At 65.8% G+C, this 57,671-nt stretch carries 46 protein-coding genes, 1 tRNA gene, 3 pseudogenes and 1 riboswitch (1 of these 51 running past the window's edge); of the genes and pseudogenes, 28 read left to right on the forward strand and 22 right to left on the reverse strand.

Annotated elements, in window-relative coordinates:
- Positions 1-444: 444 nt before the first annotated feature.
- The 5 genes and pseudogenes from J2S97_RS19840 to J2S97_RS19860 all read left to right on the forward strand — a co-directional run bounded on the left by J2S97_RS19840 (position 445) and on the right by J2S97_RS19860 (position 5,795).
- Complete coding sequence (locus J2S97_RS19840; RefSeq protein ID WP_011693739.1) at positions 445-729, forward strand: HU family DNA-binding protein; 285 nt, start codon at positions 445-447, stop codon at positions 727-729.
- A gap of 131 nt (positions 730-860) precedes the next feature.
- Entirely contained in the window at positions 861-3,017 is a 2,157-nt protein-coding gene (locus J2S97_RS19845) for a cytochrome c oxidase assembly protein (protein WP_307051659.1), read from the forward strand.
- Positions 3,017-5,026 carry an NHL domain-containing thioredoxin family protein gene (locus J2S97_RS19850; RefSeq protein WP_307051660.1) on the forward strand — a complete coding sequence of 670 codons (2,010 nt, stop codon included), beginning with the start codon at positions 3,017-3,019 and terminating at the stop codon, positions 5,024-5,026. The genes J2S97_RS19845 and J2S97_RS19850 overlap by 1 nt, the downstream gene beginning before the upstream one ends.
- Positions 5,027-5,249: 223 nt before the next feature.
- Positions 5,250-5,384, forward strand: a pseudogene (locus J2S97_RS19855) (hypothetical protein); the annotation flags it as partial.
- Positions 5,385-5,414: 30 nt separating this feature from the next.
- Positions 5,415-5,795, forward strand: a complete 381-nt coding sequence (locus J2S97_RS19860; protein WP_307051755.1) for an endonuclease domain-containing protein — start codon at positions 5,415-5,417, stop codon at positions 5,793-5,795.
- A 156-nt stretch (positions 5,796-5,951) separates the two neighbouring features.
- Here the strand turns inward: J2S97_RS19860 and J2S97_RS19865 are convergent, their stop codons facing one another.
- The 4 genes and pseudogenes from J2S97_RS19865 to J2S97_RS19880 form a co-directional block, all read right to left on the reverse strand.
- On the reverse strand, positions 5,952-6,944 hold the full coding sequence (locus J2S97_RS19865) for a hypothetical protein (protein ID WP_307051661.1): 993 nt from the start codon (positions 6,942-6,944) through the stop codon (positions 5,952-5,954).
- A 108-nt stretch (positions 6,945-7,052) separates the two neighbouring features.
- Complete coding sequence (locus J2S97_RS19870) at positions 7,053-8,792, reverse strand: helicase HerA-like domain-containing protein (protein WP_307051662.1); 1,740 nt, start codon at positions 8,790-8,792, stop codon at positions 7,053-7,055.
- 9 nt (positions 8,793-8,801) lie between these two features.
- Positions 8,802-9,332: a GNAT family N-acetyltransferase gene (locus tag J2S97_RS19875; protein WP_307051663.1), complete on the reverse strand. Its 531-nt coding sequence runs from the start codon at positions 9,330-9,332 to the stop codon at positions 8,802-8,804.
- Positions 9,320-10,363 (reverse strand): annotated as a pseudogene (locus tag J2S97_RS19880) (hypothetical protein); the annotation flags it as partial. The pseudogene J2S97_RS19880 and the gene J2S97_RS19875, both read right to left, overlap by 13 nt.
- A 4-nt stretch (positions 10,364-10,367) precedes the next feature.
- Between J2S97_RS19880 and J2S97_RS19885 the strand changes: the two are divergent.
- Together J2S97_RS19885 and J2S97_RS19890 are read left to right on the forward strand one after the other, a co-directional pair.
- Positions 10,368-10,772, forward strand: a pseudogene (locus J2S97_RS19885) (LLM class flavin-dependent oxidoreductase); the annotation flags it as partial.
- Positions 10,773-10,781: 9 nt separating this feature from the next.
- Positions 10,782-12,176 (forward strand): NtaA/DmoA family FMN-dependent monooxygenase, encoded by a 1,395-nt coding sequence (locus J2S97_RS19890; RefSeq protein WP_307051664.1) that lies wholly within the window; start codon positions 10,782-10,784, stop codon positions 12,174-12,176.
- Between the two features lie 231 nt (positions 12,177-12,407).
- Here the strand turns inward: J2S97_RS19890 and J2S97_RS19895 are convergent, their stop codons facing one another.
- The 3 genes from J2S97_RS19895 to J2S97_RS19905 all read right to left on the reverse strand — a co-directional run bounded on the left by J2S97_RS19895 (position 12,408) and on the right by J2S97_RS19905 (position 14,341).
- On the reverse strand, positions 12,408-12,818 hold the full coding sequence (locus tag J2S97_RS19895) for a VOC family protein (protein WP_307051665.1): 411 nt from the start codon (positions 12,816-12,818) through the stop codon (positions 12,408-12,410).
- A gap of 9 nt (positions 12,819-12,827) precedes the next feature.
- Positions 12,828-13,292 carry a helix-turn-helix transcriptional regulator gene (locus J2S97_RS19900; protein WP_307051666.1) on the reverse strand — a complete coding sequence of 155 codons (465 nt, stop codon included), beginning with the start codon at positions 13,290-13,292 and terminating at the stop codon, positions 12,828-12,830.
- 68 nt (positions 13,293-13,360) lie between these two features.
- Positions 13,361-14,341: an ABC transporter substrate-binding protein gene (locus tag J2S97_RS19905; RefSeq protein ID WP_307051667.1), complete on the reverse strand. Its 981-nt coding sequence runs from the start codon at positions 14,339-14,341 to the stop codon at positions 13,361-13,363.
- 209 nt (positions 14,342-14,550) lie between these two features.
- Between J2S97_RS19905 and J2S97_RS19910 the strand changes: the two genes are divergently transcribed.
- The 5 genes from J2S97_RS19910 (at position 14,551) to otsB (ending at position 23,112) form a co-directional block, all read left to right on the forward strand.
- Positions 14,551-15,345, forward strand: coding sequence for a hypothetical protein (locus J2S97_RS19910; RefSeq protein WP_307051668.1), 795 nt, complete (start codon positions 14,551-14,553; stop codon positions 15,343-15,345).
- A 224-nt stretch (positions 15,346-15,569) separates the two neighbouring features.
- Positions 15,570-17,891: a chromosome segregation ATPase gene (locus J2S97_RS19915; protein WP_307051669.1), complete on the forward strand. Its 2,322-nt coding sequence runs from the start codon at positions 15,570-15,572 to the stop codon at positions 17,889-17,891.
- 190 nt (positions 17,892-18,081) lie between these two features.
- The gene (locus tag J2S97_RS19920; RefSeq protein ID WP_307051670.1) at positions 18,082-19,071 is read left to right on the forward strand and encodes an LLM class flavin-dependent oxidoreductase; all 990 of its coding nucleotides are present in this window, start codon (positions 18,082-18,084) and stop codon (positions 19,069-19,071) included.
- A 130-nt stretch (positions 19,072-19,201) separates the two neighbouring features.
- A complete protein-coding gene (locus J2S97_RS19925) occupies positions 19,202-20,305 on the forward strand; it encodes a PP2C family protein-serine/threonine phosphatase (protein ID WP_307051671.1) in 1,104 nt (367 codons plus the stop codon).
- 179 nt (positions 20,306-20,484) lie between these two features.
- The gene (gene otsB / locus J2S97_RS19930) at positions 20,485-23,112 is read left to right on the forward strand and encodes a trehalose-phosphatase (protein ID WP_307051672.1); all 2,628 of its coding nucleotides are present in this window, start codon (positions 20,485-20,487) and stop codon (positions 23,110-23,112) included.
- Here otsB and J2S97_RS19935 read toward each other — a convergent pair.
- The 3 genes from J2S97_RS19935 to J2S97_RS19945 all read right to left on the reverse strand — a co-directional run bounded on the left by J2S97_RS19935 (position 23,109) and on the right by J2S97_RS19945 (position 25,692).
- Positions 23,109-24,032, reverse strand: a complete 924-nt coding sequence (locus J2S97_RS19935) for an AEC family transporter (protein WP_307051673.1) — start codon at positions 24,030-24,032, stop codon at positions 23,109-23,111. The two genes, otsB and J2S97_RS19935, sit on opposite strands and share 4 nt — an antisense overlap.
- A gap of 203 nt (positions 24,033-24,235) precedes the next feature.
- Complete coding sequence (panD, locus tag J2S97_RS19940) at positions 24,236-24,664, reverse strand: aspartate 1-decarboxylase (protein WP_307051674.1); 429 nt, start codon at positions 24,662-24,664, stop codon at positions 24,236-24,238.
- Positions 24,665-24,756: 92 nt separating this feature from the next.
- Positions 24,757-25,692 carry a LysR family transcriptional regulator gene (locus J2S97_RS19945; RefSeq protein WP_307051675.1) on the reverse strand — a complete coding sequence of 312 codons (936 nt, stop codon included), beginning with the start codon at positions 25,690-25,692 and terminating at the stop codon, positions 24,757-24,759.
- A gap of 152 nt (positions 25,693-25,844) precedes the next feature.
- Here J2S97_RS19945 and J2S97_RS19950 point away from each other — a divergent pair, with 152 nt between their 5' ends.
- Complete coding sequence (locus J2S97_RS19950) at positions 25,845-27,308, forward strand: amino acid permease (RefSeq protein ID WP_307051676.1); 1,464 nt, start codon at positions 25,845-25,847, stop codon at positions 27,306-27,308.
- Positions 27,309-27,780: 472 nt separating this feature from the next.
- A complete protein-coding gene (locus J2S97_RS19955; RefSeq protein WP_307051677.1) occupies positions 27,781-31,320 on the forward strand; it encodes a bifunctional proline dehydrogenase/L-glutamate gamma-semialdehyde dehydrogenase in 3,540 nt (1,179 codons plus the stop codon).
- A 164-nt stretch (positions 31,321-31,484) separates the two neighbouring features.
- Here J2S97_RS19955 and J2S97_RS19960 read toward each other — a convergent pair whose 3' ends face one another.
- Entirely contained in the window at positions 31,485-31,694 is a 210-nt protein-coding gene (locus J2S97_RS19960; RefSeq protein WP_307051678.1) for a hypothetical protein, read from the reverse strand.
- A gap of 400 nt (positions 31,695-32,094) precedes the next feature.
- Positions 32,095-32,949, reverse strand: coding sequence for a LysR substrate-binding domain-containing protein (locus tag J2S97_RS19965; protein ID WP_307051679.1), 855 nt, complete (start codon positions 32,947-32,949; stop codon positions 32,095-32,097).
- 191 nt (positions 32,950-33,140) lie between these two features.
- Between J2S97_RS19965 and J2S97_RS19970 the strand changes: the two genes are divergently transcribed.
- Complete coding sequence (locus J2S97_RS19970; protein ID WP_307051680.1) at positions 33,141-34,682, forward strand: MFS transporter; 1,542 nt, start codon at positions 33,141-33,143, stop codon at positions 34,680-34,682.
- Here the strand turns inward: J2S97_RS19970 and J2S97_RS19975 are convergent.
- The 3 genes from J2S97_RS19975 to J2S97_RS19985 all read right to left on the reverse strand — a co-directional run bounded on the left by J2S97_RS19975 (position 34,615) and on the right by J2S97_RS19985 (position 36,151).
- On the reverse strand, positions 34,615-35,775 hold the full coding sequence (locus J2S97_RS19975) for a N(5)-(carboxyethyl)ornithine synthase (protein ID WP_307051681.1): 1,161 nt from the start codon (positions 35,773-35,775) through the stop codon (positions 34,615-34,617). The genes J2S97_RS19970 and J2S97_RS19975 overlap by 68 nt on opposite strands.
- The gene (locus J2S97_RS19980; protein ID WP_307051682.1) at positions 35,772-35,921 is read right to left on the reverse strand and encodes a hypothetical protein; all 150 of its coding nucleotides are present in this window, start codon (positions 35,919-35,921) and stop codon (positions 35,772-35,774) included. Before J2S97_RS19980 ends, J2S97_RS19975 begins: the two co-directional genes overlap by 4 nt.
- A 156-nt stretch (positions 35,922-36,077) precedes the next feature.
- Positions 36,078-36,151, reverse strand: a tRNA-Gly gene (locus tag J2S97_RS19985).
- A 280-nt stretch (positions 36,152-36,431) separates the two neighbouring features.
- On the opposite strand from J2S97_RS19985, the gene J2S97_RS19990 reads away from it, so the two are divergent.
- Entirely contained in the window at positions 36,432-36,878 is a 447-nt protein-coding gene (locus J2S97_RS19990) for an SRPBCC family protein (protein WP_307051683.1), read from the forward strand.
- 41 nt (positions 36,879-36,919) lie between these two features.
- Here J2S97_RS19990 and J2S97_RS19995 read toward each other — a convergent pair whose 3' ends face one another.
- Positions 36,920-38,671 carry a CAP domain-containing protein gene (locus J2S97_RS19995; RefSeq protein ID WP_307051684.1) on the reverse strand — a complete coding sequence of 584 codons (1,752 nt, stop codon included), beginning with the start codon at positions 38,669-38,671 and terminating at the stop codon, positions 36,920-36,922.
- 181 nt (positions 38,672-38,852) lie between these two features.
- Here J2S97_RS19995 and dcd point away from each other — a divergent pair, with 181 nt between their 5' ends.
- Positions 38,853-39,428 carry a dCTP deaminase gene (dcd, locus tag J2S97_RS20000; RefSeq protein WP_307051685.1) on the forward strand — a complete coding sequence of 192 codons (576 nt, stop codon included), beginning with the start codon at positions 38,853-38,855 and terminating at the stop codon, positions 39,426-39,428.
- 142 nt (positions 39,429-39,570) lie between these two features.
- Here the strand turns inward: dcd and J2S97_RS20005 are convergent, their stop codons facing one another.
- The 3 genes from J2S97_RS20005 to J2S97_RS20015 form a co-directional block, all read right to left on the reverse strand.
- Positions 39,571-40,758, reverse strand: a complete 1,188-nt coding sequence (locus tag J2S97_RS20005) for a cation:proton antiporter (RefSeq protein WP_307051686.1) — start codon at positions 40,756-40,758, stop codon at positions 39,571-39,573.
- Positions 40,759-40,763: 5 nt separating this feature from the next.
- Entirely contained in the window at positions 40,764-41,246 is a 483-nt protein-coding gene (locus tag J2S97_RS20010) for a cation:proton antiporter regulatory subunit (RefSeq protein WP_307051687.1), read from the reverse strand.
- Positions 41,247-41,311: 65 nt separating this feature from the next.
- Entirely contained in the window at positions 41,312-42,715 is a 1,404-nt protein-coding gene (locus J2S97_RS20015) for an MFS transporter (protein WP_307051688.1), read from the reverse strand.
- A 203-nt stretch (positions 42,716-42,918) separates the two neighbouring features.
- On the opposite strand from J2S97_RS20015, the gene J2S97_RS20020 reads away from it, so the two are divergent.
- From J2S97_RS20020 to mnhG, 6 genes are read left to right on the forward strand one after another with little or no spacing between them, the layout of a single operon-like run.
- Positions 42,919-45,942, forward strand: a complete 3,024-nt coding sequence (locus J2S97_RS20020) for a Na+/H+ antiporter subunit A (protein WP_307051689.1) — start codon at positions 42,919-42,921, stop codon at positions 45,940-45,942.
- Positions 45,939-46,586: a Na(+)/H(+) antiporter subunit C gene (locus J2S97_RS20025; RefSeq protein ID WP_307051690.1), complete on the forward strand. Its 648-nt coding sequence runs from the start codon at positions 45,939-45,941 to the stop codon at positions 46,584-46,586. The genes J2S97_RS20020 and J2S97_RS20025 overlap by 4 nt, the downstream gene beginning before the upstream one ends.
- On the forward strand, positions 46,583-48,244 hold the full coding sequence (locus tag J2S97_RS20030; protein WP_307051691.1) for a Na+/H+ antiporter subunit D: 1,662 nt from the start codon (positions 46,583-46,585) through the stop codon (positions 48,242-48,244). The genes J2S97_RS20025 and J2S97_RS20030 overlap by 4 nt, the downstream gene beginning before the upstream one ends.
- A complete protein-coding gene (locus J2S97_RS20035; RefSeq protein WP_307051692.1) occupies positions 48,241-48,786 on the forward strand; it encodes a Na+/H+ antiporter subunit E in 546 nt (181 codons plus the stop codon). Before J2S97_RS20030 ends, J2S97_RS20035 begins: the two co-directional genes overlap by 4 nt.
- Entirely contained in the window at positions 48,783-49,061 is a 279-nt protein-coding gene (locus J2S97_RS20040; RefSeq protein WP_307051693.1) for a monovalent cation/H+ antiporter complex subunit F, read from the forward strand. Before J2S97_RS20035 ends, J2S97_RS20040 begins: the two co-directional genes overlap by 4 nt.
- Entirely contained in the window at positions 49,051-49,458 is a 408-nt protein-coding gene (mnhG, locus tag J2S97_RS20045) for a monovalent cation/H(+) antiporter subunit G (RefSeq protein WP_307051694.1), read from the forward strand. The genes J2S97_RS20040 and mnhG overlap by 11 nt, the downstream gene beginning before the upstream one ends.
- Positions 49,459-49,568: 110 nt before the next feature.
- On the opposite strand, the gene J2S97_RS20050 is transcribed toward mnhG, so the two are convergent.
- Positions 49,569-49,832, reverse strand: coding sequence for a DUF4235 domain-containing protein (locus tag J2S97_RS20050; protein WP_307051695.1), 264 nt, complete (start codon positions 49,830-49,832; stop codon positions 49,569-49,571).
- A gap of 174 nt (positions 49,833-50,006) precedes the next feature.
- Positions 50,007-50,149, forward strand: a riboswitch (TPP riboswitch).
- A gap of 72 nt (positions 50,150-50,221) precedes the next feature.
- On the opposite strand from J2S97_RS20050, the gene J2S97_RS20055 reads away from it, so the two are divergent.
- Genes J2S97_RS20055 through J2S97_RS20065 form a run of 3 tightly spaced genes read left to right on the forward strand, consistent with a single transcriptional unit; the run spans position 50,222 to position 53,308 of the window.
- Positions 50,222-50,854, forward strand: a complete 633-nt coding sequence (locus J2S97_RS20055) for an ECF transporter S component (protein ID WP_307051696.1) — start codon at positions 50,222-50,224, stop codon at positions 50,852-50,854.
- A gap of 16 nt (positions 50,855-50,870) precedes the next feature.
- Positions 50,871-52,508, forward strand: a complete 1,638-nt coding sequence (locus J2S97_RS20060) for an ABC transporter ATP-binding protein (protein ID WP_307051697.1) — start codon at positions 50,871-50,873, stop codon at positions 52,506-52,508.
- Positions 52,505-53,308, forward strand: coding sequence for an energy-coupling factor transporter transmembrane component T family protein (locus J2S97_RS20065; protein WP_307051698.1), 804 nt, complete (start codon positions 52,505-52,507; stop codon positions 53,306-53,308). The genes J2S97_RS20060 and J2S97_RS20065 overlap by 4 nt, the downstream gene beginning before the upstream one ends.
- Before the next feature lie 33 nt (positions 53,309-53,341).
- On the opposite strand, the gene J2S97_RS20070 is transcribed toward J2S97_RS20065, so the two are convergent.
- Together J2S97_RS20070 and J2S97_RS20075 are read right to left on the reverse strand one after the other, a co-directional pair.
- Complete coding sequence (locus tag J2S97_RS20070; RefSeq protein ID WP_307051699.1) at positions 53,342-53,692, reverse strand: hypothetical protein; 351 nt, start codon at positions 53,690-53,692, stop codon at positions 53,342-53,344.
- Between the two features lie 104 nt (positions 53,693-53,796).
- The gene (locus J2S97_RS20075) at positions 53,797-54,744 is read right to left on the reverse strand and encodes a DUF6973 domain-containing protein (protein WP_307051700.1); all 948 of its coding nucleotides are present in this window, start codon (positions 54,742-54,744) and stop codon (positions 53,797-53,799) included.
- Between the two features lie 198 nt (positions 54,745-54,942).
- On the opposite strand from J2S97_RS20075, the gene J2S97_RS20080 reads away from it, so the two are divergent.
- Positions 54,943-56,466, forward strand: coding sequence for a UDP-N-acetylglucosamine 1-carboxyvinyltransferase (locus tag J2S97_RS20080; RefSeq protein ID WP_307051701.1), 1,524 nt, complete (start codon positions 54,943-54,945; stop codon positions 56,464-56,466).
- 110 nt (positions 56,467-56,576) lie between these two features.
- Positions 56,577-57,671, forward strand: the 5' portion of a protein-coding gene (locus J2S97_RS20085) for a glutamate--cysteine ligase 2 (protein ID WP_307051702.1). The gene runs 168 nt beyond the window's last position; 1,095 of the gene's 1,263 nt are visible here — the first part of the coding sequence; it begins with the start codon at positions 56,577-56,579; the stop codon falls past the right edge of the window.

Below are 57,671 nucleotides of genomic sequence, written 5' to 3' on the forward strand. Positions count from 1 at the left end.
CCGGGCAGACCCTCTCTCACTTCCCGCAAAAGACCGGCCAGCGGCACCCAAGCCCCACACCGCCGTCGTAATTCAGCACAAACTGAGAGAGCATCCACGAATTTCACCCAGGAAGTGAGAGAGCATCGGTGAATTTCACCCAGGAAGTGAGAGAGCGTCGGTGAATTTCACCCCGGAAGTGAGAGAGCGTTGCTGTGGCGGACAGCGGGAGGGGGCAGCGGACGTTGGGGAGGTTCGCGAGCGTTGACGCGTGAGCTGGGGGACGTCCGCTGATGGCGAAATAAGGGCCCAAAAGGCCTCAAAACCGGTGATTTACCTCAAAAAATGGCGGAAACACGCGGAATTTGCGGACCTGACCGCGGCAAGCTGGTAAGTTTTCGAACAGTGGCTTGTGCGCATGCCGCGTTCAGGCTCCAGAAATCATGACCGTCCAGGAGGACATAAATGGCTAAGAACCGTAGTGAACTTGTTGCAGAGGTAGCAGGCAAGGCCGGCACGAGCCAGGCAGCCGTCAACTCCGTGCTGGATGCACTGTTCGAGGTCTTCGAGACCTCTGTCGCCGCGGGCGAGAAGATCACCATCCCGGGCTGGCTCGCAGTTGAGCGCACCGACCGTGCAGCCCGTACCGGCCGCAACCCGCAGACCGGCGAGACCATCCAGATCGCCGCTGGCCACAGCGTCAAGCTGACCGCTGGCTCCAAGCTGAAGGCTGCTGTCTCCAAGAAGTAGCATCCGGCGTCCAACGCTTGAAAGGGAGCGGCAACCTCAGGGTTGCCGCTCCCTTTGCGTTAACAGCCCTCTTGGCGTTTGGCCACCCGCCCCGATTCGCGGCGCAGGCACCCGTAGCGGACAATGGATAGGTGCCCTCAGCAGCAAAATCCCGCCCCACACTTCCGCAGCCGTCCCCCACTCCGGGAAAGACTGGGGCAGCTGGCGGTGCTGCGGGCATTTCCGGGCCTTGGCAGTTCGCCGGTGTTGCAGCGCTCTTCCTCGGCCTCGCAGCCGCCTTGCTGTTCTCCGGAGCAGCCGCCGCACGGGAAGTGTCCGATCCCGGGTCCCTGATCCGCTGGGGGCTCCCCATCAGCAAAGCCGTCCACAACGTATCCCTGGCCACAGTGATCGGCGGCTTGATCTTCGCCGTAGGCATCCTGCCGCGCAACGCCAGCGGTTCCAGGTCCAAGGACACCAGCGCCCCCGAGCACCCGGCATTCTCCCGCGCACTGGCTGTGGCGGCTGCTGCTGGCGCGGCCTGGACGCTGTCCGCGATTGCGGTGCTGGTGCTGACGTACTCGGACGTGGCAGGCCAGTCCCTCTCCGGTGATGCCGAGTTCACGCGTGCTCTCGTCTACTTCATGACGGACATCGAGACCGGCCGCGCCTGGCTCGCCGTCACCATCGTGGCTGCCGTGGTTACCACCGCGCTTTTTGGTGTGCGCTCCCTGGCCGGGCTTGCCATCACGCTTGTCCTGTCGCTGGTGGGGATGGTGCCCATCGCGCTGATCGGCCACTCCTCGAGCTCCAGCGACCATGAAGGCGCCATCAACTCCCTGGCCCTGCACCTGGTGGGCGTGTCCGCCTGGGTAGGCGGCATCATCATGCTGGCCGTCCTGTCAGGCATCCTGACCGGCGCCGCCGGCGTCAAGGCAGCCACCAAGGCGGACATCACCGAACCCACGCTCCGCCGGTTCTCCTCCCTGGCCGGATTCGCCTTCATCCTGGTGTTTGCGTCCGGTGTCATCAACGCGAGCATCCGGATCACCAGTTGGCACGATCTGTTCGGATCCGCCTACGGCCAGATGGTGCTTGCCAAGGCCGTGGCCACGCTCATGCTGGGCGGCATCGGCCTCATGCACCGCCAGTGGGTCATCCCTCAACTCCACCGCAAGGGGTCCGCGCTATCCTCCAGGCGCGTGCTCTGGCAGTTGGTCATAGCGGAATTGCTGATCATGGGTGCCACCTCCGGCATCGCCGTTGCGCTGGGACGGTCGGCACCGCCGCAGCCCACCACGTTCGCCCCGGACGCGTCTCCGGCGTTCATCCTCTCGGGCTACGAACTGCCGCCGGAACTGACCCCGGAACGCTGGCTCACGGAATGGCGCCTGGACTGGTTGTGGATCGCCGTCGCTGTTTTTGGCCTGGTTTCATACTTCCTGGGGGTGGCCAAGGTCCTGCGCCGGGGCGACAAATGGTCCTGGTTCCGCTCCGTCAATTGGGTGATCGGCCTGCTGGTCCTCACCTACATCACGTCCGGCCCCCCAGCGGTTTACGGCCGGGTGCTGTTTTCCGCGCACATGGTGGACCACATGGCGCTCACCATGGTGGCTCCGATCTTCTTGGTGCTTGGCGCCCCCGTGACTCTGGCGCTGCGGGCGCTGGCGGCCCGGGCAGACGGCTCGCGGGGCCTCCGCGAATGGCTGCTGTTGTTTGTGCATTCCAAGTTCTCCCAACTGGTCACGCATCCGCTCTTCGCCGCGGCCAACTTCGCCGGTTCCATTGTGCTGTTCTATTACTCGGACGCGTTTGGCTATGCCATGCGGGACCATGTGGGCCACGAGCTTATGAACCTGCACTTTGCACTGACCGGCTACATCTTCGTGCTGAGCATGATCGGCACGGACCCGCTGCCCCGCCGCGCGCCCTACCCCATGCGCCTGCTGCTCCTGCTGGCCACCATGGGCTTCCACGCCTTCTTCGGAGTGGCAATCATGGGCGGCACCGGGCTGCTGGCCGCGGACTATTTCGGCAACCTCGGCCGGCCCTGGGGACCCTCCGCGCTGCTCGACCAGCAGATGGGCGGCGCAGTGGCCTGGGGCATCGGCGAAGTACCCACCTTGCTGGTGGCCATCGGTGTCGCCGTGATGTGGTCCAGGTCCGATGAACGCGAGACCCGCCGCACCGATCGGGCCGCGGACAGGAATAACGACGCCGATCTCACTGCTTACAACGATATGTTTGCCAAATTGGCTGAACGCGACGCCAAGCTGGCTGACCGCAACTCAAAGCTGGAAGGACGCTGATGAGCGAAACCGTACGCACCCACCACCGGGTCCGCGCCTCCGAACTGGTGGGCCGTAACTGGCTCAACACCGGCGGGAAGTCCCTGGACCTCGAAGCCCTGCGCGGCAAGATCGTGCTCCTGGATTTCTGGACCTTCTGCTGCATCAACTGCCTGCACGTGCTCGATGAGCTGCGCCCGCTCGAAGAGAAATATTCCGACGTCCTGGTGACCGTGGGCGTGCACTCCCCGAAGTTCGAACACGAGGCTGATCCCGTCGCCCTCGCCGCCGCCGTGGAGCGCTACGAGATCCACCACCCGGTGCTGGATGATCCCGAGCTGGAAACCTGGAAGGCCTACACGGCACGCGCCTGGCCCACGCTGGTGGTCATCGACCCCGAGGGCTACATCGTGGCCCACCTCTCCGGCGAAGGCCACGCTGACGGCCTGTCCGTGCTCATCCCCGAACTCATCGCCGTGCACGAGGCGAAGGGGACCCTCCACCGCGGCAACGGCCCGTACGTGGCGCCGGAGCCGACGTCGGGCACGTTGCGTTTCCCGGGCAAGGCCCTCTTCCTCCCGGCCGGCCGGGGCACTGCTGCCGGGAAGCCAGTCAGCGGGAAGCCGGGCGCGAAAGCTTCCGGCTCCTGGCTGGTCACGGACACCGGTCATCACCGCCTGGTGGAGCTGGACACCGACTTCCACACCGTGCTGGGCACCTACGGCTCCGGGACCAAGGGCCACGCTGACGGCCCGGGCGCCGACGTCGATTCCATCAGGCCCGCCGCACAGTTCAACGAACCGCAGGGCCTTGTCCTCCTGCCGGAAGACGTGGCAGCGAAGACCGGCTACGACGTCGTGATTGCCGACTCCGTCAACCACCGCCTGCGCGGGCTGTCCCTCGCGGACGGAACCGTCACCACACTCGTCGGCAGCGGCGTGCAGCGCCTGCTGGAGACCGGGCCGGCGCGGGTGGATGAGGATGCCGCCGGCTTCACCGGACGACTCACCGACCATCCCCTGGACGTGGCGCTGAGCTCGCCGTGGGACGTGGTGTGGTCCGCCAAGCTCAACGCCGTGGTGGTTGCCATGGCCGGTGTCCACCAGATCTTCAGCTTCGACCCGCTGTCCGGCGTCGTGTCCATCCTGGCCGGAAACGGGCTGGAAGGCCTCCAGGATGGCCCTGCCCACGAAGCCTGGTTCGCCCAGTCGTCCGGCCTGGCCGAGGACGCCGACGGCAACATCTGGGTGGCTGACTCCGAGACATCCGCGCTGCGCAAACTGGTGATCGACGACGCCGGTACGGTCACCGTGGAGACCGCCGTCGGCAAGGGTCTGTTCGACTTCGGCTTCCGCGACGGACCGGCCGCGGAGGCGCGGCTGCAGCACCCGCTCGGCGTGACCGTGCTGCCGGACGGCTCCGTGGCCATCGCTGACACCTACAACGGCGCCGTCCGCCGCTACGACCCCGCCACCGGAACCATGTCCACGCTGGCCCGGGGGCTCTCCGAGCCGTCTGACGTGATTGTGGACCACACGCACACTGCCGGCTCCGAGCCGCTGCTGGTGGTGGTGGAAGCAAACAAGCACCAGCTGATCTACGTGCCCATCCCCAAGGAAGCGCAGCAGGTGGACGAGGGCGCCGTGCAGACACACCGGCCCAAGAGCCCTGTAGCGCCCGGAACGCTGGAGCTCACGGTCCGCTTCACAGCGCCCACGGGGCAGAAGCTCGACGACCGCTGGGGCGACCCCACGCAGCTGAAGATCTCCTCCACCCCGCACGAGTTGCTGGTGGCCGGCGGCGGAACGTCAGTGGGCCTGCAGCGGACGCTGGAGCTCTCCGCCGACGTGCCGGAGGGCGTGCTTCACATTACGGCGCGCGCGGCGGCCTGTGACGGCCCCGAGACGGCCGACGGCGAGATCCCCGATCACGCAGCCTGCCACCTGTACCAGCAGGACTGGGGCATCCCGGTGGTCCTGCAGGCCGACGGCGACACTGAGCTGGTCCTGGACCTCCGCGGGATGGACTGAGGCTCTGCCAACACACCACTAAAGGCTGCAGCCCGCGACCAGGCGTCACGGGCTGCAGCCTTTTGGCGCTATTGAGACCAGTAGACGCCGAGAATCCAAGGTGCAGGTGACGGTCCGCCAGCAAGAGTTTGCACGGGGTGACGACGGATGTGGGCAGAGAGGATTTCCACATAGCAGCGACCCCGGGTACTCGTGCGACCCCCGCGGTGTGCAGGATGACGGCATGGATGTGTCGGATGCGTTGGCCGCGTGCGGGGGAGCGGCGAGACGGCCCGTTCTCACCCGACTCGGAGTGGACGACGCTGCCTTGCGCAGGGCCTCGAGGGCCGGCATCGCCACCCAGCCTGCTCGTGGAATCTATGCACTCCCGTCCGCGAATCCTGCCCACTTGGCACTGATCCTGCGGCGCCAGCTCTTTACCTGTGTGAGTGCCGCCCCTTTTCATGGACTCTGGGTGCTGGAGTCCATGTTGGAAACCCTGGCCAGGAAGTGCTTTCGGCAAGCAGGGATCACGGTTGAGACGCAGGTCTACGTCGATGGCGTCGGGTATGTGGACCCGCTGCTGGATGGCTGGCTGGTGGTCGAGCTGGACGGGCGCCACCACGGTGACTGGCGGCAGGTGAAGAAGGACCAGCATCGGAACAACCGGTATGTGGTGCAAGGCTACACAGTGCTCCGTTATTACTATGCGGACGTAGTGCACCGTCCCCAACAGATGCTGACCGAGGTTCTGGCGGTGCTTGCCGGGCGTCGTGGCAGGCAGCCCTGACAGCATCGCGTCGTCACTGGATCCACGCTTATGAGCGGCCCAGGAATCGGCTTCGGCGGAATTTCGGGCCCAGGTGCCGCTCGCAAGAGTAAAACACTGCGCCGCGTGACGGCGTCAGCGCCGCCGAGCCCCACTAGCTAAGGGGCCGCCGGCAGCTTAGTAGCTGAGGAGCGGGGTGACCCTGATGGTGTCACCGTCAACGTCCAGCCGGGTGGTGAAGCTGAAGTCGTGCTCCACATTCAGGTCCGCCACGACACCGCTGAACAGGTCGGTTTGCTGCGCCTTCAACCGTGCCTTCCCGTCAAGCGGGGCCACCACCCAGCGGCCGCCGAAGGGCTCAATGGACACCTTCGGGTACTCGCTGATGCTCCAGTCGATGGTTCCCGGCGTTACGCGGTTGAACGTGGCGTGGTAGAACGGGCAGTCGGGCTGGAGCTTCTGCTCCTTCACGGCCTCCGCGGCACAGGTGTCCAGGAATTCCTTGACCTTGGCACCCACGGCGTCCTTCAACCCTTGGGTGGCTTCCGTCAGGAGGCTCAGCGGGGCGGTGGGAATGTCACGGCCGGACACCGTGGCACGGCTGGCCGCGGCTGCGAAGTATTCGCCGTTCAGGCTGGCCTCGTACTCGCCGGGATAAAAGACCGCGAAGGAATTGCGGCCGTTGGGCATGTTTACCGGTACGCCGTTGAGTGTTGCCTGGCTGGAGTTCACCACGGTGACTTCCAGGACGGGCAGTGTGGCCGGCACGAACGCCCACTTATTGAAGAAGAGCCATTCGGTCCCGGTCCGCTCCAGCAGGAACTCGGTGCTCAACCTGCTGCCGTCGATGGTGTATTCCATCGGTACCATGACTTGGTTTCCGGGGCGCTCCTGGGTCTCGCCGAAGTTCACGTTCGTCACCCGGGAAGCGGCCGTCTGCAGCGCTGTTCCGTCGAGCATGGAGGCGTCGCTTTGCGGCACGGAAGCGCGCAGGAGACCCAGCGCTTTTTCGCCCTCGCCCTTCTGCAAAGCGTCCAGGTATTCGCGCACGGGCTGCTCGGGACCCGACACCGAGGCGTTCACCAGGTTGACCGCCACCACGGCTCCGGCGATGGCAAGCATAAGGCCCAGCAGCCACCCGGCCGCGATCCTCACCAACGCTTGACTCATCTGCACGCACCTTACGTTACCCGTAAGGCGCCTGAAAGCAGGTGTGGAGGCAGTCCCTTATGACACCGTCCCGCTGGTGTCAGGCAGTCCGACGGCGGCAGGCCGGCCTTAGCGGCGGCGCCGGGAGGAGGTGCCGAAAACGCCCCGCAACAGCTCCCGGCCCAGTTGTGTTCCGAGCGAGCGGGCCATGCTTTTGAGGCCACCGCCGAGCGCGCCGCCCAGGGCTCCGGCAAGGTCGCCCACCATTCCTCCGCCTGATTCCTGCCGGGCCGGCGGCGCCGTGCGCTCCGCACTCCGCGACCGTTCCGGTGCCGGAGCCGGCCTACTGCTGGGCCGTCCCAGGATTTCTTCCTCGATGCGGCGGGCGTCAGCGTCAACCGCAGCCTGGTCCATGGATCCTGGCACGGGGCCGCCGGGTAATGGGCTGTTGGGCACAAACACGCCCGTGGACGGTGTGGGCGGCTGGCCGGGGGCTGCCGCGCCGGTGGGCGCCGCGCTCTTCCCCGAGATCTTTTCGTAAGCTGAAATGTTGTCCACCGCCGTGCCGTATTTGGCGAGCAGGGCGGAACCGGCCACTGTGCTCTTGACCAACTCGTCACTGCTGGGACCCATCACCGACTCCGGTGCCCGCAGCCGCGTCAGGGCGACCGGCGTCGGGGCGCCCTTCTCGTTCATCACCGTAATAACGGCTTCACCGATGCCGGCTGACGTGAGCGTTTCTTCGAGGTCGTAGTCGCTCACCGGGAACGTGGACACGGTGGCTTTCAGGGCCTTGGCGTCCTCCGGGGTGAATGCCCTCAGCGCGTGCTGGATGCGGTTGGCCAGCTGCCCAAGGACATCCGCAGGAACATCCTTCGGCGTCTGGGTGACGAAGAAAATGCCGACGCCCTTGGACCGGATGAGCCGGACAGTGGTGGTGATGGCCTCCAGGAACGCCTTGGAGGCGTCGTTGAACAGCAGGTGCGCCTCGTCGAGGAAGAACACCAGCTTCGGTTTGTCCAAGTCACCGGCTTCGGGCAGGTCTTCGAAGAGATCCGCGAGCAGCCACATCAGGAAGGTTGAGAACACCATGGGCTTGGTCTGCAGCGTGGGCAGTTCCAGGCAGGTGATGACGCCGCGGCCGTCAGGAGCCGTGCGCAGCAGTTCGGCGGTATCGAATTCGGGCTCGCCGAAGAAAGCCTCCATGCCCTGGGCCTCGAGTGTCACCAGTTCGCGGAGGATGACGCCGGCCGTCGCCTTGGAGAGGCCGCCCAGTTCCTCCAGCTCGTCCTTGCCCTCGTCCGAGGTGAGGAACTGGATGACGGCCCGGAGGTCCTTGAGGTCGACCAGTTCCAGATTATTCTTGTCCGCGAAGTGGAAGACGAGCTGCAGGCTGGATTCCTGGGTGTCGTTGAGTTCCATGACGCGTGACAACAGAATGGGGCCGAAGGAGGTGATGGTGGCACGGACGGGGATGCCGTTGCCGTCCCCGCCGAGGGCCAGGAATTCCACCGGAAAAGTCTTGCCCGCCCAGGCCTGGCCGATGCCGTCCGTGCGCGCTTTCAGTTTCTCGGTGCCCGTGGCGGCGGTGGCCAGCCCGGAGAGGTCCCCCTTGATGTCGGCCAGGAACACCGGAACCCCGGCGGTGGAGAGCTGCTCGGCCATCATGTGGAGCGTGACGGTCTTGCCCGTGCCTGTTGCGCCGGCCACCAGCCCGTGCCTGTTCATCATGGCCAGGGGCAGCCGGACGGGGGCATCCTTGTGGAGTTCGCCGTCGACGATTGCGGCTCCCAGTTCGATGGTGGCGCCTTCGAGGGTGTACCCCTTTTGGATGGTGGCGACTTTATCTGCAGTGGATTTGATGGCCATGCCGATAGCTTAGCCGCGCGGCTCCAGATCTTTCGTGAAAGCCAGGAATTTGATGGTCTCGGGATCTGCGGCCAGGTCGAACAGCGGCTCGTACCCTGAGTTCAGGTAGAGGTGTTTCGCTTCGGGCTGCCGCGGGCCGGTGGTCAAATACACCCGGCTGTAGCCGCGGTGGGCTGCCAGGCTTTCAAGCTCGGCCAGCACGAACCGGGCCAGCCCGCGGCGGCGGTGTGCCGAATGGGTCCAGATCCGTTTGAACTCCGCTGTCTTCGGCCCGTGCCGGCGGAAGGCCCCGCCCGCTACGGATTCGCCGTTCTCCTGGACGATAAGCAATGCACCGCCGGGCGCGGCGAATTCAGCCGCAGGGTAGCGGTTGAGCTCCTCGGCGGCCGCTCCCCGTCCAAACAGGTTCCCGTACCGGGCGTCGTACTCCCGCGCGAGCTCGTCCAACAGCGGCCGGACCCGCGCATCATGCATGGGCAGGTTGAGCACAGTCAGCGCCGACTCCTGCACACGGGCCGGCGGGACGGTTAGTTGTTCCATGATTGAGCCTTTCCCGAGGCGGCCGGGACAGCCACCGCTTCAACGTCACCGCGTTCATGTTCGCCATGTTCAGAGTCACCCCGCAGCTCCTGTGCCAGCAAGCCCAGGATCCGCCGCGCCAGGGCGTCGTTTTCCCGGAAGGGAGCGGCATTCGTTCCGGGGCGGGCAAAGGCGCCGGCGCCCCAGCCGGAGGTGTTGGGACCGACGGCGAACAGGGTGCGGTTGGGTTCGCCGAGCGGGCTGACGAGTTCGTTGGCCCCGGACACCAGCAGCCGACCCGTGGCATGGAGGCCGTCGGCAGTGAGAAGAGTCTGCTCGCTGCCCAGCCCGGAGCTGTGCAGATATCGCAGCAGCGGATTCCCGGAGCCTGCCACGGCGGGCGCCGGCAGCCGGGCCTCAATCAGGGCCGTCGCCGACACCCGTCTGGCGCCGTGGGCGGAGCTGGCCACGAACTTCCCGGACGCCTCATCGGCGGTGATCTCCAGCCCTGGCCCGAGGAACTGCAGGTGGCCTGCACGGTGGAGTGCCAGCAGTTGCCGTAACCGCTGCGGCGGAGGGCCGGAGTCAACGAAGCTGAAGAAGCCGTGCCACCAGCCATGGACCGCCTGCTGCGACTGCGCGTTCAGCCGTTCGGCCGGCACCAGCCGGCCCAGGTCCATGTAGACCTTGAGCAGCGCGGTGAACAGGGCCAGCGTCTCCGAGTGGTCCGGGCTGGTCCGCAGCCGGAGGTCGTCCTCGATGTAGCCGGCCACGGCCCGCTGCACGTCGTCGGGTCCGCTAAAGTCCCGCCCGGCAGGATCCAACCCTGTAAGGGGCCGGTCCAGCTGCTCGAAGTCCAGGTGGAATTCAGCGTCCGGAACCGACTCGAGCACCAGCCGCTCGCGGTCCGGGCTGTACCAGTCCAGTGCGGCGAAGCGGTCCGAAAACTCGTCCCAGCTGATGCTCACGCGTTCCGGGTACCCCGTGAAGAGTTCGCGGTAATACCCGTAGCCGGCATCCTTGGCGATCAGGGGCCAGAGCTGGGTGTGGAAATAACTGCTCGCGGACGAGGTCCGCGAGGTAAGGGACCGGCTGGGCGGCCGGGCGCCCGCCGTCGTGGTGGAGCTCGACGTCGTCCTGGATGCCCGCGGGCAAAGCGCCGCCCAGCGGCTTGCCGGACTGGAGCCTGACGCCGCTCTGTCCGGCACTGTCCGGGCGCGCTTCGCCGGATCCCCGGCTGCACTGGCCGAGCTGCTCGCCGAGCTGCTGGAAGTGGCTGACGGAGTCCGCCTGCACCCCGCCGGGCTAGCTGTCGACCTGGAGGAACTGTCCCGTCTGGTGCTGCCGGAACTTCGCCGCCGCGGAGTCCTGGCCCCGGTCTCCCGGGACGGCACCTTGAGGGACCTGCTGGGCCTCGAACGGCCAGCCAGCCGCTACGCCGCAACCGCCGTCGGAAACTGAGGAGAAACCATGACACAGCACGCCCGTGCTAAATACCAGCCGAGCGGCAAGCTCCAGTTCGGCATCTTCTTCCAAGGCGTCAACTCGGGGACCATCTGGAAGGCCGCCGAATCCGGATCCCAGACGGACTTCGAATCATTCCGCCGCATTGCCCAGACGGCGGAGCGGGGCCTGTTCGCCGCCTTCTTCCTGGGCGAAGGGCTCCGGCTCCGCGAGCACCTCGGCCGCCCGCACGAACTGGACGTTGCCGGGCGCCCGGACGCCCAGACCATGCTCGCCGCCCTGGCATCGGTGACGTCGAACATCGGACTCGTCGCGACCCAGAACACCACGTACAACGATCCCGCAGACCTGGCGCACAGGTTGTCCTCGCTGGACCTGCTCTCCGGCGGCCGCGCTGCGTGGAACATCGTAACCACGGACAACGCCTGGACCGGCGCAAACTTCAGACGCGGCGGCTACCTTGACCACGCCGACCGTTACACCCACGCCGAGGCGTTCGTGGAGACGGCCAAGCGGATCTGGGATGCCCATGATCCCGTATCCGGGCAGTGGCGGCGGGTGGTCAATGAGGGGCAGCACTACACCGTGGACGTCACGCCGCGCCTGCCGCGCAGCGCCCAGTACCGGCCGGTGCTGTTCCAAGCCGGCGATTCTCCCGAAGGGCGCGACTTCGCCGCCCGGCAGGCAGACGTCATCTTCTCGGCGCACCCGAAGTTCGACGACGCCCTGACGTTCCGAAGCGACATCGTGGACCGGACCCTGAAGGCAGGACGGAACGCCGACGACGTCAAGATCATGCCGGCCAGCGAGTTCATCCTGGCAGCCACGCCGCAGGAGGCCCAGGAGAAGAAGGCCTGGGTCCGAAGCCTCCAGATCGGACCGCAGCAGGCCATCGCCTACCTCGAACAGTTCTGGGGCCGGGAACTTGGCGAATACGATCCCGACGGCCCCCTTCCGGAGATCGATCCGGCCGTGGAGGAAACCTCAGAGACCCGGGGGAGCGGCTTCCACGGCGCCAAGGCGCGGCAGCTCGCGGACCAGTGGCGGGCCGAAGCCAAGGAGAAGGGGTTGTCTATTCGCCAGTTCGTCTCCGCCAAGACCAGCCGCGTGGACGCCACCTTCAATGGGTCCTATTCAGAAGTGGCCGACCGGCTGGTGGAGTACGCCCGCACCGGCGCCGTGGACGGCTTCAACATCTCGCCGTGGCTCATCCCCACCGGCCTGGACGACATCGTCAACCACCTGGTGCCGGCGCTGCAGGAACGTGGGGTCTACCCCACGGAGTACGCCGGCAGTACGCTGCGCGAAAACCTGGGCATCGCCACTCCGGTGCGTCCCGAAGCGGAGTCCGCTGACGCGGATGCCGCCCCCTCGTCCGCAAAGTCGGAAGCGAGGGTCTAAAGCCGGTGGGTGACGAGGTGTCCGGCACGGAAGTGGGAGATGTTGACAGGGAATCAGCCGCGGATACCGTGAAACTGCAGCTGACTGTCTGGCAACAGTATCTCTAGAGGAACCGCGCTCGCCCACCGGGCCTTGCTTGGGCCAGCCCGCCGGAGCATGCCTGCGCCCAGCCCATCAAACCAGAATTCCCCGCCGGACCATCCGGCGGGGGATTCGTGTGGATAGGGAGAGTTACGCTTTCGGCGCCTGGGAAATCCGGACCATGTTGCCGGAGGGGTCCCGGAAGGCGCAGTCGCGCGGCCCCCAAGGCTGGTCGATGGGCTCCTGCATTACCTCGGCGCCGGACGCCCGGACTTTCTCGAACATGGCGTCCAGATCGTCGGTGCGGAAAACGAGCATCGGCAGGACGCCCTTGGTGAGGAGCTCCTGCATCATGTCTCCGTCCTCCTGCGAACGGCCGGCATGCGGTTCGGAGAGCACGATCTCGAGGTCCGGCTGGGCGGCGCTCCCTAGCGTCACCCAGTGGAACCCTCCGGAGGCGACGTCGTTGCGCACCTCGAGGCCCAGGGCGTCCCGGTAGAAGGTGAGGGCTTTTTCGGTGTCGTTGACTGTGATGTTGCAGTACTGGAGTGAAATGTTCATGCAATTACGCTATTCGGCTGCCGTGAGTGCCGCTTCTTCAATCCTGCTGGCTTGGGCACTTTCCTCGGTCCCGCCGCTGTGCCGGGTGGGCCGCGTCCTGATCTTCGCTACGCAGGCGGGCATCGCCTGCACCGCACTGTGCCCGCGGGACCGGTACGCGCTGGGGGTTTCTCCCACGATTTCGGTGAAGCGTGAGCTGAAGGATCCGAGCGACGTACAGCCCACGGCCATGCAGGCATCGGTCACGCCCATGCCACTGCGGAGCAGTGCCATGGCCCGCTCGATCCGGCGGGTCATCAGGTAGCTGTACGGAGTCTCGCCGTACGCGGCACGGAACTGCCGCGAAAAATGCGCTGGTGACATCAGGGCTTTGCGGGCCATGGTGGGAACGTCCAGGGCGTGGGCGTAGTCCCTGTCAATCAGGTCACGTGCCCGGCGCAGGTGCGCCAGGTTGGCGAGCTCTTGTGGGGTCATGCCATGAGCGTACGCCGCAGTCCCGGCGTTTTCCACGGTGGCGTCCGACGGACCCACCGCGGCCTGGCCTACTTCTTGGGCAGGCCCGCGGGGTTCAGTTCGGACTTCTGGACGGCCTCCGCAGTGAGGCCCCAGCGGTCAAGGATCTTGGCGTAGCTGCCGTCTTCGATCAGGTGGTTGAGCCCTGCCTGGGCTGCGGCCGCGAAGCCGTTGCCCTTCCTGGTGGTGGCGGCGATGCTCGCCTTCAGCGGCCAGCCTCCGTCCACCAGCCCCACGAGCTTGGTCTTCGCATCGGAGGCCGCCTTGAACGCCGCCGTGGCATTCGGTCCGAACGTGAGGTCGGCGCGTCCGGACTGCAACGCGAGTGAGGAGGCGGAGTCGTCGTCGTAATACTGGAACTCGACCGGCGCCAGGCCGTTCTTCCTGTTCTCCTCATCCCACCGCAGCAGGATGGATTCCTGGTTGGTCCCGGACCCAACAATCACGCGCTTGCCGGCAACGTCCGGTGCCGATTCCACCTTGGCGAGGGAGCTGTCGGCCTTGGCATAGAAGCCCAGCTTGTCGTCCCGGTAGCTGGCGAAATCGAACTTGAGCTTCCGTTCCTCGGTCACCGTGACATTGGACAGCACGGCCTCGTACTTGCCGGACTCCACACCGAGGGGCCAGTCGGCCCAGGCGGTGGGAATGATGTCCGCTTCGAGGCCCAGCGTCTGGGCCAGGGCGACGGCGATATCGACTTCGTTGCCCACGGGAGTTTTGTTGTCCGTGGCGTAGACGGCCAATGGGGCGGCGAACGGGCTGACGGCCACTGTCAGCTTGCCGTCCTTCTTGATGGATTCCGGCACCAGCGCCGCTGATGCCGGGTCCACGGCTACCGTCACGCGGTCCTGTTCCGGCGAGAGGTTGAACTGCTTGACGCCCGTGGCGGACGACGCCGGCGCGGAGCCCGCTGCAGCCGACGCCCCGGGGTCGGAGCACGCCGCCAGGCCAAGCAAAGTGGTGGCGGCCAGCGCCGCGGTGACGCCGGGCTTGAATGAAAAACGGGACATGGTTTCCCCTTGGAGTCTCGGATTTGATGCTTGTGCGAGCAACTATCCGGCAGGGGGGAAACCCGGTCAAAGCACCTGGAAACCGGGCGATACACGAGGTAATCGGCGTTAACCGTACGTCCGCCGGCGTCACTAAACATGGTTGGTGCCCGCGGCAAATGCCCGGCTGACGAAAGGCGCCGGGGGTAAACTTTGGTATGGCCGCGTCAATGTTGAAGATGGTTCTGTCCGTTGCGACTACGTTTGCCCTGATGGTGCTCGGGGGAGCGCCGGCGACGGCGGGGCCGCCGCGGCCTTCCGATCCCGTGGGCATCGACGTTTCCTGGCCGCAGTGCGGCAAGACGCTCCCCTCCGGTCTCGCCTTTGCCATTGTCGGCGTCAACAACGGCCTCGCGAACACCACGAATCCCTGCCTTCAGGCGCAGCTGGACTGGGCTGAACTGACCATCAAGTATCCTCAGGCCACCTCCCAGCCGCGGGTGGCCCTCTACGTGAACACCGCCAATCCCGGGCTGGCCGGTTCCTGGTGGCCCTCGTCCAACTTTTACTCGGGCACCGTAGTGGACAACCCGTACGGGAAGTGCGAAGGCAAGAACGACAAGGCCTGCGCCTATATGTACGGCTACGCCAAAGCGTACGACGACGCCGTGCTGCGTGGCGTGGACAACCCCGAGGACCACTTCTGGTGGCTGGACGTGGAGACGGAAAACAGCTGGCAGCCGGACAAGGAAGCCAACCGGGCTGACCTGGAAGGCATGACCGACTACTTCGAAAGCATCGGCGCCGACGTTGGGATCTATTCCACGGGCTACCAGTGGGGCCAGATCGCGGGCACCGTGCCTTCCAGCAGCAGCCTTGCCGGGCTTCCCAGCTGGCTCGCCGGTGCCCGCACGTTGAACGGCGCAAAGTCGAACTGCGCGCTGCCGGGGCTCACACCGGGCAGCCGCGTGGCGCTGACGCAATACGTCTCAAGCGGCCTCGACTACAACTTCGCCTGCAAATAACAGCAGCTTGGCTGCAGCCCCGAGAGCTGTGTGACAGAAGTGCACCGAATCACCATGAGTCAGCTTCAGTGAAAAACTGAGTACTGCGGAGACGAATCAGGTATAGAGACAGCCAAAGTCGAGTGGAATCCACTGGTGTTTTTCCCGGCGGGCGACCCTAGCATCGGGACTACATTTGCGGCCAATGATGGCCGCAAATCCCATCTCGCGTCCCGGGGGTCCCCATGCAACAAGCGCCCACCTCGTCCGTCTTCGCCCGCCGGCTGGCTGCCGCCGTCGTCCTCCCCGGTGTCCTGACCAGCATGCTGGTGCTGGTCCCGGCCGCCCAGGCGGCCAACGACACCGCCAGCATCTGCAACGGAGTGGTGAATCAGTTTGCCCACCGCGGCACCGTGCAGGAGAACCTGCTCAAGGCCGGGGCCCGCAAGAACGCGGTGCTAATCGCGTCTCTGCAGGCCGAGCGTGCGGCGCTGCAGGCGAAGGCGGGCGGCCTGACGACGGAGATCGCCGCGGCAGAGAAGGCGATTGCCGTGCTCAGCGCGGAGCAGCAGCAGCTGACCTCGGACATGGACTCGGCGGCCACCGAACTGGCTGGGCTTAAGGTTGCCCAGGCCAATGTTGTCCAGTCGGTTGCCGATGCCGAGAAGGCGCTGGCCGGACTCGAAGCGGAGAGGGCCACCACCGAAGCGCAACTCACGCCGCTGCAGGAAGAGCTCGGCGTTGCCCAGGCCGCTGCTGCCCTGCTGGACAAACAGAGGGCAGGCCTCGAAGCCCAGGAAGCCGCGAAGAGGAGCGAGATCAGCGCGGCAGAGGGCGAACTCCCGGCACTCCAGGCCGCTGCAAATGCGGCCGCTGAGGCCCTCGCCGGCAAGAACTCTGAAATCGTGACGGCACAGGGCGAACTAACCAGCCTGACGGGTGCCGCAGAACAAGCGACGGCGGCTGCAGCCACAGCTGCCCAGGCAGTTGCTGATGCGGAGACCGACCTGACGCGGCTTGAAGGTGCCGGGGAGACCGCCCAGGCGCAATTGGAGGCCCAGCAGGCGAAAGTCGCTGAGGCAAAGGCCACCCTCGCTACCCGGCAGTCCACAGCCCAATCGGCGGCAGATGCTGTAACCGCCAAGAACGCTGAGATCGGCACGGCGCAGGGCGAACTCGCGGCCCTGCAAACAGCCGCCAGCCAGGCCGCGGATGCCCTGGCTGCCAAGGGCGCTGCGATCATCACGGCGCAGGGTGAGCTGACCACGCTGAAGGCGAATGCGGCCGCAGCTGCCTCGGCGCTGGCCGCCAAAACGAACAACATCGCTGCAGTCAATGCGGAAATCGTGTCGTTGCAGGGGCAGATTGCGGCCAAGAACATCTTGATTACGGCAAAACAGGAGCAGCTCACGCAGGCGAACGCGGATCTCGTGGCCCTACAAGCGCGCAAGTCGTTTCTTGCTGGCGAGATCCTACGTTTGGGGGCGATCAATGGCGGAAAGAAGGAGGAGCGCGAGGCACGTGAGGCCCAGATTCTTGCGTACCAGGCCGAGCTGACGACGGTGAACGGCCTGATCACCACAAAGAATGCCCAGATTTCCGGGTACCAAGGTGATCTGACCACTCTTCAGACCTCGGTTAATACCCTTAACGCCCAGCTCCTGACCAAGCAGCAGGAAAGCAGCGCCCTGCAGCAGCAGGCCGCGCCGCTGCAGGCCACCCTGACAACCGCAAACGCTGCGGTTGCTACCAAGGAAGGCGAGATCGCAACGCTCAACGGCCAGGTTCCGGCGCTCCAGGCCGCGGTCACCGATGCCAATGCCGCGGTCAGTGCCAAGCAGGGGGAGCTCAGCGTTTTGCAGGGGCAGCTGCCCGCGCTTCAAGGTGCCGCAGCCACGGCCGCGGCCAACGTGTCCACGCAGCAACAGGTAGTGGTGGACCTTGAGGCTGCCCTCCCGGGACTGACTCAGGGAGTGGCCGAGGCCCAGGCCGCCGTCGCGGAACAGAAGAACGTTCTCAGCGGGCTCCAGACCAAGCTGGCCGAAGCAAATGACGCCCTGACCGCCGCAAATGCTGCAGTCGAGGCCAAAAAGGCAGAGGTCAGCGGGCTGCAAAACGAGCTGCCAGCGCTGCAATCCGCGGTGGACGGCGCCAACACAGCAGTTTCCACCAAACAGGGTGAGATTGCGACCTTGAACGGGGAACTGGACACCCTGGTCGCCCAGCTAGCGGTCCTCAACACGCAGATCGCCGGCAAGGAAGCTGACGTTCTGCGTCTGCAGACCCAGGTGGCTCCGCTGCTGGACCAGCTGAACAAGCTCAACGGCGAAATCAGCGCCACGGAGGCTCAGCTCAAGGCGCTCCAGGCACAGCTGAACACGCTGGATCAACAGTTCACCATTGCCAAGGGACAGTTGGACACCCTGACTGCTCAGAAGAAAACAAACAAGACTGCCATCGAGGCCCAAAAGGCCGTTGTCGTCAACCTGCAGGCACAGCTTTCGGCGGTTCAGGGCCAGATCGCCGCCATCGACGGGCAGATCGCCCTCGGGGGCTGCGTGGCCTAGCGCGGTGATGAAGTAGCACAAGCGAGCTAAAAAGGAGCGGGGTTGCCGGAAATGGCGGCCCTGCTTCGGCGTGTCCGGCACCACGGCGACATCCAGAAATAACCCGGCCGCCGCCGTCGTTGTCGCCAGTGTGCCTGTTCCGCTACCGGAACGGACCGCCACCGCTCCGCTACGAAAGGCCGGCTCCTCCGTGACTGTTCCGCTTTCCATCCTTGACCTGGCCACCATCGCTAAGGGTCAAACAGCGGCCGAGAGCTTCGCCGGCAGTGTGGCCATGGCGCAGCGGGCGGAGGAGCTGGGCTACCGCCGGGTCTGGTACGCGGAGCACCACAACATGTCCTCCATCGCTTCCTCGGCCACGAGCGTGCTGATCGCCCACATCGCGGCCAACACCAGCAGTATCAGGCTGGGCGCAGGCGGCGTGATGCTGCCCAATCACTCGCCGCTGACCATCGCCGAACAGTTCGGCACGCTGGAGACCCTGCATCCGGGCCGCATCGACCTCGGCCTGGGCCGTGCGCCGGGCAGCGACCAGAACACGATGCGTGCCCTCCGCCGCGACCCGATGTCGGCAGACTCCTTCCCGCAGGATGTCCTGGAACTGCAGGGCTACCTGACCGGCCCCACCCGCATCCAGGGTGTGGAGGCGACGCCGGGCAAGGGCACCAACGTGCCGCTGTACATCCTGGGGTCCTCGCTTTTCGGGGCCCGGCTGGCAGCGCAGCTCGGGCTGCCGTACGCGTTCGCCTCGCACTTCGCGCCCAACGCCCTGCAGGATGCCGTGGCCAGCTATCGCCGCGAATTCAAGCCCTCGGCCCAGCTCGACGCTCCGCATGTGATCGCCGGTGTGAATGTGATTGCGGCTGATTCCGCCGCCGAGGCGCAGGAGATGTTCCAGGCCACCAAGCGCGCCCGGGTGTCCCTGTTCTTCGGCAACGGCAGGGTGTTCACCGATGATGAGGCGGACATGATCCTCGACTCGCCGCAGGGCCAGCATGTAGCCCAGATGATGAAGTACTCGGCCATCGGCACTCCGGATGTGGTGATGGACTACCTCGACGAGTTCACAGCCCATGCTGACGCGGATGAACTGATCGTGGCCCACCAGAGCAACGGAACAGAGGCCCGCCTCCGGTCCGTCGAACTGCTCGCCGCTGCAGCCGGGATGGCCCGGGTCTAGGCGCCTGCCGCCGCGCGCTTCAGCCGTCGCGTACCGCCAGCCGACGGCGGGGCGGAATCGACCGGTCTGGCAGAACGGTCCGGATGATACCGATGTGACAATAACGGCCCGCACGGAGTCTAATGAGTGCATGACTGATGAGCCGGACCTACGCCGTGCCCTCGTCATTGAGGACGATGAAGACATCCGCGGCCTGCTGGTGCACATCCTGACCAAGCAGGGCTTCCAGGTTTCCTCCGTCTCATCCGGGCGGGTCGGCATTGAGCTGATGCAGCGCGAGGGCGCTGAACTGGTCACCCTTGACCTGAACCTGCCCGACATCGACGGCGTTGAAGTCTGCCGCGAACTGCGCGGCTTTTCCGACGCCTACATCCTGATGCTCACCGCCCGCGGCGAGGAACTGGACCGGCTGACCGGGCTCGACACCGGCGCGGATGACTACCTCACCAAGCCCTTCAGCCCCCGCGAACTCGGGTCCCGGATCACCGCGCTGTTCCGCAGGCCGCGCGCCAGCGCCGTCCACGAGGCCGCGGTCCAGGACGAACTGCGCCGCGCCGTCGAGGTCCAGCGCAGCCTGCTGCCAGCGGAGGGGCTGTCCTTCGACGGGTTCGACATCGCCGGATCCTTCCGGCCGTCCCGCAACGTCGGCGGCGACTTCTTCGACTGGTACCCGAACGACGGCGGCCTGCAGCTGACGCTGGCGGACGCCATGGGCAAAGGCATGGGGGCAGCGCTGATCGCAGCAACCGTCCGTGCCGTTATGCGTTCAGTTGCCCACAGGTCGCCGCTGGGCGAGGCCTTCAAATCGGCGGGCCGGATCCTGGAAGCCGACCTGGAACAGTCCGCGTCCTTCGTCACCCTCTTCCACGCCCGGCTGGCCGCCTCCACCGGAATCCTGAACTATGTTGACGCAGGCCACGGACTGGGACTTCACGTCAAGGCGGACGGCAGTTCTTCGCGGCTGCTCACCGGCGGACCTCCCGTCGGGGCCTGGCCCGGACAGGAGTGGGACGCGCACCAGGTTTTGCTGGAACCCGGCGACTCGCTGGCCGTGGTCAGCGACGGCCTGCTGGACGTCTACCCCGACATCGAGGTCCTGACGGCCGTTGTGGCCGGCACGGTCTCTGCCAGCGCCAGCGCGCAAACTGCCTGCGACGCCGTCCTTGAGCTCGCCTCGGGCCGGGACGTATCCGACGACGCCACCGTGGTGGTACTGAAACGGGCGCAGCGGTAGCTGCCTGCCCGCCGTCGTCCGCCTGCCCGCCGTCGTCCGCCTTAAACAGAGGGCACGCACACGTTACATTCCCGCAATGACAGGGATATTCTGGTGTAACGACGGCACAGGAAACTGGGGGTATGTCCCTCGCCGGACTTTCTCACGCATCATTGGGGATTATCCGAAGGACGTCGCCTGTGCCTACTCCGCTTAACCAGACCGTGGCCGATTCCGCCCTCCTGACGCGGTCCCTGCCGCTCGGCTTGCTCCGCGCATTTGTGCAGTCGGACGCCGCCGACGACGGCCTCACGCCGCACCTCCTGGCTGAACTCAAGATCCTGGCCCGCACTCCCGGGCTGCTGGTGGCCTGCAACTATGGCGGCACGCTCTGTGACGCGGAAGGCATCTCCACCGAGACCCTGCCGCTGGGCAGCGCCGCGATCGCCCTCCGTGCCCTGGCGGCCCTGCCCAATACCCACGCCGCCGTCATCTCCGGGAGGTCGCTGCGGGACCTGGCGGCAGTGTCCCGGCTCCCGGCGGAAGTGCACCTGGTGGGTTCCCACGGCGCGGAGTTCGATATGGGCTTTGCCCACGGACTCTCGCTGGCCACCGAATCCGTCCTGCAGCAGGCAAGCCAGGCCCTCGTTGAAACCATCGGCGCCTATAAGGGGATCAGCATCGAGCGGAAGCCGGTGGCGGTTTCCGTGCACACGCGGCCGGCGTCGCCCGCGATCGTTGCGAAGGTGCTGGAGAAGGCCGAGGAAGTGGCCCGAGCCCACGGCCTGTTCTACATTGTTGACGGTTCCGTGCTGGACCTCTCCGTGGTGGAACCGTCCAAGGCGGACGCCCTCGAACATCTCCGTGCCCGCCTGGGGGTGAGTGCCGCCCTCTATGCCGGCGACGCCTCCAGCGACGAACTGGCCATGGCCACGCTCCGCGGCCCGGACATGGGCATCAAGGTGGGGGAGGGGCTAACGGCCGCGGCCCACCGTCTGCGCGATCCCGAATCGTTTGCCCGGGTCCTGGCCATCCTGTTCGAACTGCGGCGGGCATGGCTCTTCGGGGAGGACGCCGTCGGCCTGGAGCGCCACTCCATGATCGGCAACGGCTCGTCCACGGCCCTGATCACCCCGGAAGCCAAGGTCTGCTGGATGAGCCACCCGCTGCCGGACTCCGGGTCCCTGTTCGCCCATATCCTGGGCGGCGATGCGGCTGGCCACTTCTCGGTGGAACCGGTGAAGGCGTCCCAGGTGCTTGGCCAGCGCTACGTGGACAGCACCATGATCGTGGAAACCCGCTGGGCCGACGTCACGGTGACCGACTACCTCGAACCGGCCCCGGACGGGATCACCAGCCTGGTCCGGGTACTGTCGGGGAGCGGCGCGGCAAGGATCGTCTTCGCGCCCCGGCCCGACTACGCCAATGCACCGTTCAGCATGGAGGCGCGGGGCGAGGATCTGCACGTGGTGGGCACCTCCGATCCCATCATCCTGCTGGCTCCCGGCGTCAGCTTTTCCATCACCTCGGACGGCCGCCATGCCACTGCCACAGCGGACGTTAACCTGCGGAACGGGCCCGTGGTGCTCAACCTGCGCTGCGGTGACACCGATCCGGGCCAGGTGGAGGTGAGCGGCGAGACTGAGCGCCGTGCCGCCGTCGCCCATCACTCCCGGCGGTGGGTCCAGGACCTGGCGCTGCCGGGCGTCAAGCCGTCGCTGGTGCGCCGGTCGGCGCTGGTGCTGCGCTCGCTGGTGCATGAGCCCACCGGTGCCGTGCTGGCCGCGCCCACCACGTCGCTGCCGGAAGGAATCGGCGGCACCCGGAACTGGGACTACCGCTACTGCTGGCTGCGGGACGGTTCCATGACCGTCAACGCGCTGGTGGACCTGGGCTCCACGACGGAAGCGTACGGGTTCCTCCGCTGGCTGGGGCGGATCCTGGACAACGCGCCCGGGCCGGAATGGCTGCACCCGCTGTACTCAGTCACGGGAGCGCCGCTGTCCACGGAGGCCATCATCGAGAGCCTGCCCGGCTACGCGGGATCCCGGCCCGTACGGATCGGCAACGCCGCGGACCATCAGGTGCAGCTGGACGTGTTCGGGCCCATCGCCGAACTCATCGCCGCAGTGAGCGAACGCGAAGGCGCGCTGGAGGATACGCACTGGGAGCTCATGGGGCAGATGGCCTCCGCGGTGCTGGCCCGCTGGCATGAGGCCGACCACGGGATCTGGGAAGCGCGCCGCGCACCGCGGCACCACGTGTACACCAAGGTCATGTGCTGGGTGACGCTGGACCGGGCGCTGCGCACCGCGGCCCGGCACGGCAGGGAACCGGATCCGGCCTGGGCGCCCACCGCAGCAATTATCCGCGAGGAAGTCCTCCGCGAGGGCTGGGACGACGGCGCGGCGTCCTACACCGTTGCCTACGACAGCCCGGACCTGGACGCAGCGGTGCTGCACATCGGCCTGTCCGGCCTGCTGGACGTGACCGACCAGCGGTTCCTGGACACTGTCACCGCCGTGGAACGGGAGCTTCGCGTGGGACCCACCGTTTTCCGGTACAGGTACGACGACGGCCTGCCGGGCCTGGAGGGCGGCTTCCACATCTGCACCACCTGGCTGATTGAGGCCTATGTGGCGGTGGGCCGGATCGAGGAGGCGTGGGACCTGTTCGACCAGCTCGTGAACCTGTTCGGTCCCACGGGCCTGTTGCCCGAGGAGTACGATCCCGGCACTGAAACCCATCTGGGCAACCACCCGCAGGCGTACTCCCACCTCGGCTTCATCCGCTGCGCCCGGCTCCTGGACCAGCACCAGAAGAACTAGGTGAGCAGCAGGGCCACGCCGATCATGGCCGGGACTGCCACGACCGTGGTGATCAGCACGGTGTCCTTGGCCACGGTGAGGCCCGTCCTGTAGCGGCTGGCCGCGACGAAAACGTTCTGGGCGGTGGGTAAGGCGGACGTCACCACAACGGCGAACAGGGCATGCCCTTCCATACCGAGCATGCGGGCGAATACGTAGGCGATGGCCGGGTGGATTACGAGCTTGAAGGCGCTGGCCAGGAGGGTGTCGAGGCGGCGGCCCGCGGCTCCCTGCAGTGGCCGGGCGCCGTTGAGGCTCATGCCGAACGCGATCAGCATGGCTGGGATGGCTGCCCCGCCGATCAGGTGAATGGGCTGCATGACCAGTTCCGGTACCTGCCATCCCGTCCCCGCCACCACCAGGCCCAGTGCCGAACCCACGATCATCGGGTTCTTCAGGATCATGAGTACGAAGCGGCCGGGAGTGGTCCGGTGTGCGCTGGTGGTGGCATCCAGCGCCATCAGGAAGAGCGGCGTGAAGAAGGCCAGCTGGAAGATCAGCAGCGGAGCCACGTAGCTGGCGTCGCCGAGGACGTACACGGCGATGGGGATGCCCAGGTTGGCGGAGTTCGCCAGTGACGCACTCATGGACGACATCAGCGATTCGGGCACGGTGCGTTTCAGCAGGAACCGGACGATCACGAAGAAGAGTGTGGCGGTGACCATCGCACCAACGGCGGTGACCAGCAGGGGAGCGGCAACGACGTCGTGGAGCTTGGCCTTGCTGAGGGTCTCGAACAGGAGTGCCGGGCTGGCCACGAAAAAGGTCAGCGCGCTGAGCACGGAACGGGCGTTCTCTCCGAGGATGTTCCTGCGGCCCACGAACATGCCGACAAGGATGATGGCCCAGACTACGAAGAAGCCCGCCAGAACGCCTAGCACCCAAATGTCCCTGAAGGTGTCCCTGACATTGATTCTGTCCGGGCAGGCGGGTGGGGGTTAGCGTTCACCATCCCAGCCTAATCAGATTTAATCAGCCTGAAGCCGGAGTGTGGGCAGGATCTCGGTATCCGGACAGGCGGGCTTCCGGCCGGATGCGTTGACGGTTTCGGAGCCCCTGGTGAGTGCCGGGGCTGGCAGCCGGCCTAGTTCAGTGCGGAGTTGTTCAGTGCGAACGGCGGCCGCATGAGGCCGCGGGTGTGGCCTTCGGCGGGGTCGTTGCCGATCTGGACAATCTTGTTGTCCTTGTCCACATGGACAACCTTCGGAGTGTAGGCCCGGGCCTCCTCCGTGGTCATCTCGGCATAGGTGATCAGGATGACGATGTCATTTTCATGCATCAGGTGCGCCGCCGCCCCGTTGATGCCGATGACACCGGAACCGCGCTCGCCGGCAATGGTGTAGGTCTCAAGGCGTGCGCCGTTGGTGACGTCGACGATCGCCACGAGCTCTCCCGGGAGAATGTCCGCGGCATCCAGCAGGTCCAGGTCAACGGTGACCGACCCTACGTAGTGCAGATCGGCATGCGTGACAGTGGCCCGGTGAATTTTGGACTTAAACATTGTGCGATTCATAACGTGATCAGTCTAACGCCCGGTGCAATTCCGCGCTGTGACGTAGGGAACTCCCCGGCCGATCCCTGGCAACTTCGGATGATGCCCGAGGATCAGGCGGATTTGGCCTCCGGCGGCACCGGCCCCGCCGGTGCAATCGAGTCGGCGGTCAAGGCCAGTACTTCCCGGGCGGCCAGGATGGCGGGCCGCTTGACGCTGGACCGCCGCACAGAGGTGAAGACGGTCCGGTGCGGGTTGCCCGGCAGGAGCAGCAGCTCCGCCGATGTTCCCCTGCCGGTCCATACCAGGTCCGGCATCAGGCCTACAGCGTTGCCGGACTCGATCAGCCGGATCTGCGCCTGCAGGTCCGCCGTTTCGTACCGGACGTCGGGCTCAAAGCCTGCGCTTCGGCAGGCCTGTTCGGCCCAGTGCCGGGATGCCGCGCCCCTCGGCTCCATGACCCACGCCAGGTCCGCCGTGTCTTCGAGCGAGCTGATGGGCGCCAAACCCTTGTCCCGTCCGGGAATAGCCAGTCGGATGGCATCGCTGGTCAGCCGGATACGGTCCAGCTCGGCGTACCGGGGAGCGGCGTGGCCGGGGTACTGCTCCGCGATTACCAGGTCAAAGCCCCGGGCCCAGGTTTCGTGCAGCGCTGTTTCCGGCTCCCGCTGGACCATTTCGATCCTGACCTCGGGGTAGCTGGCTGCCATCCGCGTGAGCGTGCCCGGCATCAGTGCCAGTGCCGCGGACTGGAAGACGGCGATCCGGACCGTGCCTGAAACGGTGGTCAGCGATGCTGCCAGGTCCGCCTCGGCCTGCTCCAGCGTTTCGAGCAGATGGGCGGTGTGGGCAACCAGGACTTCGGCCTGCGGGGTCAGCTGGACCCGGCGCCCCGTCTTGCGCAGCAGCTGGACCCCGGCTTCCTTTTCCAGCAGCGCCAACTGCTGGGAGACGGATGAAGGGCTGTACTGGAGGGCGTCCGCCACCTCCGCCAGGGTTCCCCGGATCTTAAGTTCACGAAGCAGCCTCAACCGCCGGACGTCGAGCATGGCCGTTCCTTCGCTAAATCTAATCAATATTAATTAGGAGAATTCACTTTATCTAATGCAATTGGCCTTGCATACTGATCGGGTGAGTTACCCCCGTCACAGACCCGCACCAAGGCACCGCGATGGGGCCGCACCCCAAGCAGGAGTTCCTGATGAGCACTAAAGATATGACCCAGTCGATCATGCGGCGCAAGCCACTCGACGACATTGAAGAAGAAAATAAACACAGCGGACTATTCAAGTCGCTCGGACTCTGGCAACTAACAGCCATCGGAGTCGGCGGCATTATCGGCGTCGGGATATTCTCCCTCGCCGGGCTGGTGGCGGCAGGCAGTGCGGACACGCCGGGTGTGGGGCCCGCGGTGCTGTTCTCCTTCCTGATTGCCGGACTGGCTTCGGCTGCCGCCGCGCTGTCTTATGCGGAATTTGCCGGCATGATTCCACGCGCCGGCTCGGCATACACATACGGCTATGTTGCCCTCGGCGAAGTGATCGGCTGGTTCATCGGCTGGGACCTTCTGCTCGAATACATCGCCATCGTAGCGGTGGTGGCCATCGGCATTTCCGGTTACTTCGACGCTTTCCTCTCCGGTCTCGGCATCCACATGCCCGTCTGGATGACCTCGACCCCCGACGAAGGCACGGGCGGCATCGTCAACATTCCGGCTATCGTGGTCTGCCTCATTGTGACCTGGATCCTCTCCCGCGGCACCAAGACATTCGGACGCTTCGAACTCGTCGCCGTGGCCATCAAGGTGGTCCTGATCCTTTTCATCATCGGGCTGGGCATCTTCTACATCAACGCAGATAACTACAACCCGTTCATGCCCAGCGGGATCGGCCCGGTCTTCGCCGGCGCCGCCACAGTGTTCTTCGCGGTGTTCGGCTATGACGCGATGAGCACCGCCGCCGAGGAAGCGACGGACGGCAAGAAGCACATGCCCAAGGCCATCATCCTGTCCCTCATCATCGCGATGCTGCTTTATGTGGCGGCCACCCTGGTCCTCACCGGCATGCAGAACTACCAGGACATCGACCCGAAGGCCGGCTTCGCGTCCGCGTTCACCGGTGTCGGCCTGCCCATTATCGCCACCATCATCTCTGTGTTCGCGGTGCTGTCCATCCTTACCGTGATGCTGACCTTCCTCCTCGGCGTCACCCGCGTCTGGTTCTCCATGAGCCGTGACGGACTCCTGCCCGGCTGGTTCGCTGGAACGGACAAGCATGGAACTCCTCAGCGTGTGACCTGGATCGCGGGCATTGCCTCCGCCTTGCTGGCCGGCGTGTTCCCGATCAAGGCGGTTGCCGACCTGACCAACATCGGAATCCTGGCCGCGTTCGTCGTCGTCTGCTTCTCGGTGATCGTGTTCCGCTACAAGAAGCCCGATGCGCCCCGCACCTTCCGCCTTCCGCTGATGCCCTTCATCCCGGCTTTCGGCGTCCTGGCCTCTGCCTTCCTGATGTTCCAGCTGCACTGGGAGACCTGGGCCCGCTTCGGGGTCTGGCTTGTCATTGGCCTGATCATCTACTTTGGCTACGGCCGAAAGCACTCTCTGATGAACCCGGACAGTCCCCGCCACGCAGAGGCCGTGGAGATGCACCGCCCCGTCGGGTAGCCATCCAGCCCTCTCTCACTTCCTGCAACAAAAAACCGGACGCTCTCTCAGATCCGGTGCCATATCAACGAACCCTCTCTCACCTCGGTGGAAGGGGGTTCGTTGTTGTGTCCCCGAAGTGAGAGAGGGTCGCCCGGGAGGCGACGAAAAGTGAGAGAGGGTCGCCCGGGAGGCGACGAAAAGTGAGAGAGGGTCGCCCGGGAGGCGACGAAAAGTGGGAGAGGGTCGCCCGGGAGGCGACGAAAAGTGAGAGAGGGTCGCCCGGGAGGCGACGAAAAGTGAGAGAGGGTCGCCCGGGAAAGTGCAGGAAGTGAGAGAGCGGGCTGGGTGAATTCCGAACCTTCATACGGCCTTTTGAAGCATTGGGTTTTCTAACCTGTATTGCTCAGAAAACATCGCTTTATCTTAACTGAACGGAGGTTCATACTGATGGAAAGAAGGACCTCACCTACGGAAAGAACGAGTGTTAGATATGACCAACATTTCAACGGAGCCCAGTGTCCTCACCGGAAAAAGGGCCGCCGCACCAGCCGCCGAACCCACTTCCCACGTGCTCGTTGCCCAGGCCCTCGCCGGGGAAACAATCGGGCTGGTGCGTCACTGGTTGACGGAGGCCGCCAAGGTCCCCGTGGACTCCTCCGCTGAACAGCTCGCCGGCGTCCTGAAAGACCCCAACGGGCTCGACTTCACGGTCGGTTTCGTGGACGGCGTGGTCCGCCCCGAAGACCTCCACGTGGCCGCCCGCAACCTTGCTGCCCTGGCCCCGAAGGTCCCCGCGTTCCTGCCGTGGTACATGCGCAGCGCCGTCCGCCTCGGCGGCACCATGGCACCTGTCCTGCCGCAGGTGGTCATCCCGATCGCCCGCAAGGTGCTCCGCGAAATGGTGGGCCACCTCATTGTGGACGCGACCGAGGCCAAGCTGGGCCCGGCCATCGCGAAGATCCGCAAGGACGGCATCAAGCTCAACGTCAACCTCCTCGGCGAAGCCGTACTCGGCAAACACGAGGCCTCCCGCCGGCTCGAGGGCACCCACACCCTGCTGGCCCGCCCGGACGTGGACTACGTTTCCATCAAGGTGTCCTCCACCGTCGCCCCGCACTCTGCGTGGGCCTTTGACGAGGCCGTGGAGCACGTCGTGGAGAGCCTCACTCCGCTGTTTACCCGCGCCGCCTCCTTTGCAGGCGCCGGGCAAAAGGCCAAGTTCATCAACCTGGACATGGAGGAATACAAGGACCTGGACATGACCATCGCGGTCTTCACCAGGATCCTGGACAAGCCTGAGTTCAAGGACCTTGAGGCCGGCATCGTGCTCCAGGCCTACCTCCCGGACGCCCTTGCCGCCATGATCCGCCTCCAGGACTGGGCGGCCGAGCGCCGCGCCAACGGCGGCGCCGCCATCAAGGTCCGCGTGGTCAAGGGCGCCAACCTGCCCATGGAACAGGTGGAATCCTCACTCCACGACTGGCCGCTGGCCACCTGGGGCACCAAGCAGGACTCGGACACCAACTACAAGCGCGTCATCAACTACTCGCTGCACCCGGACCGGATCAAGAACATCCGGATCGGCGTGGCCGGCCACAACCTCTTCGACATCGCCTTCGCCTGGCTGCTCGCCAAGCAGCGCGGCGTGGAATCCGGCATCGAATTCGAGATGCTGCTCGGCATGGCGCAGGGACAGGCCGAAGCCGTCAAGAAGGACGTCGGTTCGCTCCTGCTCTACACCCCCGTGGTGCACCCCGCCGAGTTCGACGTCGCCATCGCCTACCTGATCCGCCGCCTCGAAGAGGGCGCCAGCCAGGACAACTTCATGTCCGCCGTCTTCGAGCTCAGCGAAAACGAAACGCTCTTCGAGCGCGAGAAGCAGCGCTTCCTCGCCTCGCTGGCAGAACTCGACGACGAGGTCCCCCCGGCCAACCGCCAGCAGAACCGCAGTCTCCCTGCCGAGCCGATGCCGCGCGACTCCTTCGAGAACACCCCGGACACGGATCCCTCCCTGCCGGCCAACCGCGACTGGGGCCGCGCCATCCTGGACCGCGTTCCGTTCTCCACTCTGGGCAACGACTCCGTGGAAGCCGCAACCATCACGGACGCAGAGACGCTGAACACGGTGATCGCCACGGCAGTGGAAAAGGGCAAGGCCTGGGGCGCCCTCAGCGGTGCCGAGCGCGCCGCCGTCCTGCACCGTGCCGGCGACATCCTGGAGGCCCGCCGCGCTGACCTGCTTGAGGTTATGGCCAGCGAGACCGGCAAGACCATCGACCAGGGTGATCCGGAGGTCAGCGAAGCCGTTGACTTCGCCCACTACTACGCCGAGTCCGCGCGCAGGCTTGACGACGTCGACGGCGCCACGTTCGTGCCTGCGAAGCTCACCGTGGTGACCCCGCCGTGGAACTTCCCGGTGGCCATCCCGGCCGGCTCCACCCTGGCGGCACTCGCGGCCGGCTCCGCCGTCGTGATCAAGCCCGCGAAGCAGGCCCGCCGCAGCGGTGCCGTGATGATCGAGGCACTCTGGGAAGCCGGCGTGCCGCGCGACGTGCTGACCATGGTCCAGCTGGGTGAGCGTGAGCTCGGGCAGCAGCTGATCTCGCACCCGGCTGTGGACCGCGTGATCCTGACCGGCGGCTACGAGACCGCCGAACTGTTCCGCTCCTTCCGCAAGGACCTGCCGCTCCTGGCCGAAACCAGCGGCAAGAACGCCATCATCGTCACGCCCAGCGCAGACCTTGACCTCGCCGCCAAGGACGTTGCCTATTCCGCGTTCGGCCACGCCGGGCAGAAGTGCTCCGCCGCCTCACTGGTGATCCTGGTGGGCTCCGTGGCCACTTCCAAGCGGTTCCACAACCAGCTCATCGACGCCGTCACCTCCCTCAAGGTGGGCTACCCGGAGGACCCCACCAGCCAGATGGGTCCGATCATCGAGCCCGCCAACGGCAAACTCCTGAACGCCCTCACCACCCTTGGCCAAGGCGAAAACTGGGCCGTTGAGCCGCGGCAGCTGGACGAGACCGGCCGGCTCTGGAGCCCGGGCGTCCGCTATGGCGTGCGCCGCGGATCCTACTTCCACCTCACCGAGTTCTTCGGTCCGGTGCTCGGCGTCATGACGGCTGACACCCTGGAGGACGCCATCGCCATCCAGAACCAGGTGGAGTACGGCCTGACCGCCGGCTTGCACTCGCTGAGCACGGAAGAAGTGGGGCTCTGGCTGGACACCATCCAGGCAGGCAACCTCTACGTCAACCGCGGTATCACCGGCGCCATCGTGCAGCGCCAGCCTTTCGGCGGCTGGAAGAAGTCCGCGGTCGGGGCCGGAACGAAGGCCGGCGGGCCCAACTACCTTGCCGGCCTCGGCGACTGGGCCAGCAAAGCCAGCACGGCGGGCAGCGCCGATGGAAGCTCCAAGGCAGCTGTAACGAACCCCGGCGTTCGCCGCCTGGTGGGTGCAGCCAAGGGCGCACTGGATGCTTCCGCCTTCGAGGCCCTGCAGCGTGCGCTGGCCTCCGACGCCCTCGCCTGGGCCGAAGAGTTCGGCACCGCCAAAGATGTCTCCGGACTGAGCGCCGAGCGGAACATCTTCCGCTACCGTTCCCTCCCGGTGACGGTCCGACTCTCCGCCGGCGAACCCGTCGCTGACCTGGTGAGGGCAGTAGCCGCCGGCGTCCTGGCCGGTTCGGCACTGACGGTGTCCACCGCCGTCGAACTCCCCGCACCGCTGCAGGCAGCGCTCACCGCGCAGGACATCACCGTCACTGTGGAGGACGACGCCGCCTGGCTGGCCACCGCGGCTCGGCTCGCCGAAGCCGGGAAGCTTTCCGGCGGACGGATCCGGCTCCTTGGCGGCGACGCGACGGCGCTGGCCGAAGCCACCGGCGGACGCCCGGACCTGGCCATCTACGCCCACCCGGTCACCGAGGCCGGCCGCGTGGAACTGCTGCCGTTCCTCCACGAACAGGCCGTCAGCATCACCGCCCACCGCTTCGGGACGCCGAACCACCTCTCGGACAGCCTGATCTAAGCGGGCGTTCGGCAGCCTCGCCCATTAGCCCGGGGCGAGGTCGAGGCAAAAAACAATCGCCGCCGGCGGGCACCTTCGGGTGCCTGCCGGCGGCGATTCGTTTCTGTCGATGTGTTTTCTGTCGAGGTGAACTATCTGTCTTGGTGAACGTCAGGGAATTGCGGCTAGCCCAAATACCAGCCGGGCGGCACCCACGAGGCTGGGACCGAGTGTGCCGAGAAATCTTCGCAGCCGGTGCAGAAGTACGTGACCTCGCCCGGCTTCCGGAGCGTTCCGTCGTGCCGGTACTTTGCCGGGACGAAGGTCTCCAAGTAAATGAACTCATCAGTGCCGCACCGCTCGCAGTAGGGGCTGCCCACAAACTCGGTATCCACCAGGGTTGCGGCGGCGTGCGGTTCGCGCTGAGTGACTAGGTCAGCGTGTGCGCTTGATTCATGATGTGCTGGCGTGTTGCGGTGCGTCCCTACGGACAGCGGGCGTACCGTTTTTAGTGAGTGGACGGAATTTGAGACTGAAAGATGCGGGTGGTTCGTGGTTGGCGTCATCTCGTGCCTATCCCGAACTTTGTCCGTCAGGCGCCCCCACAGGCAGCGGCGGCGGACACGGTTCGTCATCGAATCGTTGTCATTGGCTTCTGCATAACCTTTAACAGAATTCAAGCATAAATTACGCACGTAATATCTTCAATCACTTACGTGCATTAAACACTTGCGCCTGGGAAAGTACTTACCTAGTTATGTGCGTTTTGTGCACTCACCCGGGCGGTATTAACTCCTAGGCGGAGCGCTTCAGTGTGCGCCCCACAATCGCCTGGGTGAGCGCCTCGATCACCTCGGCGTTGGCCAGCGGATTGCGGATCAGGGTGAAATCAACGTCGCCCACCGGCGGCAGGTCGAAGCGGCGGGTGATGATCTTGAGGTCCTCCGGTACCAGCGAGGACGGCATAACGGCCACGCCGATTCCCGCCCGGACAGCGGCCAGGACGCCGCTGATCTGCCGGGTGGTGCAGGTGATGCGCCAGGTCCGGCCCCGGGATTCGAGGGCGTCGATGGCAAGCTTCCTGCTGAGGCTGGGCGAGGGGTAGGCGATCAGCGGAACCGGATCCCCGGGTTCCAGTGCCGTCTGCTCCAGGCCCACCCACGCAAACGCATCGTGCTGCACCACCGTGCCGTCCTTCGCTCCGGCAACCCATTTCACAAAAACCAGGTCCAGCTGGCCGGCATTCAGTTTCTTATAAAGCTGGTCGCTCTGGCCCACTGTGAGTTCCAGGTTGATCTGGGGGTAAATCTGACGGAATTCCCGGAGGATGCGGGGGAGGCCGGTGATTGCGAGGTCGTCCGCCGTGCCTAAGCGCAGCCGGCCCCGCATGGCGGACCCGGAGAAATAGCGGGAGGCCGCATCGTGGGCCGCCAGGATGGTCCGGGCAAAACCTGCCATGGCATCACCGTTGTCCGTCAGCCGCACGTCCCGGGTGTCACGGGCAACCAGCACCCGCTTCGCCGCCGCCTCCAGCTTGCGCACGTGCTGGCTGACGGTGGGCTGGGCCAACCCGAGCCGTTCCGCCGCCTTGGTGAAGCTCAGGGTTTCGGCAACGGCCAAGAAAGACCGGAGCTGGGCGGGTTCAAACATGGCACTCCTGGAGTGGCGGGGCGGCGGGGCAGGTTCCGGACTGTCGGTGAGGGCGGCCGGTGAGACGGCTCCGCGCCAGGGTGGTATTGCGGTTCGCAATGTTAGTTATAGGAACAATACGCTTCCATAATCACATTGGGCCACCATAGCGTGGACGTATCCCGCTCACTCGCACCCTTTGAGGATTCACTGTGGCACCCCCTCCGCCTTCCACGGCAACCATCAGCCAGCCCGTCATCGACTCTGCCGCCTCTGCCGATTCCCCGCCCCCGCAACCACAGACCTCAAGGACTGCGCAGCCAGCGCTGCCGCAGCCTGCCACCGCCACCCAGCCGATCGCCGTCGTCACTGAACGGCTCCCGTGGCGCCACACCTTCATTTCCCTGCGGGTCCCCAACTTCCGCATTTTCGCCATCGGGCACTTCATTGCGGTGATCGCGCTCTGGATGCAACGGATCGCGCAGGACTGGCTGGTGCTGCAGCTTTCGGGCTCGGTCACCGCCGTCGGAATCACTGTGGCCCTGCAGTTCATGCCATCCCTGGTGCTGGGGCCGTGGGGTGGGATGATGGCGGACAGGTTCCCGAAACGGAAGATCCTCATCCTCTGCCAGGCCGCCGCAGCGGTCCTTGCGGCCGCCCTCGCCATCCTGGCGCTGAGCCAGCGCATCGAAGTGTGGCACGTCTACACCATCGCCCTGGTGCTGGGGCTTGTCACCGTCCTGGACCAGCCGGCCCGGCAGGTGTTCGTCAACGAACTCGTCGGCCCCACCTACCTGCGCAATGCCATCAGCGTGAACTCCACTACGTTCCAGCTGGGCGGGCTCATCGGCCCCGCACTCGCCGGACTCCTGCTCACCGCAGTGGGTGCCGGCTGGGCCTTCGCCGCAAACGCCGTGGCCTGCTGCTCAACAGTGGCCATGCTGTTGCTCCTGCGCAAGGACCAGCTGTTCATCAGTGCGCCGGCTCCAAAGCGCAAGGGCATGCTCCGGGAGGGGCTGAAGTACGCGCTCAGCAAGCCGACCATCTACTGGCCGTGGCTGATGGCCGGGTTCATCGCTGTGTTCGCCATGAGCCTGCCGGTGCTGCTGGCCGCCTTCGCTGATCGCGTGTACGACGTCGGCGCCGGAGGCTACGGGTTGCTGAACGCCCTCGTTGCGCTTGGCGCACTCGCCGGGGCCATTGCCTCCACCCGCCGCCGCCACCTGCGGCTGCGCTCGGTGGTCCTGGGCGCCGGAATGTACGGGCTGATGCTTTGCCTGGCGGCACTGGCGCCGTCCATGGTGTGGTTCGGCGCGGCCATGGTGCTGGCCGGGTTCTGGTGCCTGATGTTCCTGACTGCCTCGAACCAGCTGGTCCAGATCAGCTCCAACATGGCGATCCGCGGACGCGTCATGAGCCTCTACATCATGGTGCTGATCGGCGGCCAGGCCATCGGCGGTCCGATGCTCGGCTGGATTGCCGAGCACCTGGATCCGCACACCGCCATCCTGGTCTCCGGCGGGGTGCCGGTCCTGGCAGCGATGACTGTCGCCGTCGTACTGGCCCGCCGCGGCGAGCTGACCCTCAAAGTGGACCTCAAGGGGCGGCGCCACTTGCTCCGGATAGTCAGCCGAACGGCGAAGGAAGCGGCGCGCCGGCCCTCAGGACCGGCGCACCAACCGGCAGCTACGCGTCCAGAGGGGCGTGCGGGTACTCCGCCTGCCGCTGCTGGAACTGCAGCACGTCCTTGTTGAGGATCTCGCCGCCGCGGATTTCAATGGCGCGGGCGATCGTCTCGTTTCCGGTCCATGCCTCGGGGCCTGAAATGACGGTCTCCAGGAACGGAAGCAGCGCCTCGCTGATCTCCCAGCTGGAGGAGTTCCACAGGTAGGACGGACTGTGGTCCACCGCGTAGTAGTCGATATGGTCGCCTACGGTGAGCATGGGCTCGGCGAAGGTGGTTGTCTTCGCCCAGCTGAAGCCCATTCCCTCGTCGCAGGACACGTCCACGATCAGGCTGCCGGGACGGAACGCCCCAAGGTCCTCTTCACGCAGGTATGTCAGCGGGGCGTTGGGATCCTGCAGGGTGCAGTTGACGACGATGTCGCTCGCGGCGAGGAACGGTGCCAGCGGCACCTTCCCGCGTTCGGTGATGACCTGGCTGAGGAACGGCGCCTTGTCGTCATGGTCGAACTGGGCGATCCGCACCGAGTGGATGGGCGAGCCGACGGCGGCCACACCCCGGTTGGTCAGCACCTGGACGTCGTGGATGCCATGGGCATTCAGCGCCGTGACGGCACCGCGGGCGGTGGCGCCGAAACCGATGACGACGGCAGTGAGCCGCCGGCCGTAATCGCCGGTGGACCCTGTCAGGGCAAGGGCGTGCAGGACGGAGCAGTAGCCGGCCAGTTCGTTGTTCTTGTGGAACACATGTAGGCCGAAGCCGCCGTCGCTGGCCCAGTGGTTCATGGCCTCGAACGCGATCAGCGTGAGCTTCTTGTCGATGGCCAGCTGCGTGATGGCGCGGTCCTGGACGCAGTGCGGCCAGCCCCAGAGGACCTGCCCGTCGCGGAGCTCGGCAAGGTCGTCGGGCTGGGGTTTGGGCAGCAGGACGACGTCCGCGTCGGCAATGACCTGGTCGCGGGTGGCAATCCGTCCCACGAGGGAGGCCAGGTGCTCGTCCGAGACGCCGAACCGTTCACCGTAGCCCTGCTCAAGGATGATTTGCCGCCTGAGCTCCGGTGCTATGCGGTCCAGATGAAGGGGGTGGAGCGGGAGCCGCCGTTCGTCAGGTTTTCGCGTGCTGGCGAGGACTCCGAGGGTGAGGTGGTTCACGGAACCGGTCACTTCTTTTTGGGGCTCGCTGCCTTGGCGGCGGTCACCTTGTCGAGGGAGCTGGCGGGCGCTTCCGTGGCCCTCTTGTCGGCACGTTTTTCCTTGATGGATTTGCCGGACTTTTTGGATGCTGCTTGACGCGGGGACTTGTCAGCCATGATTGCTCCTGTAGCGGAACCGAAGGGGTTCCTGACTTCTGACGATACAGGTAGCCGCCTAATGCCCGAGGGGCAAGTCCCGGTGCGCAGCAGGCGATTGGGGCGGGTGGTGATGGGCCGTGCCGGCACCGGGCACCACGAAGTTTGCGGGAAAATTGGAGCGGCTGACGGGAATCGAACCCGCGTATCAAGCTTGGGAAGCTAGCGCTCTACCATTGAGCTACAGCCGCATGGGGACTGGCCAACAAAGTGGTCAATAGTCCCGGTTGCGTCAACCGGATTTACTTTACCCCAGCCGCGCGCCGTCCCCGAACAGGGACACCGGAAACGTTGGCGGCCTCCCCGTTCCGCGGGTGCGGGCGGGCCGGGTCACCGCCTTCCATAACTGTTCGGTTAAGGCACGGCTCAGGCGGCTCCGGACGGCCCACTCCTGAATATCCTGATTGGGTTAGCTGCAGTATCAGGGGAACGGGCTACGTCAGAAAGCTGTCCGACAAACAAGGGATCCCCGTGGCATTTGCAGAGTACGAGGTCGTCGTTGAACGCGATGCCATGACCGTGTACCGATTCCTGCAAGACGGGCTGAATCTTCCTTCGTGGCGGGAGGGAATCCGTAGCATTGAACTGCGGTCCGGCGCTGTGGGCGCCAACGGCGCCGTTTACCAGCAGACCTTAACGGGCCCGGCGGGGCGCCCGATTGCAGCGGACTTCCAGATTACCCAGCTGCGGCCGGGCGCCGAGATCCAGTTCCAGGTGGTGGCCGGTCCCGCCCGCCCGCATGGCGGCTACTACTTGAGCACCGAGGGAACCAGCACCCGGGTCCGGTTCGCGCTGGAATTCCGGCCCAAGGGGTTGGCTGGGCTGATGGACTTCATGATCCAGCGGACCATGAAGGCGGAAGTCGCCCAACTGGAACGCCTCAAGACAGTCCTGGAAGCCCGCGCGGCGGAGCACTAGCCTCCGGGCACTTAGCCGCAGGATACTTAGCCGCAGGGCGCTTACTGCGCCAGGTGCTGCCCGGCCCACGCACCCGGGACGGACGACGGCGAGGACAGCGCCCCGGTGCTGAGGTCCCAGAACTGCACGACGTCGCCGGCGCGCCGGAGTGCCAGCCCCGTCGAGTTCAGGCCCGTGACGTCCTTCAGCGGACGGATTGCCGTGATGTCCGCCCATCCGCTGGCCACGACGGACCGGGTTTCGGCGCGTGGTGCCGGTGCGCCTGAGCCCCGGTAGAGGCGGACGTTTCCGTCCGTCTGCCGCGCCAGCAGATCCTGGAAACCGTCGCCGTCGTAATCGACCATGGCAAGCCGGTTGGCTGACACGCCCGACGCCATCAGCGTCCGGGTAACAAGGTCGCCGTTCCCCCGGTTCGGGTACAGCCAGAGGTTTCCGGAGCCGTCCAGCGCCACCAGCTGGGGGAGCCGGTTGTTGGCGCACCAGCCTCCGAGCGCCAGGGTCATTCCGGCCCACCCGGACTGGCCCAGTGTCACGGCGGGGAGGAAGCCGCCGGTAGCCGCTCCTGCATGCACAGTGACCCGTCCGTCAGTCCATTGGGCCAGGACGTCGAAGACACCGTCCCGCTCCCAGTCCGTGATGAAGACTTCCTTGGCCGAGGCAAACCCGGTCCCGATAACCTGCTGGGCCCCGAATTGCCGGTTCCCCAGCGACTGACGGTTGAGGAGCTGACCTGACGAGTTGACTGACACCAGGTCGCCTGGACCCTTGATGGCCGCCGCGGAAAGGTCCGCCGTCGGCGGCATGTGCCGAACCAGCGGATCGCAGACGGTGGGAGGCGGCGGCGGCGGTTCACTGCTGCTGACGCCCGGGCTGGTGATGGTTCCGGCGGGGAGCGAGCCGTATCCGAAGAAGTTCACCACGCCCCACATGGTGTACCGGTTGGGAGTGGTCTGCCAGTTTCCGTCCGTGAAGGTGATGCCGACGCCGATCACATTGAACCGCGGATCCTTGAGGATCGCGTTGTGGGCCGGCGAGCTCTTCCACCATTCCACCAGCTGTGCGGCTTCGCGGTCCCAGCGCACCGCGATGACTTCCCCTGCACCGTTGGTGGGATTGAGGGCGCGGGAGTCCGTCCAGAAATTGGAGCGGTGTTCGATCACTTCCCGCGACGCGATGCTGTCGGACCATTCCTGGGCCATCCCTGCCACCGTGGCGTGATACTTCACGGCGGGGAGGCCGAACGAAGCTCGGTAGGTGTTGATGGCGTTGAAGACGGTTTTGATCTGCGATGACGCGTCGTCCCTGACCAGAGCTTCCGTGGCGAGGGATTCTGTCCGGAGCGCCTCGGTGGTAGCGGCGGGCGCCGGCGGGTTTTGCGACGGAGCCTGGGCAAGGGCTGCGAGGTCCGCATCGGTGGCGGATAGCGGTGGAATGGACGCCGGCTCGGGCGGGGAGTCCTGGGCTGGCCGGGAAGCCGTCCCTGTCTCCGATGAAGTTTGGGGTGCCGTGGACATGCTCCCTGCAGGGGCGACCGCAGACGCCGTGCCCGAGGTATCGGCAAGCGCGGCGGAGCCACCCGCCTTGATGTCCGGGTCCACGGCGGGGGCGAGGCCCGGTGCCGCAGCAGCGACCTCCGTGCCGCCGTCGTACGTGGCCGACGGCGGGCCGAGAGCGACGCTCTGCGTCTGCTGCCCCGCCGCAGAAGATGCCGCGGGTTCGGGGCTTGAGGAAAATCCCCCCAGCTGGCCGGCTGCAGGCGGGATGAGAGCCAGCGCGCAGATCATGGCCGCCATTGCCCGTGCCGAAATTTTCCTCAAGTCAACCCCAGATCCGTCGGCGTCGTCCCCTAATCTCTGGGAGAAGCGCCGTCACAGCCGCAACATCAGCCTCATCCTCTATCGGAAATGACGTTCCTTAACAGCAGTAACAGTAACCCCGGACGGCGGGGTGGGCAATGGTGCGGTATTTTTGAGTGTGCTGATCTCTGACCGCGATATTCGTGCCGAAATTGATTCCCAACGGATTGTCCTGGATCCGTATGATCCGGTGATGGTCCAGCCGTCGTCCGTGGACGTCCGGATCGACAGGTTTTTCCGGCTTTTCGATAACCACAAATACGCGCACATCGATCCCGCTGAGGACCAGCCTGAGCTGACGCGCCTGGTGGAAGTGGATTCCGGGGAGCCGTTCATCCTCCACCCCGGCGAGTTCGTGCTCGGGTCCACCTACGAGACCGTCACCCTGCCGGACGATATCGCGGCACGCCTCGAGGGAAAATCTTCACTGGGCCGGCTGGGGCTGCTGACGCACTCCACTGCGGGGTTCATCGACCCGGGGTTCTCCGGGCACGTCACCCTGGAGCTGTCCAACATGGCCACCCTGCCCATCAAGCTGTGGCCGGGTATGAAGATCGGCCAGCTGTGCTTCTTTAGGCTGAGCTCGGCGGCCGAGTTCCCCTACGGGTCCGGTGAGTACGGCAACCGTTACCAGGGCCAGCGCGGTCCCACCGCCAGCCGCAGCCACCTGAACTTCCACCGCACCGAAATCTGAGAGAGCGTCGCTGTTCAGGCGGCAGGATGTGAGAGAGCGTCGCTGTTTAGGCACCGAAATCTGAGCGAGCGTCGCTGTTTAGGCACCGAAATCTGAGCGAGCGTCGCTGTTTAGGCACCGAAATCTGAGCGAGCGTCGCTGTTCAGGCGGCGGGGGCGGGCTGGGGTTTCGCCGGGCCGCGCAGCATCTTGACGACCGGCTCCACGTAACGCGCCGCCAGCGGACCCATGATGGCCATGATCAGCACGTAGGCCGTGGCCAACGCCGCCAGGTCGTGCGGCACCACACCGGAGGCCACCGCCAGGCCGGCGATGACGATGGAGAATTCGCCGCGGGCTATGAGTGCGGCGCCTGCGCGGAAGCGGCCGGGCACGGCGATCCCTGCGCGCTGTGCCGCCCAGATGCCCGTGACCATCTTGGTGCCGGCCGTGACGACAGCCAGGATCAGTGCCCAGCCAAGAACCGGCGGGATGGATGTGGGGTCGGTGTTGAGGCCGAAGACCACGAAGAAGATTGCTGCGAACAAGTCCCGCAGCGGCTCGAGGATCCGGGTGGCGCTGTGCGCGGTGGCACCGGAAATGGCGATGCCCAGCATGAACGCCCCCACTGCGGCCGAGACCTGCATGGCGGCGGCAAGGCCGGCCACCAGCAACGCCGCGCCCAGCAGGTTCAGCAGGAACACCTCGGAGTTTTCACTGTGCACCGCCTTGGACACGCGGTGCCCGTGCCGGAGGGCCACCACCAGCACCACCGTGACCACGGCTAGTGAAATCCCCACTGTCTGAAGGCCCACCAGGAAACTGACGCCGGCCAGGGTGGCGGTCAGGACCGGAAGGTAGATGGCCATGGCCAGGTCCTCGAAGACCAGGATGGAGAGCACCACCGGGGTTTCACGGTTACCGATCCGGCCCAGGTCCGTTATCACCTTTGCGGCAATGCCGGACGAGGAGATGTACGTGACGCCGCCCATCACCATCGCTCCCACCACTCCCCAGCCCAGCAGCACGGCAAGCCCTGCCCCCGGCAGGAAGTTCAGCACGAAGTCCAGGACACCGGCCTGCCATGACCTTCGCAGCCCGGTGACCAGCTCCGTCGCTGTATATTCCAACCCGAGCATAAGGAGCAGAAGGATCACTCCGATCTCGCTGGAAAGGTGAGCGAACTCGTGCATCCCTTCCAGCTTGACCAGGCCGCCGGCCCCGAAAAACAGCCCGCCCACCAAATACAGGGGAATGGGGGACATCCCGATCCGCCCGGCCAGCCTGGCCAGCAGGCCAAGGCAGAACACAACGGCCCCCAGTTCGATGAGGGTTAGCGCGAGCGGATCCATGCCGTTCAGCCGTTGCGCAGGATATCGGCCGCCGTATCGAGGCCTTCTTGCGTTCCCACCGCCACGAGCAGATCGCCGGGGTGAAGGACGACGTCAGGCCCCGGAGACGGGACCACCTCTCCCTCCCGCATGATGGCAACGATGGAGACACCGCTGCGTGTGCGGATACAGGCCTTGCCCATGGGCTGGTTGTGGAACGGCGAGTCCGCGGCAATGGAGAACTGGCGGGTGACGATCCCGGGGATCTCCCGGTGTTCTTCCGACAGCTGCATGGCCAGGCGTTGCCCGCCCAGGAGGTTGCCCAGTGTGGCGGCTTCGTCGGCGGTCAGGGGGATGGACGCCTGGCACGTATCGGGATCGTCCCAGGTGGAAACGATCAGTTCGGTTTGACCCTCACGGTATTCCACCACGCCGATCCGGCGCCCCGAGGTGGTCATGAAATCCTTGCGCCTGCCGAGGCCAGGAAGGTCTGTCTCATCCACGTTCATGGCACCAGCCTAGTCCGCGCGGAGGCAGTTGGGGCTCCGAAACCGCCGAATTCCCGGCCGTCTGCTCAGGCGTCGGGAACCACGGCGATCTGCACCTTGCCGGGCGGCTTGACCGGGAGCAGCACCAGCAACCCGGCCAGCAGCACCACCATGATGCCGAGGATGCCCCAGCGCTGCGCTTCCCCCGGTTCAACCAGCGGGGAGGCCACGGCGATGCACAGCGTGAAGAGCGTTGGTGCCAGGAAGCTGACGGCCCGGCCGGTGGTGGCATACAGGCCAAAGAGCTCCCCGGATTCGCCATGCGGCGCCAGCCGGGCAAGGTAGGCGCGGGATGAGGACTGGGCAGGTCCGACGAAGAGGCACAGGAACAGCCCGAATACCCAGAACGTAGTGGTGCCCGCCCAGGCCTGGCCAAGGAAGACGTAGCTGCCGTTGCCCAGGACCAGGATGACCGTGCCGGCGACCAGCAGCCCGACGAGTGAACCGATGATGACGGCCTTGGGACCGGTCCGGTCGTCCAGGTAGCCGCCGATCATGGCTCCCACAGCCGCCACGACGTTGCCGAAGATGGCGAAGAAGATTACTTCCTTCAGTTCGAACCCGAACGTTCCCGCGGCGATGATCCCGCCAAACGTAAAGACGGCGGCCAGTCCGTCGCGGAAGATGGCGCTGGCGAGGAGGAAGAAGATGGTGTGCGGGCTGGTCCGGTAGATCGCCGTGATCCGGCGGACCAGCAAGCCGTAGGAGGCCAGGAATCCCAGCTTGGCGGCCTGCTTCGGTTTAGGCAGTTCCGGGACGGCGAACAGGACCGGCAAGGCAAAGATGAAAAACCAGAGGGCGGAGAACACCGCCACAAGCCGGATGTTGAGGCTGTCCTGGGTGGAGGAACCGAACCATGCGAAGCTGGGCTGGACGAAGAGCTGCAGCACCATCAGCAGGGCGACGATGCCGCCAAGGTAGCCCATGCCCCAACCGAAGCCGCTGACCTTGCCGATGTTCTTCGGGGTGGAGATCTGCGCCAGCATGGCGTTGTAGTTCACCCCGGCGAACTCGAAGAAAACGTTGCCCAGGGCGATGAGCGTGACGCCGAGCAGCAGGAACTCCGGCCGCGGGAAGACAAAAAAGCACAGGCCGGTCAGGACTGCGACGGCAGCCGTGTTGACCCCCAGCCACAGCTTCCGGCGGCCGCCGGTGTCCGAACGCTGGCCCGTCACAGGTGCAAGGACTGCAATGGCGGCGCCGGCAATCGCCAACGCAGCGCCCAGCACCGCAGATGCCTGGTCTTCGCCGCCGAAAGCGTTGGACGTCAGGTAGACAGTAAAGACGAACGTGGTCATCACGGCGTTGAACGCCGCCGAGCCCCAGTCCCAGGCAGCCCAGGCGAGCACCCGGCCCTTGCTTGCGGGCAGCGTTCCGGACTCCAGCTCGGACGGCGGCTGCGTGGCCGCGGAGGCGGTGACGGGGTTCATACGCTGATGCTATCCGCCCTAAGCGCAACGATGAGTTACCGGAAGGTGGAAACTCCCCGGAGTCACGGGGAAACCGGGAGGCAGCAGGGGCCTGCGTGGCAAAAGTGTTTGCGTCCGCTTGATAAACTGTGTGCACCGAACCCGACCTATGACCGCCTGCTCCAACTTTTGACAATCGAATTCCTGACGTTGCGGAGATACCAGTGATCACAGTCCTTGCCGTGCATTTCGCGGTGGCCGCTGTGGCGCCGTTCCTGTTCCGGAAATTCCGCAGGAATTCGTTCTACGCGCTGGCCGCGGTCCCCGCAGGATCATTCGCCTGGCTGCTTCTGCAGCGCGACGCCGTTTACCAGGGTTCGGCTGGGGGCGCGGTCACCGAGACCCTTCCGTGGATCCCCGAACTCCAGATCGAACTCGCGTTCCGGATGGACGCCCTCGCCTGGATCATGTCCCTGCTGGTGCTCGGGGTGGGTGCGCTGGTTCTGGTCTACTGCGCGCGCTACTTCAAGAACAAGGACAGCAACCTGGGCGGCTTCGGCGCCCAGCTCCTGGCCTTTGCCGGGGCAATGTTCGGCCTGGTCACGGCCGATGACCTGCTCCTGATGTTCATTTTCTGGGAACTCACCACCATCCTGTCGTATCTGCTGATCGGCTACGCCCGCACCAGGCTCTCGGCCCGGCGCTCTGCCCTGCAGGCCCTGATGGTCACCACGGCGGGCGGCCTGGCCATGCTGGTGGGCCTGATCGTCCTGGGGTTCAGCGCCGGAACCTACCGCATTTCAGCCATCCTGGAGCAGGCTCCGGAGTTGGCTTCCGGTCCGGCAGCGGGCGCCGTGGCCGCCGCCGTCGTACTGATCCTCATCGGTGCCGTGACGAAATCGGCACTGATCCCGTTCCATTTCTGGCTCCCCGGCGCGATGGCAGCGCCCACCCCGGTGAGCGCGTACCTTCATGCCGCGGCGATGGTGAAGGCCGGCGTCTACCTCGTGGCGCGGCTGGCGCCCGGGTTCGCGGAGACTACCTACTGGCTGCCGATGGTACTGGTCCTGGGCCTGGGCACCATGCTGGTGGGCGGGTACCGGGCGCTCCGGCAGACCGACATCAAGCTCATCCTCGCCTACGGCACAGTCAGCCAGCTGGGCTTCCTCACCATGGTGGTGGGGCTCGGCAAACCGGACGCTGCGCTGGCCGGGCTTGCCCTGCTCCTGGCCCACGGGCTCTTCAAAGCCACCCTGTTCCTGGTGGTGGGCATCATCGACCACCAATCCGGAACCCGTGACCTCCGCAAGCTGTCCGGCGTCTACAAATCGTCCCGCGCGCTGGCTGTCGTCGCGGCCATCGGTGCCGCCTCGATGGCCGGAATCCCGCCGCTGGCTGGCTTTGTGGCCAAGGAATCGGTGTTCGAGGCCTTCGTGCACTACGGCACCTCACCTGACGCCGCCGGTCAGGCCAACCCCTGGGGGATGGTGGTGCTCGTCGGGTTGGTCCTGGGTTCCATCCTCACCTTCGCCTACAGCGCACGGTTCATGTGGGGCGCCTTCGCGGCGAAGCCGGGCATCGAGCCCACACCGTTCAAAGCCATCAAGCCGTCCTTCCTGGCTGCCCCGGCACTGCTGAGCCTGCTCACGATCGTTTATGGCCTCTGGCCGGCGCCGGTGGACGAATGGATTCAGCCGTACGCCGCTGAATTCGTGCACGACGGCGGCGACCCGGCAAGCGCCGCAGGGCACCTTACGCTGTGGCACGGGCTCACCCCCGCGCTGGGCCTGACGGCCATCACCTTCGTGCTCGGCGTGGCCATGTTCTACGGACGCAACCTCGTTGCCCGGGTGCAGAGCCTGGTGCCGGCCTGGGTGGACGGTGACCGCGCCTACCAGGTGACCATCGGCGCACTGGACGACGTCGCCGTCTGGGTCACCGGACGCACGCAGCGTGGTTCGCTGTTCTTCTACCTCGCGGTGATCCTCACGGTGGCCTTCACGCTTCCCCTTACCGCCCTGATCATTGCAGGGAAGCCCCTGCCGGACGGCCTGTACTTCATCGACCCCAATTCGCCGCTGCAGCTCGTGGCGGGCGCCGGCATCGTGATCGGGGCGCTGGCCGCCGTGCGGGCGAACAAGCGGTTCCTTGCGGTGCTGATGGTGTCTGTGACCGGCTACGGCATCGCCCTCATGTTCGCCCTGCAGGGCGCACCGGATCTTGCCCTGACCCAGATGCTGGTGGAAACCATCATCCTCGTCGCGTTCGTGCTGGCCATGCGCAGCCTGCCTGCCGAACTCCGGGACCGCACCGGCGGCAAGTACCGTGTGATCCGTGTGATCATCGGCGTGGCTTTCGGCGTCACCATGATCTTCGTGGCCATCTACGCCATGGGCGCGCGGATTGCGACGCCTGTCTCCCTCGAGTTCCCGCGACTCGCCTACGAAGGCGGCGGGGGACTGAACATCGTCAACGTCACCCTCGTGGACATCCGGGCATGGGACACCTTCGGTGAGATCTCCGTGCTCGCGTTGGCCGCCACGGGCGTGGCCAGCCTCATCTTCGTGAAGGGGCGCGGCGACGGCATCAGGGCCTCCGCCTCCGTGGCCGAAGGCACTGTGGGCCGGCGGTCCGTCGCCGGCCAGAGTTCCCGTGACAGCGCCGCACTGGCGCTGACCCGCAAGTTTGCGGCCTCCAGCAGGGACGCCTGGCTCGTTGCAGGCCGCACGCTGGCTCCGGAACGGCGCTCCATCATTTTTGAAGTGGTCACCCGGCTGGTGTTTCACTCGATGATCGTTTTCTCCATCTACCTCCTCCTCGCCGGCCACAACCTTCCCGGCGGCGGCTTCGCGGGCGGGCTGATGGCAGGACTCGCCCTGACCATCCGGTACCTCGCCGGCGGCCGCTTCGAACTGCGGGAAGCCACCCCGGTGGGCGCGGGAACTCTGCTGGGCATCGGGCTGGCCACGGCGGCGGCATCAGGGGTGGTGCCGCTGCTCCTCGGCGGCCAGGTCTTCCAGAGCGCCATCATCGAACTGTGGCTGCCGGTGTTCGGTGACATCAAGTTCGTCACGTCCACCATTTTCGACATCGGCGTGTACATCGTGGTGGTGGGCCTGGTGCTGGACGTGCTGCGCAGCCTGGGCGCCGAAATCGACGAACACTTTGAAGAGCACCCGGCCGGTGAGACCGAAGGGCAGGAACCGGACGGCGTTCCGGCGGAAACCACCGGGAGGGGGAAAGCATGAGCGTCAACCTGACACTGCTGACGGTCATGGGAGCGCTCTATGCCTGCGGCATCTACCTGATCATGGAACGCAGCCTCACCCGTGTCCTCCTGGGCCTGATGCTGCTGGCCAACGCCACCAACCTGCTGATCCTGGCCACCGGCGGCTACGCCGGTCTGGCCCCCATGTTCAGCAAGGACACGGACCCCCGGGACTACAACGACCCCCTCCCGCAGGCGCTGATCCTGACCTCGATCGTGATCTCCTTCGCGGTTACCGCGTTCATGCTGGGCATCATCTACCGTTCATGGGTGCTGGCCCGCCGTGATGAGATCCAGGACGACGTAGAGGACATCCGCGTTGCGGAAACCCCCAGCTTCGATGCCGAGGACGATTCCGAGATCCCCGTCGAGACGTCCGAGTTTCCGTTGACCATGATCGGATCCGACGGCAAGGGAATTTCCGATTCGGGCGTTTCCGGCGACAGAACCACCGGCGACAGCGTTTCCGGTGACAGCCCCGAGAGCGACCAGGCGGACGGCCCCGAAGCCGGCGCCGCCACCGTCAAGGCCGGCGACCACAGGATCCAGGCCAAGGACGCCGCGGCGGAAGAAAAGCCCGGCTCCCAAAACGTTACCCCCGGCCCGGAAGGAGGCGTGAAGTGAACATCGCAAGCTTTGCCCCGCTCGCCGTCGTACTTCCCATCCTCGGCGCCGCCCTGACCTTCGTGCTGATCCGGCACTCGCGGGCCCAGCGGGTCGTCAGCATCACGCTGCTCGCGCTGACACTGTTGCTGGAATGCGTGCTGCTGGCTTCCGTGTGGGACGGGGGAACCGAGGCCGTCAACATCGGCGGCTGGCTGCCGCCGTGGGGCATCGTGATGGTGGTGGACCAGTTCTCGTCCCTGATGCTGGTGGTCTCCTCCACTGTCAGCCTCGCGGTGCTGGTGTACGCCACCGGCCAGGGCATGGCCGACGGCGACCAGGACGCCCCGCTGTCGATCTTCCACCCCACCTACCTGATCCTGGTGGCCGGGGTTTCCAACGCGTTCCTGTCGGGGGACCTTTTTAACCTCTACGTGGGGTTCGAGATCCTGCTGACGGCAAGCTACGTGCTGATGACCCTCGGTGGAACCGGCCCCCGCATCCGCGCAGGCGTGACCTATGTTGTTGTCTCCGTAGTGTCGTCGGTCCTGTTCCTGATCGCCATCGCCATGATCTATGGGGCCACCGGCACCATCAACATGGCTGACCTGGCCATCAAACTCGCGGACCTGGATTCGGGAACACGGATGCTGCTGCACGTGATGCTGCTCGTGGCGTTCGGCATCAAGGCGGCCGTCTTCCCGCTGTCCTTCTGGCTGCCTGACTCATACCCCACGGCGCCGGCCCCCGTCACTGCTGTGTTCGCCGGCCTGCTGACCAAGGTGGGCGTCTACGCGATGGTGCGCACCGAGACGCTCCTCTTCCCCGGGGACTCACTGAACACCCCGCTGATGGTGGCGGCGCTGCTGACCATGGTGGTGGGAATCCTGGGTGCGCTCGCGCAGAGCGACATCAAGCGTCTGCTGTCCTTCACCCTGGTGAGCCATATCGGCTACATGGTGTTCGGCCTGGCCATGTCCTCCGTGGCCGGGCTTGGTGCGGCCGTGTTCTACGTGGCCCACCACATCACCATCCAGACCAGCCTCTTCCTCGTTACGGGCCTGATCGAACGCCGCGGCGGCAGCTCGTCGATCGACCGTGTGGCCGGGCTTGCCAAGCTGTCCCCGGTCCTTGCCCTGCTGTTCTTCATTCCCGCCATGAACCTGGCCGGGATCCCGCCGTTCTCGGGTTTCCTTGGAAAGCTTGGGCTGCTCCAGGCCGGCGTGGAACTCGGCACGCCACTGGCCTACGCCCTGGTGATTGGCGGCGTCCTGACCAGCCTGCTGACGCTCCTGGCCATCGCCCGGGTATGGAACCGCGCGTTCTGGCGTAAGCCCGAGGATGCGGAGAACCCGGACCCCGTGCTGCTGGCTGCCCCTGAGGACTCCGACACGGGCCACCGCGCGGGCAAGCGCAACGTCACGCTCCTGCCGCGCACCATGGTGGGCTCCACCCTGGGGCTGGTGATCTTCGGCGTGGCGCTCACCGTCTTCGCCGGGCCGCTGTTCAGGGTGGCGGACCAGTCCGCCGTCGACATGCTGGACAGGTCCTCCTACATCCAGGCGGTGCTGGGCGAGAATGCGCCGGTGCCACCGATCGCCCAGCCTGAGCCCGCCCAGCCTGAACCGGCCCAGCAGGAGGCCCAGCCTGAACCGGCACAGCAGGAGGCCCAGAGATGAGCCGACGGCGGATTTCCCTCCGGCAGGAACTGCCGCTCCTGGTCTGGCTGGTGTTTGTCTGGGGTGCGCTCTGGCAGGACTTCAGCCCCGGCAACCTCCTTTTCGGAGCGCTCATCGCCGTGGTGGTGGCCAGGCTGTTCTACCTGCCCCCGGTGGAACTGGGCGGCCGCTTCAGCATTGTGCGTGCCGTCGCGTTCGCGATTGTGTTCCTGGGCAAGGTGGTGGCCGCCAGTTTCCAGGTGCTGTACCTGGCGGTGGCCCGCGGGCCCAAGGTGACCAACGCCGTGGTGGCTGTCCAGCTCCGCAGCCATTCGGACCTGATGGTTACCGCCACCGGCCACGTCATCTCGCTGATTCCGGGCTCGCTGGTGGTGGAGGTGGACCGCTCCACCTCCACGCTCTACATCCACGGATTGAACGTCCGGAACGGAGAGGATGTGATGAACCTGCGCAAGGAAGTCCGGGACACCGAGGCCGGGCTGATCAGGGTCATGGGTACCAAAGACGAACTGGCCGCACTGAAACAGGAGGAGGGCGCATGATGGAGATCGTGCTGATAGTGACGGCCGTGATCCTGTCCCTCGCCGCTGCCGGGGCCATCATCCGCATCGCCATCGGCCCGTCCCTGCTGGACCGGGTCCTTGCCTCCGACGTGCTGCTGGCCATCATCGGGGCCACGCTCTGCATAGACATGGCCGTCAACCGGCACCTAAACAACCTGATGCTGCTTGTGGCGCTGTCCATCATCGGGTTCATTGGGTCCGTGACCGTGGCCCGCTTCGTGGCAGACCGGCGGGAGCAGCCCCATGAATCCTGAAGTATCCGGCGTGGACACAGTCATAGACACGGTCTCGGCCGTTTTTATGGTGGTGGGTGCCCTGATGTCCCTCGGCGCGGCCGTTGGCCTGCTGCGCTTCCCCGACCTGATGAGCAGGATGCACGCCGCCACCAAGCCCCAAGTACTGGGACTCTTCCTGCTGCTGGCCTCGGTGGGCCTGCAGCTGGGGACATGGTGGGTGTGGCCTGTGCTTCTCGTGGCGTGGATCTTCCAGCTGCTCACCGTGCCGGTGTCCGCGCACATGGTGGGCAGGGCCGGTTACCGCACCAAGCACCTGCACAAGGAACTGCTCACCACGGACGAGCTGGAGGCCGTGGTGCAGAAAGCCGCCGACAAGCGCGACGCGGACGACGACGAAACAAGCGGCCCAGCCTAAGTCTGGGCGGTCCGGTCTAGCGCACCATTGCAGGAGTTTTTGTCCAGATACCGCGGCCTGGAGGCCAATTAACGGCCCGTATCTGGACAAAAACTCCTAGGGGCAAGTTGCTAGACGATGTCCTGGCTCTTGGCGAAGCGGGTGATGGCACGCTGGGTGCCGCGGTTGGCCAGAACCTGGATGATTGCGCTGACCGACGCCGAAACCAGGGCAAAGGTCAGGGCGCTGCGCAGGGTCGTGGGAATGTCATCCTTGTCGCCCTTGGGGGGCTTCCTGCCGGTCACCTTTTCCCAGACGACGTCAACAGCCTTGGTGCCGGCGAATCCGGCCAGCAGGCTCACTCCGGTTCCAAGCAGCTTGATAAAAAAACTCATGAGACGTACTCCTCAGCGGACGGAAACAGGGCTTCCCCTAGCCTAGCCCCATCGGTGCGCGGAGGGCGGGCTGCCCTGCTCGGGGAACAAGGCGTCGAGCCACCCGATTGTGACAACTTCCCCGGGATTTCGCGGGCCCTCGGGTGTAAACTGATCAACGCCCACAAGGGCGATTTGATACGACAGGGGAGCGTCGCCGTCGGGCATCACTGGAGCAGTCCAGGGAACCGGAGGCGGGCGCTGAGAGTGCGGACAGCCGCAGACCCTCGAACCTGATCCGGTTAGTACCGGCGCAAGGGAGTCGAGTTCTCAGAGTGTCCGGCAGCAGGCGGCGGAAGCCGCGGTCCGGCCGGGAAACACTCTCCCCTCCTGTACCTCAGGAGGAAGACATGACTGATATTTCTGCAAAGCAGACGTTGCACCACGGCAAGAAGAGCTGGCGTGTGGTGGACATTGTTGTTGCCGCGTTGATCGCCGTTGCCGGCGGCGTTATCTTCTGGGCCTGGTCCCAGGGTGCCGCCGCAGTTTCGCCCCCCATCAACGCGGTCTACCCGCCGCTGACCGGCCTCATCGCCGGTGGCTGGATGATTCCCGCGGTCCTGGGCATGCTGATCATCCGCAAACCGGGCGCTGCCCTCTTCTGCGAAACGGTGGCTGCCACCGGTGAGCTGATCATGGGCTCGCAGTACGGCGCGTCGGTGCTGTTCTCCGGCTTCGTGCAGGGCCTCGGCGCGGAAATCATCTTCGCCGTGTTTGTCTACAAGAAGTTCAACCTGCCCGTGTCGCTGCTGGCCGGTGCCGCGGCGGGCCTCTTCTGCGGACTCAACGATTCGTTCGCGCCGTGGGGCTGGAACATCGCCTACGCCGCCGGTGACAAGCTGGCCTACATCATCTTCACCGCCATCTCGGGCGCCATCATTGCCGGGGCGCTGTCCTGGATCGCCACCCGCGGCCTGGCCAGGACCGGCGTGCTGAGCTCCTTCGCTTCCCGCAAGGCAGCCACGGAGCCCGTCTTCTCCTGATGACTGCACACCGCTCATGACGTCTTCCGACACCGTCCGCCCCGCAGCGGTCACGGCACGGGGCTGGGGCTGGCGGCACGCCGGCCGGACCCAGCCGGCCGTCCATGGCCTCGACCTGGACATTCAGCCCGGCGAACGCGTACTGCTCCTTGGCCCCTCCGGTGCAGGCAAATCCACGCTCCTGCATGCCCTTGCCGGAGTGCTCGGTGACAGCGATGCCGGCGCCCATCATGGAGACACCGCGGACGCCGAGGACTCCGACGAGGCCGGTGCCCTGCTGATCGACGGCGCCCCGCCGCGGGCCCAGCGCGGGCGTGCCGGCCTGATGCAGCAGGACCCCGAGACACAGGTGGTCCTCTCCCGGCTGGGGGACGACGTCGCCTTCGGCGCCGAAAACCTGTCCGTGCCCCGCGTGGATATCTGGAAGCGGGTGGGGGAGGCGCTCGACGACGTCGGGCTGGCTCACCTGCCGCTGGACCACCCGACGTCGGCCCTATCTGGCGGGCAGAAGCAGCGCCTGGCGCTCGCCGGCATCCTCGCCATGCGCCCGGGGCTGCTCCTCCTGGACGAACCCACCGCCAACCTCGACCCTGCCGGCGTCCTGGAGGTCCGCGACGCCGTGGGCCGGTGCCTGGACAAGACCGGGGCAACGCTGGTGGTGGTGGAGCACCGTGTGGGCGTTTGGAAGGACCTTGTGGACCGGATCGTGGTGCTGCAGCCGGGATCGGCCACGGACTCCGCGGTGCTCCTGGACGGGGCCCCGGACCAGGTCCTGGCGCAGGCGCGGGACATGCTCGTGGCGGCCGGTGTCTGGGTGCCCGGGTATGTGCCCGCCACCCGGACGCGCTCCGGTGCCGCGGCCCCCGCGGGCGTGACCGGCTCCGGCGTGTCCGGCTCGGGCGTGCCCGGCTCCGGGAACCTCCTGCTGGCAGCTGAGGCGCTGGCCGTCTCCCGTGAAAGGCCCCGCCGCCGGCGCTTCAAGGCCGTTCCCCCGGTCCCGGTTCAGTCCGGCATCACTGCGCAGGTCCGGGCCGGACGGGCGCTGACCATCACGGGACCCAACGGTTCCGGAAAGTCCACGTTTGCCCTGACGATTGCCGGACTGCTCCAGCCGGTGGCAGGCAAGGTGTCTGCAACGGTTGACCTTAGCGACGGCGCCGGAATCGACCCGTACAAATGGAAGGCGGAGCAGTTGATCTCCCGGATCGGAACCGTGTTCCAGGAACCGGAGCACCAGTTCGTCACCGGCCGGGTGCTGGACGAGCTGATGTTCGGCCCGCGGCACCTCGGTCATGGCGAGGAACGCGTGGACGAACTGCTGGAGCGCCTCCGGCTGACCAAACTGGTTGATGCCAATCCCTACACCCTCTCGGGCGGCGAGAAGCGCAGGCTGTCCGTGGCCACTGTCCTGGCCGCACACCCCAGGGTGCTGATCCTGGATGAACCCACGTTCGGCCAGGACGCCAACACGTGGGCGGAGCTGGCGTCCTTCCTCTCGGAACTCCTCGACGCCGGCACCGCCGTGGTGTCCGTGACCCACGACCAGGAGTTCAGCGACGTCCTGGGCGGCACCGAGCTGAAACTTGGCGCGCCCGAACTCAATCTCGCTGCGCGGGAGCCCGGCCCGCGCAATCCCGAGGTGGCCGCGCCATGAGGGAAGCGTTGACCCTGCACGCCAACCATGCCCTGCTCACCAGGGCCAATCCGCTGGCCAAGTTCGGCGTCGTGATGCTCATGACCGTGGTGCTGGCGCTGTCCATCGACTGGGTGTCCGCCTCCGTGGCGCTGGCCTTCGAGCTGCTGCTGTTCCCATTGGCCGGTCTCACCGTCGCGCTGTTGTGGCAGCGAGGGTGGCCGCTGATCGTGGCGGCGGCACTGGGCGGCTGGAGCACCTCGATCCTGGCGCCGGACACCGGAAAGATCCTGGTCGACGTCGGCATCTGGTCCATCAGTGAAGGCTCGCTGGAGCTGGGGCTGGGATTCCTGCTGCGGGGACTGGCGATCGCCCTTCCTGCGGTGCTGCTGATGAGCTGCACGGACCCCACGGACCTGGCGGATGCACTGGCCCAGAAGGCGAAGCTGCCGCACCGGTTTGTCCTCGGCACCCTGGCTGCAATGCGGCTCGTAGGGCTGATGGCCGAGGAATGGCAGACGATCGGCATGGCCCGGCGTGCCCGCGGCGTGGGCTCGCACGGGACTCCCGCGCAGCGCCTTCGGGCAACGCTCGGGCAGAGCTTCGGCCTCCTGGTGCAGGCCATCCGGCGTGCTTCACGGCTCGCGGTCACGATGGAGGCGCGCGGCTTTGGCGGAGCGCAGCGCACCTGGGCGCGCGAATCGACGTACAGCGCGCTGGACATCTGGGTGGTCCTCGGCGGGCTCCTCATTGCCGCCGCGGCCGTCTCCGCGGCAGTCGGCGCGGGGACCTGGAACATGGTGTTCCTCGAGCAGCAATAGGCGGATTAAAGAAGGCTGCTTTTCCCACGTGCGCTATTCGCGCCAATTGAGGAATCCCGTCTGGCCATCCAACGGCGTAAGCACGACGTCGCGCCCATACTTCTTCTTTGCATCCTCACCGAAGAAGGCATCCGGAATAATACGAATGGCCTTGGCGACCTTGCCGTCCTTGAGGAAGATGAACAACGCCGGGGAACCCGTGTAGCGGTTCTCCCTCGTGACCGCCTCGCCGAACGCTGCCTCAATGTCTTTCGCGGGTGTCCCCTCGGTGACGAAGCCGGCCTCGTCCCAGTCAAAGTCGGTGGCATCGGCCAACCTCAGCTCTGTGCCCGCGGTCGCCGCTTCCAGCACCCGGCTGTTCAGATTTTCGTTTCCTTCAGGCATCGTGGTTCCTCCAGGGGAGCAGGCGCCAAGGGCGCACGTCAGGACAAGCGAGAGCAGAACCAGGAAAAAGGTTCGGGGTTTGGACCGCTGCGCAGACCGGTTCATCACGACGTCGTCCGGGATTCGTCGTTGAACTCCGGGTCATGGCCTGGAGCGGGCTCAGCGTTGTTCGCGTCGCCCGTTTGGTCCATGGGAATTTCGTTCGATGGACGCGGCAGCATGTCCTGTCCGACCACCACGGTTTCACCGCTCCGGACGGCCTGCTCGATCAGGCCAGCAAGCTCTTCGGTGCTGGCGTCCGGGTTTGCCACGGCTATGTTCCTGCCCACCTCGTAGTTGTACAGGTCCATGGCCTCGCGGGGTGCGGGGTTGCCGGGGAGCTGTTCGTGTGCGGTGGCGTAGTCTTCCGCCCACTCCGCACCGTATTCCTTTACCATCAGGGCGTTCCAGTAGGCATGCCGGAAGGCGTCGTTCTGGTCATCGTTCCGATCGGGGCTGGGGAATCGTTCATCGGCTGCATTGAAGGCGTCGTCGTGGATGTCCTTGAAGGCCTTTATTTCAAACGGGCCGAGGCCATTTAGCATTTCGGCCTCTTTCTCCGTGACATCAACTTGGTCCACCGCAAGCCGCAGAGGGTCCCAGTCCGAGGGCCACTCGGTGGTCTCCGCGTCGCTGACCTGATACTTCTCAAGGATTTCCTCAGGGGTGGGCCCGGACGGCTGTGTCAGGGTGGAGGCGGGTGCCCCCATGCTGCCGGCCCCGGAGAATGCCGAATGCACCGAAGCTGTCGCAGATGCGGAACTCTGCTCGTCGGCATTGAGCGCCGCGCGCTTGGAGGCCTCCTCGAGGCCCTGCGAGGCTCTCTCGATCAAGGGCCGGAGTCGACTCTGCCAGTCTGCAGCGAACTCCCTGGCGTCGTGCCCCTCCCAGTAATTGCCCTGTGCGATCACCGAGTCCAGTTCGTTTGCCTTGCTGGCGAGCCGCGCAGCCCCTGCTTTCAGGGACTTCGACAGTAATATCAGATGCTCGACGTCCGCGCCGTACAAGCCCATCCTTCCCCCTAGAAATGTTCTCCCTTCATCCTGCTGCACGGCGGCCTGGCGGGCAATGGGGACAACTATCCGGAGCCCATCGGACCCGTGGTCCGCGCAACCCCCTCGCATATCGCACGAAGTGGATATTCCGTGAGTTCAAACGCAGTTTACGGCGTTTCGCGTGGCCTAATAGCTCATGCGTGATATTTTTTTCGTATGACTCAAGAGACAGCTGAACACGTAGGCCTGCTGCTCCGCGATGCCCGCGGAGAAAAAGGCTGGACCCAGGGGCAGCTGGCGGCGGAACTGGGAACCAGCCAGAGCGCCATTGCCCGGATGGAACAGGGCAAGCAGAACCTCAGCCTGAAGATGATCCAGCGGCTCGAAGCAATTGTGGGCCGCAGCATCGTCAAAGTGGGCCGGCCGCAGATGACGCACCTCCGGGTGGAGGGCGGCCACACCCTGTCCGGGACCGTGGACGTCAACACCAGCAAGAACGCCGGCGTCGCCCTTCTCTGTGCCAGCCTCATCAACCGCGGCACCACCACCCTGCGCCGGCTTGCCCGGATCGAGGAAGTGAACCGGATCGTCGAGGTCCTGACGAGCATCGGCGTCGAATGCACGTGGCTCAACGCCAACGATCTGCAGATCCGCCGCCCGGCCGTCCTGGACCTGGACTCCATGGATGTCGAAGCTGCCCGCCGCACCCGCAGCGTGATCATGCTGCTGGGGCCGCTCCTGGACGAGTCGGCAGAGTACCGGCTTCCGTACGCAGGCGGCTGCGACCTGGGCACCAGGACCGTTGAGCCGCACATGCAGGCCCTTCGCCAGTTCGGCCTGTCCGTGGAAGCCAAGTCCGGCTTCTATTCAGTGCAGGCACCGCCGGCCGACGGCGACAACCGCACCTTCGTGCTGAGCGAACGCGGTGACACAGTCACCGAAAACGCCATCATGGCGGCGGCGCACCGCCGCGGCACGACGATCATCCGCAACGCCAGCCCCAATTACATGGTCCAGGACCTCTGCTTCTACCTGCAGCGGCTGGGTGTCGTGATCGACGGGGTGGGAACCACCACCCTGAAGATCACCGGGTTGCCGTCCATCGACGTCGACATCGAATACTTCCCGTCCGAGGACCCCATCGAAGCGATGAGCCTCATCACGGCCGGTATCGTGACCAATTCCGAGGTGACCATCCGTCGGGTCCCCATCGAGTTCATGGAGATCGAACTCGCCACGCTGGAACAGATGGGCCAGGCACTGGAGATTTCCGGGGAATACTTTGCCCGCAACGGACGCACCCGGCTGGTGGACGTCACCACGAAGCCCTCTGCGCTGCATGCCCCCGCGGACAAGATCCACCCCATGCCGTTCCCCGGCCTGAACATCGACAACCTGCCGTTCTTTGCCGTCATTGCCGGCAACGCCGAGGGCCAGACGATGATCCACGACTGGGTCTACGAGAACCGTGCGATCTACCTGACTGAGCTGAACAAGCTCGGAGCCCGCGTCCAGCTGCTGGATCCGCACCGGATCTATGTGAACGGCCCCACGCGGTGGCGCGCCGCAGAGGTGGGCTGCCCGCCGGCACTGCGGCCGGCCGCTTGCATCCTGCTGGCCATGCTGGCAGCCCGCGGAGTATCCGAGCTGCGTAACATCTACGTGATCGAGCGTGGCTACGAGGACCTGGCCGAGCGGCTTAACACCATCGGCGCGAAGATCGAGTACTTCCAGGACTGATCGCGTCACGCTCGCGGACGTGCTGCACGGCGCGTTCGCGGGAGTGCCCGGTTCATTAGCTTCCGTTACGGAGCCTGTCTAACGCGGCGTCACGGGCGCACAATGTATGCATGCGAACTTTCGGGGTTGAGGAAGAGCTGCTGATCGTGGACCCCGTGACCGGGGAGCCGCTGGCGCTGGCGGACGCCCTCCTGACAGGGCGGAAGCTCGCGGCCGACGACGCCCCGGACAAGCCGCGGATTCCGGATCCCCATGACTCAACGCATGACTCAACGCATGACCCAACGCATGACCCAACGAACGACGACGACGCCACCGGGCTGACGGCCGAGCTGAAACTTGAGCAGATCGAGACGCAGACACGGCCGTGCCTCGACTATGCGGAATTGCTCCATCAGATCCGCCAGGGCCGGGGCCTGGCTGACCGCGCCGCCAGGAAACACAGTGCCCGCGTGGCCGCGCTGGCAACATCGCCGATTGCCTCCACGACGCACACCACTCCGAACCCCCGCTACGCCACCATGCAGGAGCGGTTTGGGCTCACGGTCTATGAACAGCTGACCTGCGGGTTCCACGTCCACACCTTCATCGAATCGCCCGAGGAGGGCGTGGCCGTCCTCGACCGGATCAGGGACAAACTGGCGGTGCTGACGGCACTCAGCGCGAACTCGCCGTACTGGAACGGTGTGGAGACCGGCTTCGAGAGTTACCGCACGCAGGCCTGGAACCGCTGGCCGACGTCGGGGCCGTCCCAGATCTTCGGCACGCACTCCATGTACCGTCGCGTGGTCACCCGGCTGCTTGACAGCGGTGTGCTGCTGGACGAGGGGATGATCTATTTCGACGCGCGGCTGTCCCGCAACCACCCCACCGTGGAGGTTCGTGTGGCAGACGTCTGCCTTGAGGCCGAGGACGCTGCGCTGATCGCTGTCCTGGTGCGCGGCCTGGTGGAGTCGGCAAGCAGGGAATGGCAGGCCGGGGTGGACCCCGCCCCTGTCCCCACCGTGCTCCTGCGAATGGCGGCGTGGCAGGCAAGCAACTGCGGGCTTCGCGGGGAGCTGCTCGATTTCGGCACGTTCCGCCCGGCTCCGGCTGAGGAAGTGGTTGAGGCGCTGGTGGACTTCGTGGCACCGGTTCTGGTGGAACAGGGCGAACTGGAATTGGCCCGGGAAGGCGTTCGCAGGATCCTGGACCGCGGGACCGGT

The organism is Arthrobacter oryzae (genome assembly GCF_030812315.1).
GTDB classification, from domain to species: Bacteria; Actinomycetota; Actinomycetes; order Actinomycetales; family Micrococcaceae; genus Arthrobacter; species Arthrobacter oryzae_B.

What these genes read in the sequence shown, in the direction of transcription:
- J2S97_RS20075 (WP_307051700.1), bottom strand. Translation starts at nt 54,744, where the DNA reads ATGGGCTTGTACGGCGCGGACGTCGAGCATCTGATATTACTGTCGAAG.
- J2S97_RS19870 (WP_307051662.1), bottom strand. Translation starts at nt 8,792, where the DNA reads ATGGCCATCAAATCCACTGCAGATAAAGTCGCCACCATCCAAAAGGGG.
- J2S97_RS20055 (WP_307051696.1), top strand. Translation starts at nt 50,222, where the DNA reads ATGACTGATATTTCTGCAAAGCAGACGTTGCACCACGGCAAGAAGAGC.
- J2S97_RS19965 (WP_307051679.1), bottom strand. Translation starts at nt 32,949, where the DNA reads ATGTTTGAACCCGCCCAGCTCCGGTCTTTCTTGGCCGTTGCCGAAACC.
- J2S97_RS20040 (WP_307051693.1), top strand. Translation starts at nt 48,783, where the DNA reads ATGATGGAGATCGTGCTGATAGTGACGGCCGTGATCCTGTCCCTCGCC.
- J2S97_RS19910 (WP_307051668.1), top strand. Translation starts at nt 14,551, where the DNA reads ATGTTGAAGATGGTTCTGTCCGTTGCGACTACGTTTGCCCTGATGGTG.
- J2S97_RS20025 (WP_307051690.1), top strand. Translation starts at nt 45,939, where the DNA reads ATGAGCGTCAACCTGACACTGCTGACGGTCATGGGAGCGCTCTATGCC.
- J2S97_RS20015 (WP_307051688.1), bottom strand. Translation starts at nt 42,715, where the DNA reads ATGAACCCCGTCACCGCCTCCGCGGCCACGCAGCCGCCGTCCGAGCTG.
- J2S97_RS20050 (WP_307051695.1), bottom strand. Translation starts at nt 49,832, where the DNA reads ATGAGTTTTTTTATCAAGCTGCTTGGAACCGGAGTGAGCCTGCTGGCC.
- J2S97_RS20005 (WP_307051686.1), bottom strand. Translation starts at nt 40,758, where the DNA reads ATGGATCCGCTCGCGCTAACCCTCATCGAACTGGGGGCCGTTGTGTTC.
- J2S97_RS19995 (WP_307051684.1), bottom strand. Translation starts at nt 38,671, where the DNA reads ATGGCGGCCATGATCTGCGCGCTGGCTCTCATCCCGCCTGCAGCCGGC.
- J2S97_RS20080 (WP_307051701.1), top strand. Translation starts at nt 54,943, where the DNA reads ATGACTCAAGAGACAGCTGAACACGTAGGCCTGCTGCTCCGCGATGCC.
- J2S97_RS19840 (WP_011693739.1), top strand. Translation starts at nt 445, where the DNA reads ATGGCTAAGAACCGTAGTGAACTTGTTGCAGAGGTAGCAGGCAAGGCC.
- J2S97_RS19955 (WP_307051677.1), top strand. Translation starts at nt 27,781, where the DNA reads ATGACCAACATTTCAACGGAGCCCAGTGTCCTCACCGGAAAAAGGGCC.
- J2S97_RS19980 (WP_307051682.1), bottom strand. Translation starts at nt 35,921, where the DNA reads ATGGCTGACAAGTCCCCGCGTCAAGCAGCATCCAAAAAGTCCGGCAAA.
- J2S97_RS20070 (WP_307051699.1), bottom strand. Translation starts at nt 53,692, where the DNA reads ATGCCTGAAGGAAACGAAAATCTGAACAGCCGGGTGCTGGAAGCGGCG.
- J2S97_RS19850 (WP_307051660.1), top strand. Translation starts at nt 3,017, where the DNA reads ATGAGCGAAACCGTACGCACCCACCACCGGGTCCGCGCCTCCGAACTG.
- panD (WP_307051674.1), bottom strand. Translation starts at nt 24,664, where the DNA reads ATGAATCGCACAATGTTTAAGTCCAAAATTCACCGGGCCACTGTCACG.
- J2S97_RS19865 (WP_307051661.1), bottom strand. Translation starts at nt 6,944, where the DNA reads ATGAGTCAAGCGTTGGTGAGGATCGCGGCCGGGTGGCTGCTGGGCCTT.
- mnhG (WP_307051694.1), top strand. Translation starts at nt 49,051, where the DNA reads ATGAATCCTGAAGTATCCGGCGTGGACACAGTCATAGACACGGTCTCG.
- J2S97_RS19875 (WP_307051663.1), bottom strand. Translation starts at nt 9,332, where the DNA reads ATGGAACAACTAACCGTCCCGCCGGCCCGTGTGCAGGAGTCGGCGCTG.
- J2S97_RS20065 (WP_307051698.1), top strand. Translation starts at nt 52,505, where the DNA reads ATGAGGGAAGCGTTGACCCTGCACGCCAACCATGCCCTGCTCACCAGG.
- J2S97_RS19950 (WP_307051676.1), top strand. Translation starts at nt 25,845, where the DNA reads ATGAGCACTAAAGATATGACCCAGTCGATCATGCGGCGCAAGCCACTC.
- J2S97_RS19890 (WP_307051664.1), top strand. Translation starts at nt 10,782, where the DNA reads ATGACACAGCACGCCCGTGCTAAATACCAGCCGAGCGGCAAGCTCCAG.
- J2S97_RS19915 (WP_307051669.1), top strand. Translation starts at nt 15,570, where the DNA reads ATGCAACAAGCGCCCACCTCGTCCGTCTTCGCCCGCCGGCTGGCTGCC.
- J2S97_RS19900 (WP_307051666.1), bottom strand. Translation starts at nt 13,292, where the DNA reads ATGACCCCACAAGAGCTCGCCAACCTGGCGCACCTGCGCCGGGCACGT.
- J2S97_RS19895 (WP_307051665.1), bottom strand. Translation starts at nt 12,818, where the DNA reads ATGAACATTTCACTCCAGTACTGCAACATCACAGTCAACGACACCGAA.
- J2S97_RS20010 (WP_307051687.1), bottom strand. Translation starts at nt 41,246, where the DNA reads ATGAACGTGGATGAGACAGACCTTCCTGGCCTCGGCAGGCGCAAGGAT.
- J2S97_RS20035 (WP_307051692.1), top strand. Translation starts at nt 48,241, where the DNA reads ATGAGCCGACGGCGGATTTCCCTCCGGCAGGAACTGCCGCTCCTGGTC.
- J2S97_RS19945 (WP_307051675.1), bottom strand. Translation starts at nt 25,692, where the DNA reads ATGCTCGACGTCCGGCGGTTGAGGCTGCTTCGTGAACTTAAGATCCGG.
- J2S97_RS19925 (WP_307051671.1), top strand. Translation starts at nt 19,202, where the DNA reads ATGACTGATGAGCCGGACCTACGCCGTGCCCTCGTCATTGAGGACGAT.
- J2S97_RS19905 (WP_307051667.1), bottom strand. Translation starts at nt 14,341, where the DNA reads ATGTCCCGTTTTTCATTCAAGCCCGGCGTCACCGCGGCGCTGGCCGCC.
- J2S97_RS20060 (WP_307051697.1), top strand. Translation starts at nt 50,871, where the DNA reads ATGACGTCTTCCGACACCGTCCGCCCCGCAGCGGTCACGGCACGGGGC.